The sequence below is a fragment of the Mycolicibacterium sp. XJ879 genome (genome assembly GCF_053483935.1).
This window is the reverse complement of the sequence record NZ_JBEFTH010000021.1, coordinates 1-44,376: the sequence shown is the minus strand read 5'-3', so window position 1 is coordinate 44,376 and position 44,376 is coordinate 1. Positions and strand designations below refer to the sequence as shown.

The following is a 44,376-nucleotide window of genomic DNA, read 5'->3' as shown; positions in this document are numbered from 1 at the left end:
CAAAGTGAAGATGCGCGGTGTGCAAGTCGGCAGCGTCAAGTCGATCGCCTCACGCCCAGACGGCACCGCCGAGCTGACGCTCGAGATGGACCCCTCGCAGCTGCACCTCATCCCCGAAAACGTCAACGTCGAGATTGCGTCCTCCACCCTGTTCGGCGCGAAGTTCGTCCAACTCGACGCCCCGCGGCAGCCGTCACAGCAGACGCTGCACGCCGGCCAGGTGCTCCAAGGCGAGCACGTCATGGTCGAAGTCAATACCGTGTTCCAACAGCTGGTTACCGTGCTGGACAAGATCGAACCGGCCAAGCTCAACGAAACCCTCGGGGCGATCGCGACAGCCTTCAACGGCCGCGGACAGCAGATCGGCAAGACGCTGGTCGACTTCAACGCGCTGCTGGCCAAGATCGAACCGAGCCTGCCGAACCTGGCCCACGACATCGAGGCCGCCGTCCCGACTCTGGACGCCTACGGTGATGCGGCGCCGGACCTGCTCTCGACCATCCAGAACACCATTGCGGTGAGCAACTCCATCGTCGACGAACAGCAGAACCTCGACGAATTTCTCATCAGCACAATCGGTCTGGCCGATATCGGCAACGACGTCATCGGCTCCAACGCCGCAGCCCTCACCGACGTGGCCCAGGTGCTCGTGCCTACCACCACGCTGCTCAACGACTACCGCGAGTCGGTGCGGTGCGGCATCGGCGGCCTCGTCCCGTTCGCCAAATCCCCGCCGCAGTATTCCGGCGTCCTCGTGAACGCCGGTCTGACGCTCGGCGTCGAGCGTTACCGCTATCCCGGGGACCTGCCGAAGGTCGCGGCCAGCAGCGGCGGCGCCGACTACTGTGCGGAGCTCGGCCTGCCGGAACTGCCGCCGAACTTCGTCCCGCCATTGGTCGTCGGCGACGTCGGCTCCAACCCCGCCCAGTACGGAAACTCGGGCATCCTGCTGAACTCCGAGGGGCTCAAGAACTGGTTGTTCGGGCCGCTCGACGGGCCGCCGCGAAACACCGCCCAGATTGGAATGCCGGGATGACGCGCTCAACTCCCACGCTGATCAAATTCCTGGTGTTCGGCGTCGTCATGGCGGTGCTGACCGCGTTCCTGTTCGTCGTGTTCAGCGAATCGAGAACCGGAGCGACAGAAGAATATTCGGCGGTCTTCACCGATGCCTCCCGGCTGGAGTCCGGCGACACCGTGCGTATCGCCGGCGTCCGCGTCGGCACCGTGCGCAGCGTGTCGCTGCTGGACGACAAGAAGGTTCTGGTCTCGTTCGACACCGACCGCGACACCAGACTGACGACGAACACCAAGGCAACGATCCGCTACCTGAACCTGGTCGGGGACCGCTATCTCGAGCTCGTCGACGCCCCAGGTGCGGCGAAAATCCTGCCGGCCGGCGGCCAGATACCGGAGGCCCGCACGGCGCCGGCACTGGACCTCGACCTGCTGCTCGGCGGCCTCAAACCCGTTATCCAGGGCTTGAACCCACAAGACGTCAACGCCCTCACCGGCTCGCTGGTGCAGATTCTGCAGGGTCAGGGTGGCACGCTGGAATCATTGTTTTCGAAGACATCGACGTTTACCAACTCGCTGGCCGACAACAACGCGGTCATCGAGCAGTTGATCGACGAACTCCGGATAGTGCTGGACACGCTGGCAACAGATGGTGACGAGTTCTCAGGTGCGATCGACCGGCTCGAGCAATTGGTCAGCGGGCTGTCCTCGGACCGCGATCCCATCGGCGAGGCGATCACCGCACTGGACAGCGGCACCGCATCACTAGCCGATCTGCTGGGACGGGCGCGTGAACCGCTGGCAGGCACCGTGGATTCGCTGGATCGGCTCGCTCCGCTGGTCAACAACGACCTGGAGCGCCTGGACGCCACCATCCAGCGCCTACCCGAGATCTACCGCAAGCTCGCGCGGGTCGGCTCGTACGGCGCGTTCTTCCCGTACTACATCTGCGGGGTCACCTTCCGCGCGAGTTCGCTCGAGGGCGAAACCGTGGTCTTCCCATGGATCAAGCAAGAAACGGGAAGGTGCGTGGACGAGTAAATGCAAAAATACCGCGGGTCCCAACTCATCAGGGCAGGCTTCATCGGCGTCGTCCTGATCATCCTCGTCATCGCCGTGGGGCTACAGCCCGAACGGCTGTACCAGTGGGCGACGTCGCTGCGATACGAAGCGCTGTTCACCGAGGCCGGCGGGCTCAGCGTCGGCAACGACGTGACCGTGTCCGGCATCAAAGTCGGGTCGGTTTCGTCGATCGAACTCGAAAACGGCGACGCGCTGGTCGGTTTCACCATCGACGGCCGCTACGCGCTCGGCTCGGACACCACCGCACACATCCGCACCGGAACGCTGCTGGGCGAGCGGGTGCTGGCTCTGGAGTCCGGCGGAAGCGGCACGCTAGACCGCAGTCAGGTCATTCCGACCACGCGTACATCGTCACCGTATTCGCTGACCGATGCGGTTAGCGAATTGACCGCGAACACCGCGGCCACCGACACCGAATCCCTCAACCAGTCGCTGGACACTCTGGCCGAGACCCTCGACCAGATCGCCCCGCAGCTGGGACCGACGTTCGACGGGCTGTCGCGGCTGTCGCGGTCGCTCAACAACCGCAACGAAAGCCTGGCTGAGCTGTTGAAGACCGCGGGTGAAGTGACCGGTATCTTCTCCGAACGCAGCCAGCAGGTCAACGCGTTGATCCTCAACGCCAACGATCTGCTGGCGGTGGTCAACGAGCGTCGTCATGCGATCACCCGGCTGCTCGCCAACACGGCGACGGTGTCGCAGGAACTGACGGCTCTGGTTGCCGACAACGAGGAACAGTTGACGCCGATCCTGGAGCACCTCAACGAGGTGACCGCGATGTTGGAGAAGAACCGCGACAACCTCGCCAAAATGCTGCCCGGTGCGTCGAAATACTATTTGACCCAAGGCGAAATCGTGTCCAACGGGGCGTACTACAACGCGTTGATCCCCAACATGATTCCGCTACCGCCGGACCTGCTCCAGCCGTTCATGGACTACGCCTTCGGCTTCCGCCGCGGCGTGGACGCCGGCCAGCCGCCCGACAACGCCGGGCCACGCGCGGAGCTCCCGTTCCCCGTCAACAGCATTCCGCAGCCAGGAGATCTTCCCCATGATGGCAACCCGTAAGCGGCTGGCGACCGGCACGGCGCTCCTGCTGGCCGTCGGACTGGTCGCCGGCGCGGTCTACCTCGCCCGACAGGCGTTCTTCGGTCCGTACACCGTCACGGCCTACTTCCCGACCGCGACCGCCATCTACCCCGGCGACGAGGTACGGGTTGCAGGTGTGGCCGTCGGCACCATCACAGCCATCAAGCCCGAGGGCACCCAGACCAAGATGACCCTCGAGATCGACCACGACGTGCCCGTTCCGGCCGACGCCAAGGCCGTCATCGTCGCGCAGAACCTCGTCGCAGCCCGCTATGTCCAGCTCACACCGGCCTATCGCAACGGGGACGGGCCGAAAATGCGCGACGGTGCCGTGATCGGCGCTGACCGCACCGCTGTCCCCGTCGAGTGGGACGAGGTGAAGGACCAGCTGATGCGGCTGGCAACTGAACTGGGACCCCAAACCGGGGTGTCGGACACCTCGGTGTCGAGATTCATCGACAGCGCGGCGAACGCGCTCGGAGAGGGCAACGGCGAAAAGCTGCGTGAGACGCTGGCCCAACTGTCGGGCGCTGCACGGGTTTTCGCCGAAGGCAGCGGCAACATCGTCGATATCATCAAGAACCTGCAGGTTTTCGTCAGCGCGCTGCGCGACAGCAAGCAGCAGATCGTGCTGTTCGAGAACCGACTGGCCACGTTGAGCAGTGTGCTCGACCAGAGCCGTTCCGATCTGGACGCGGCGGTCTCCGAGCTGTCGGTAGCGATGGGTGAGGTGCAGCGCTTCGTCGCGGGCAGCCGCGCCGAGACCACTGAACAGGTCCAGCGGCTGGCCAACGTCACCCAGGTTCTCGTCGACCACCAGACCGATCTGGAGAACGTCCTGCACATCACGCCGAACGCGATCGCCAACTTCCAGAACATCTACTATCCCAACGGCGGCGCGGTGACCGGAGCGTTCTCCCTCAACAACTTCTCGAGCCCGGTTCTGTTCTTCTGCAGCATGATCGGTGCGGTGGCGAACACCACCGCACCCGAGACGGCCAAACTCTGCGCGAACTATCTCGGTCCGGCCATGCGACTGCTCAGCGCCAACCAGATCCCGTTGCCGATCAACGCCTACCTGCGACCTGCGGTCAACCCCGAGCGGATCATCTACACCGACCCCAAGCTAGCGCCCGGCGGTGCGGGTCCGAACGATCCGCCCGAGCCACCGCCGACCGTGTCGGCCTACACCGGCATGGGCGATGTGCCACCGCCACCGGGCTGGGGAGCGCCACCGGGGCCGCCCGGAATCTATATGCCCGACAGTGACGCTCCCGCGACCCCCTCGCCGGCGCTGTATCCCGGTGCACCGATTCCGGGCCCGCCCCACATCGTCTCGAACATCCCGGCGCAGCCGCAGTCCGTCGAGGGAATGCTGCTCCCGCCCACCCCGGCGCCAGGTGCGCCACCTGGGCCCGTGCCACCCAACACCCCACTCCTGCCGGCTGAAGGGACGCCGCCGTCATGATCATCGGGATCAAGCGGTTGACCGTCGCAGTGTCGTGCGCTGCCATCGGTCTGACCGGGTGTTCGTTCCAAGGCATCAACTCACTGCCGTTGCCCGGAGCGGTGGGCCGTGGCGCGGACGCGGTCACCTACCACGTCGAGGTTGCGAACGTCGCGACGCTGGAATCCAACTCGCCGGTGATGATGAACGACGTCGTCGTCGGCAGCGTCGGCAAGATGACCGTGGACAACTGGCATGCCAACGTCGAGGTTTCGGTGAAACCCGACGTCGTCATACCGGCCAACGCGGTGGCCTCTGTCGGGCAGACGAGCCTGTTGGGCTCTATGCATCTGGCGCTCAACCCGCCGCTGGGCGAAGAGCCCAGCGGCCGGCTGCAACCCGGCGCCACCATTCCACTCAGTGAATCATCGACCTACCCGTCCACTGAACGCACGCTGTCGTCGTTGTCGATGGTCGTCAACGGCGGCGGGTTGGGCCAGATCGGTGACGTCATCCACAACTTCAGCACCGCGATCTCGGGGCGTGAACCCGAAATCCGCGAACTGCTCACGCGGCTCGACAACTTCATCGGCGTACTCGACACCCAACGTGATGACATCATCGCCACCATTACGCAGCTGAACCGGGTCGCAGGTACGTTCGCCGGGCAACGCGACGTGATCGACCGTGCGCTCAAGGAGATTCCGCCGGCGATCGATGTGCTGATCAAGGAACGCCCCAACCTCACCACCGCGCTGGAGAAGCTCGGCCAGTTCGGCGACACCGCCACCACGTTGGTCAACGACGCGGGCGATGACCTCGTCAAGGATCTGGAGAACCTCGGCCCAGCCCTCGGTGCCATCGCCGACATCGGGCCAGATCTGAACCTTGCGTTGTTGTGGGCCACCGCGTTTCCCTATGGTCCGACGTTCGCCGACCGGATCACCAGGGGTGACTACATCAACCTGTTCGCCACGTTCGACCTGACCTATCCGCGGCTGAAGAAGACGTTGTTGCTTGGCACCCGGTGGGGCGACGAGAACGCCAAACTCATTCCGGCACCTGGGGATCCGTACTGGGCGAACTACTCGTACAGCCCGATGACGCTGGGTGTTGCGCCCCCGCCCGCCGAAGGGATTCCGCCGCCGCCCGATGCGCCGCCGGGCGAGGTGACGCCGCGGGTGAACGGACCGTTGCTGCCGGTGTCCCCGCCACCGCCGGCCGCGCCCTGGTTGCCGTCGGCGCCGGTGACCACCACGTCACAGATCTTCGCCGGACCATACGGAGCCGAAGCGCAAGCTGGATTGCCGGCACCGCCGGTGGAAGGCGGTCGCTGACGATGTTGACCCGTTTCGTTCGAAACCAGCTGATCATCTTCACCATCGCGTCAATCGTCGGCGTCACGGTGATGCTGTTCGTCTACATGCAGGTGCCGACCCTGCTCGGTGTCGGCCGGTTGACCGTGAAGGTGGAACTGCCGGCCGCCGGCGGGCTGTACCGCTTCGGCAACGTGACGTACCGCGGTGTGCAGATCGGCAAAGTCACCTCGGTGGCGCTGACCGAGGACGGCGCGGAAGCAACGCTGTCGCTTGACACTTCGCCGAAGATCCCCGCGGATCTGCAGGCCGAGGTCCGTAGCGTTTCGGCGGTCGGTGAGCAGTATGTGGACCTGCGTCCCCGCACCGACGATGGTCCGTACCTGCAGGACGGCTCGGTGATCCCGGTGGAGAACACCACGATCCCGCAGGAAGTGGGACCGATGCTCGATCAGGTGAGCAAGCTGGTCGACAGCATCCCCGGTGACCGCATCGACGACCTGCTCGACGAGTCGTTCAAGGCGTTCAACGGCGCAGGGCCCGATCTTCAGTCGCTGCTCGATTCCGCGGCCACGATCACCGGCGACGCCAACGCCGTCTCCGACCAGACGCGGTCACTGATCGACGACACTGGGCCCCTTCTGGATTCACAGGTGGAGACCGCCGATGCAATCCGGACGTGGGCGCGCAGCCTGTCGGGTGTGACACAACAGCTCGAGCAGAACGATCCGGAGATCCGCGCGCTGCTGCAGCGTGGACCCGGCTTTGCCCAAGAGGTATCGCAGCTGCTCACCGATGTGAAGCCGACGCTGCCGATCCTGCTGGCGAACCTCACCACCGTGGGCCAGGTCCTCGCGACGTACAACCCGTCGCTGGAACAGTTGATCGTCATCTTCCCCGGAATCATCGCGGCCCAGCAGTCGTTCGGGCTTCCGACCAACAACCCCACCGGGCTTCCGTCGGGCGATTTCGCGTTGACCATCGGCGACCCGCCAGCGTGCACGGTCGGCTTCCTACCGCCGTCGCAGTGGCGAAATCCCGAGGACGTAACCACGATCGACACCCCGGACGGGCTGTACTGCAAACTGCCGCAGGACTCTCCGATCAGCGTCCGCGGTGCCCGTAACTACCCGTGTATCGAGCATCCGGGTAAGCGGGCCCCCACCGTCCAACTCTGCGATGACCCCAAGGGCTATCAGCCGCTGGCCATCCGCCAGCACTACACGGGTGCGTATCCGATTGACCCGAACCTGATCTCGCAGGGCATCCCGGTCGATGATCGGGTGGATTTCCAGGAGCGGATCCACGCCCCGATCGGGGGCACCCCGCTGCCGCCGGGTGCGGTTCCGCGCGGTAAGCCACCCGTTTCCCCGCCCGGTACGCAGGGGACACCTGTGGTCGCGCCGCCGCCGGTCGCTCCGCCACCGCCTCCGCCGGGCAACTCGGTGAACGGGACGCCGATCCCGGCACCGCCGGCCCCGGACGGTGCGGTGCCCGCGACGCCAAGCGCGCACGGCGGCAACGGTTCCGCGGCGGGGCCGTCGGTGGCCGTTACCACCTACAACCCGGAGACGGGTGAATACCTGACACCCGACGGCCGGGTGGAGCAGCTGAAGAATGTGACAGCGGGAGCGCAGCCCAGGTCGTGGAAAGACCTGCTGCCGAACTGATCAGGAAATCTTTTCCATCCGCACGGGCATCTCGATGACCACGGGTTTGTTGACCCCGCAGGCGCCGCTTGGCCCTTTCGTCTGATTGCGGCCCCCGAAGTAGGTCATGTTCTTCGTCTGCCGTTCGCTGGTGGTGGGGTCGATGCCGAACAGGATGAACTTCTGATGTCCGGGGGCGAAGGTGCCGTCGGGGCACGGTATCCAGTTGGGGATGTCGTGGTCGACGTACCAGAAGTCTTCGAGGCGCGCCGTGCCGGTCCAGCCCCGGTCGCTTACGACGGTGCCTTCGCATTCGATCGGGCTCACGCAATCGGTGGAGACGGTCCAGGTCTCGATCACGGTCTCCTGGTCGATCAACACCTCGTTGGTCCTGGCCCACTCGCCATCTGACATCACCCGATAGGTGCCGTTGAGTTCGACTCCGTAATCCGACGCGTGCGCCGGCGCCACCGCGATTACACTTCCGAGCACGACACCGCTCGCGACGACAGCCGCTGACACCAGGCCCGCTGCACCGACTTTCCGCATACGGTCAGCCTATCGCGGTGCCGGTACTTGTCTTCTCCGAAAGCGAGAATTTCGTTCCGCGACATGTGAAGATAGCTTGGTGCGATTTATCGGCGCAATGTCTGCTGCCTTGGCGACGGTTGGCACCGTCATCGCTGCACCGTCAGCGCCCGCTCAGCCGCCACCACCGCCGCCCGCGGCCGACTGCAACAACCCGGCCTGCACCCCCGGCATCGCGCCAGGCATCGTGCTGGGGTCCTACTGCAGCAACACCACCCACTACGTGTTCGGGGTGACGTCGTGGGGTCGACTGGTGTTCTGCGGTTCACCGCGTCGCTACGAACCGCGCTGGTTCCGCTCACCCGAGATGCACGGGGTCAAAAACGAGGGCGCGCTGTGCGTGGGAATGGAAGGTGACGTCGCCCAGGCGCCGGACGGACTGTTCCTCAGCTGCAATACCCGAGACGGCAGAACCGCCTGGGAGTACGGCGGCAACGCCTAGTCCCGCTTTTCTCGCCGAGCAGACACAGAATGGCCCATTTCTCGACGAGATTGGGACCCTTTGCGTCTGCTCGCGCTGGGGGTGAGCACCCAGGTTCAGTCCGCCGGCGTGAACTCGATGTTGAGTTCGGTGAGGCCGCGCAGGATGAACGTCGGCTCGTAGACGTACTCTCGTGCGTCGATCGGGCCGTGCTTCTCCTCGCTGATGCGGATGTCGATCATCCGATCCAGGATCCGCTCGATCGACACCCGGCCCTCCACCCGGGCCAGCGGCGCGCCCGGGCACGAGTGGATGCCGCGGCTGAACGCGATGTGCTCACGGACGTTGCGCCGATCCAACTTGAACTCGTGCGGGTCGTCGAACCGTTTGGGGTCACGGTTGGCCGCACCCGGGCTGACCATCACCGTCGTGCCGGCCGGCACCGGCGTCTCACCGAGAGTCGTTGTCTTGCGGGCCAATCGGAACACGCTCTTGACCGGGCTGTCCATCCGCAGACATTCCTCGATGAACACGGGGATCAGGCTGCGGTCCTGGCGCAACTGCTGCTGGATGTCGGGGCGGTCGCCGAGGATCCGCAGTGCGGCGCCCAGCAGTTTCGCGGTGGTCTCCTGGCCGGCGGCGAACAGGAACGTGGCGGTGCGGACGACGTCGATGACCTCCGGGGTGGAGCCGTCCGGGTATTTCGCGGTCGCGATGGAGGTGAGCACGTCGTCGCGGGGTGATTCGCGACGCTCCTCGATGTAGCGGGCGAACTTCTCGTCGGCCCACGCCAGCGGGTTCTCGGCGATCACTTCGTGGTCGAGGCTGCCGATGTTCGTTCCGGGCCGCTCGGCACCAAACGCCTCGCGGAACTCGTTGTGGTCGGACTCGGGAACGCCGAGCAGGTCGGCGACCACCAGAAGCGAGAACGGTTTGGCGTAGGCAGCCAGGAACTCACACTTGCCGTCGGTGATGAACTCATCGATGTGGCGGTCGGCGAGCCGCCACATGAAGTCCTCGTTCTCCTTGAGCCGCTTGGGGGTCAGCAGTCGGGCGAGGATGGAGCGCGCATCGGTGTGCTGCGGCGCATCCATCGTGACCATGTGCTCGTACATCGGAATCTCGGTGCGGTGCTGCTCGATCAACGAGGAGATGTCGTCGCCCTCGGCCTGAAACGGCAACGGCGTGAACGGGCCCATCACCGCGACGCACGACGAGTAGTTCTCACTGTCCCGGTAGACGGTGTTGGCCGCTTCCCAGCCGGTGACGGCCAATACGCCGTTGTTGATCGGACAACACACCGGATCCTTCGCACGAACGTGGTCGTAGTACGGGTGAGGGTCCGGCACCAGCGAAGGATCGGTGAAGTAGTCGACGGAGTCGAAATCAGTGGTCATGTGAAGCGCTTCCTCCAGGAACCCAGGGTTTATGCCGACGCACGCATGCGAGAAACGAAATATGCTGAGCACCTGCTTAGCATGGCGGTAGAGTCATGGTCAAGAGAACACGGCCCGGCGGCGTCTAACATCTGCGTGTCGGAGCCGAAATGACGAAGTGGGGGAGTGCGATGGCATCGGCGCGAAGAATCGGGGCGCCGGAAGCGAAGAACCGCGGCGTGCTGATCGACGCGGCCGAACAACTGCTGCTCGAAGAGGGATACGCCGCGGTGACCTCTCGCCGGGTCGCCGAGAAAGCGGGCCTCAAACCGCAACTCGTGCACTACTACTTCCGCACGATGGAAGACCTGTTTCTTGCGGTCTTCCGCCGCATGGCCGAGGCGGGGTTCACCGTGTTGTCGAACGCCCTGGCGTCGCCGAAGCCACTGTGGGCGCTGTGGCGGTTCAGCACCCGGCCGGAGGCCACCCGGCTGACGATGGAATTCATGGGGTTGGCCAACCACCGCAAGGCGTTGCGCGCCGAGATCGTCTACTACGCCGAACGTTTCCGCGAAGAGCAGAACAAGGCGATCGCCGCCGCTCTCGCGCGCTACGGCGTCGAGACCGCCGACGTGCCCCCGGTGGTCTGGACCATGTTCGCGACCAGCGTGTCGCAGGCCCTGGTGGTGGAGCAAGCGCTCGGCATGTCGACCGGGCACATGGAGATTCTGGAGTTCTGCGAGCAGTGGCTTCGTCGCCTCGAGGGCGAACCTCCCGAGGTCGACGGCGACGGTCACCAGTTACGGATCGAGCAGAGCGCGCCCTTGGATCCGGCATCGGTGGACACGACGACGCCGTCCACGGCGAGCACGCAGTGAATGTTCGGCTTATCAGATGACGGGCCGCTGGTCGCGGTGACCATCGCCCACTCGTTGGGGTTGGCCAGCATGACGTCGAGCACCCACTGTTGGTCGGGGCCGACATGGGCTTCGACCTTGGGGCTGAACACGTACGGATTGTGACTGTAGTCCGCCCAATTCGGCGGATCGGTGTCGCGGTAGTAGATCGCGACGTTGAACGGTTGCTCGGCGAACACCGTGTACTTGACGTTGTGCAGCGCAGGCGGCGGTGGCGCCGGCTGCGCATGTGAGGTGGCGGCGGCGGCCAGCACCCCGGCGCCCGCCACGAGCACCGCCGACAGGAGCGACACCAGCCGACGTCGGGCACTGACGAGATCTACCGGCGCGAACATCATTTCCGAATCCTAAATCTATAGTTTCGGGAAAAGGCCCGAATCGCCTTGTGCATCAGAGGGTCAGAATCGTCGCCGATGCGGTGCCCGGTGCGCCGTAGACCTGTGCCAGCCCCACCCGCGGAGTACCCGGCACCTGACGTTCGCCGGCTTCTCCGCGCAGCTGACGCACCAGTTCATGGACCTGTCGAAGCCCCGAGGCGCCGATCGGCTCACCGTTGGCGATCAGCCCGCCGTCGGTGTTGACGGGCATCGACCCGCCGATTTCGGTGGCGCCGTCGGCCAACAACTTCTCCTGTTCACCGTCGGCGCACAGGCCCGTCTCGGCCATGTGGATCACCTCGGCGCCGGCGTCAGTGTCCTGCAACTGCGCGATGTCGACGTCTTCGGGGCCGATGCCCGCGGCCTCGTAGGCGGCCCTGGCCGCATACACCGTGGGCGAGGGATCCTCGTCGAGCGGCGCCGACGTCGCGTGCACTTCATAGGCACCGAACGTGCGCGTCCGAATCTCGCTGGCGCGCACGTAAACCGGCTTATCGGTGAAGTGGTGCGCGATATCGCCGCGGCACATGATCACGGCTGCGGCCCCTTCGTCGGGCGCACAGAACATGTACTGGGTCAGGGGATAGTTCAGCACCGCCGAGTTCAGGATCTCCTCTTCGGAGATCGGCTTGCGGCGGAACGCATTCGGGTTGCGCTCCCCGTTGCGGAAGTTCTTGGCGGCCACCTTGGCCAGCGTGGCCTGGCTGATGTTGTGGTCGTGGATGTACTTGTTGGCCTTCATGCCGAAGAACTTGGTGGTGACGAACTGTCCGTTCTCGGCGTACCACTGCGGCAGCGCCAGCTTGGCCGGATCGTCGGTGAACGCGCCGCGCGGGTGCTTGTCCAGGCCGATCGCGATACCGATGTCGTACTTGCCCAACCGGATCGTGTCGGCGGTCTGCTGGATCGCGCTGGCCGCTGTCGCGCACGCGTTGAACACATTTGTGAACGTGATGCCGGTCAGCCCGACCAGGCGGGTGACGGCGTCGGGGTTGGACACCTCGTAGCTGCCGCCGAAGCCGAATTGGATGTCCTTCCACTCCACGCCCGCGTCGGCGAGCGCGGCGTGGATGGCGTCGGCGCCCATCTCCATCGCGGTCTTGTCGAACCGGCCGAAGGGGTGCAGGCCCACGCCGATGATCGCGACTGTGGTTGTGGCGTTGCCCATGCGGTTGGTCCTTTCTAAACCGGCTTGAACGCGAACGTGACGACCTCGTTGCCGTCGTCGTCGGTGGTGAACGGCACCATGGTCAGTTCGACGTCCATGCCGAACTGCAGTTTGGCGGGGTCGTTCTCGGTGAGCCGACCCTCGACGCGGATCAGGTCGTCGAGTTGGACCAGGCCCACGCCGAACGGCACGAAGTCCTTACCGCCTGCGCCCTTGTAGGGCGGGCCGGGCGGGAAGCCCTGCGTCGTCCACGCCACCAGCGTGCCGCGACGCGGCAGCTTGACCTGCGACATGTCGGCCGCACTGCATCTGGGGCAGCGCTGCTGCACCGGGAAGGCGGTGGCCCCGCAGGCGCCGCAACTGCTTCCGATCAGTTGGGGGTTCTCGTCGGGCCAGGTGGAGATTTCGGGCGCGAGCGCAATTTGGGTCGACACGTGGTTGACCATAATTGGAAATGACGTTCTCGTCTAGAGAGAACAGGTGCTAGCCTTCGGCCGTGTACGCCGACAAAGCTGAGATCGCCGAGGTGCTGATTCGCTACGCGACCGGTATCGACTTCAAAGACTGGGCGCTGTTCCGTACCTGCTGGACCGACGAGGTCGACATCGACTACGGCGACCTCGGCACGTTCACCGATGCCGACCGGTTCACCGAGTTGATGAAGCAGGTGCACGACGGCATGGGCCAGACGTATCACCGGATCTCCAACATCGTCGTCGACCTCGACGGCGACCGGGCCACCGCGCGGTCCTATGTGCGCGCGGTGCTCATGGCGGTGCCCGGTGACGCCAACAGCTGGATCGACGCCCTCGGCCACTACGACGACGAGCTCACCCGCACCGCCGACGGCTGGCGCATCAACAAGCGAACCACCAACATCGCGCGGGTGATGAGCGCGGCCGGCACCGCGCCGTGACCGACGCACCCTTTTGCAACAAGTACGGGCCATGGGCACTGATCGCCGGTGCATCCGAGGGTATCGGCGAGAACAACCGAGCGACGGCATCGCCGGTGTGGACGATCGATCGCCGCACGCTCGCCGAGATGATCAGCGCGGCGTGCACTGACTTCGTTGTCAAGAGGGCACGCTGACGTGACGATCCTGCCCGGCCCCGTCCGCCAGATTGGTTATGTCGTCAGCGATCTCGACAGGGCGTTGACAGGCTGGCTAGAGCTTGGTGTCGGCCCGTGGTTCGTGATGCGCGGGCTGACGCTCACTGCGAGCTATCGCGGCGAACCGTGTCAGATCACGCAGTCGTTGGCGTTGTCCAACAGCGGCGAGTTGCAGGTCGAGCTCATCCAGCAAGAAGACCAGACGCCGAGTGTGTTCACTGAGTTCTTGGCAGCGCGTGGTGAAGGGTTTCACCAGCTCGCTTACTGGGCAGTCGATTTCGACGCCACCATGGAGGCGGTGTCGGCGGCGGGCTGGCCGGTGGTGTGGTCGGGCGGCGAGGACGTCGGCACCCGGTTCGCTTACGTCGAACCGCCGAACCGCCCGGCGGCCGTCATCGAGATCATGGAGCTGACCGAGATCACCACCGGCATGGCGCAGTTCGTCAGCGACGCCGCCGCGGCCTGGGACGGCGGCGACCCGATCCGCACCCTCGGCGGCTGAGGTCATGTCGCCGAGATAGCAGCAGCGGCTACTTGTCGCGCTACTTCGCGCGCATGTCGTCGACAGCCGCCCAGTGCTCGTCGGCGACCCACAACCGCGCGAACGCGGTGACCGCCTCGGTGGTCGAGACGCCGCGCATCACGCGCTTGACCTCGCCGGCGGGACGGGTGGCCAACTGCCGGGCGATCGTTCGCCACGCCTCCTCGAACGACTCGCGGGGCAGTACGCGGTCGATGAGCCCGACGCGTTCGGCGTCGGCGGCCTCGAGGATGGTGCCGGTACCCGCCAATAGCAGCGCCTTGCTGTAGCCGACCAGCGCGGTCAGCCGCTCGGCGCCGCCCCACGCGGGCATGATCGCCAACGCGACCTGGTTGAAGCCGATCTTGATGTCGGCGGCGGCAAGCCGGATATCGGCAGCCACCGCGAACTCGGCGCCGCCGCCGAGCGCATGCCCGTTCAGCACGGCGACGGTGGGCGCGGGGAAGGCCGCGATCCGATCGCACACCGAGCGCATCCGCCAGGCCATCGCGGCGGCGTCCTCCTCGGTGCGGATGGCCGCCAGTTGTTTGAGGTCACCGCCGGATACGAACGCCCGATCGCCTGCACCCTTGAGGACCAAGGCGCCGGCACCCTCGGCTCCGTCGAGCGCCTTGTCCAACTGCTCCATGGTTTGCGGCGCGATTGCGTTGCGCGCCTCCGGACGGTCGATCGTGATGACCGCCAACGCGCCGTCCCACTCGAGCTCGACCATCAACCATTCTCCATGTGCGGTATTGGCATTCTCAGAATTGGAGAATAGCATCGCCTCCGATGGCCCGGTGGCGCGAAGAACACCCGAAGAGCAGAGGTCGATGCGAAACATCCCCGTCGAGCTGACGACGCGCTATGAGCAACAGGGGTGGTGGACCCCGGACACGCTCGGCGATCTGCTGGCACGCAACCTGGCGGCTCATCCCGGCACCGGCTTCTGCGTGCACTCCGATATCCGGCCGTTCGCAGGCACATTCGCCGATGTGGAGCTCGCTGCCCGTCGGTTGGCCGCCGGTTTGCGCGCCAGAGGCGTCAGACCCGGCGACGTGGTCGCCATGCAACTGCCGAATTGGATGGAAGCCGCCGTCACGTTCTGGGCGTCGACGTTCCTCGGCGCGGTCGTGGTGCCGATCGTGCACTTCTACGGCCGCAACGAGTTGAGCCACATCCTGTCCGCCTCGCGGCCCAAGGTGTTCGTCACCGCCGAGGAGTTCGGCCGGATGCGGTTCGCGCCCGACCTGTGCACTGACATCCCGGTCATCGGTCTGGTGGGCGAGAACTTCGACGATTTGCTGGCCGACGAGCCGATGCCCGGCACAGTGCCGGCCGACCCGGCCGGCCCGGCGCTGATCGCCTTTACCTCGGGCACCACCAGCAAGCCCAAAGGCGTCATCCACAGCCACCAGACCCTGGGCTTCGAGACGCGCCAGCTGCTGGAGAACTACCCGAAAGACCGCGGCAGGCAGCTGACGGCCACACCGGTCGGCCACTTCATCGGCATGGTCGGCGCGTTTCTCATCCCGGTCCTCGAGGGCGCGCCGATCGATCTGTGCGACGTATGGGATCCGGGCAAGGTACTCAAACTCATGGAAACCGAGGGGGTGTCGATCGGCGGCGGCCCACCATATTTCGTCACCAGCCTGCTCGACCACCCGGACTGCACTGATGCGCACCGCGCGCGGTTCACCACCGTCGGTCTCGGCGGGTCGACGGTGCCTGCGGCGGTGACGCGCCGACTCGCCGACATGGGCATGTTCGTGTTCCGGTCCTATGGCAGCACCGAGCATCCGTCGATCACCGGATCGCGGCCGTCGGCACCCAAGGACAAGCGGCTCTACACCGACGGCAACGCGCGTCCCGGTGTGGAGATCCGGCTCACCGACGAAGGCGAAATCCTTTCCCGCGGACCGGATCTGTGCCTGGGCTACACCGACGACGAACTCACCAAGCGTGCGTTCGACGACGACGGCTGGTACCACACCGGTGACATCGGCGTGCTCGACGAGGACGGCTACCTGACCATCACCGACCGCAAGGCCGACGTCATCATCCGCGGCGGCGAGAACATCTCGGCCCTCGAGGTCGAGGAGGTGCTGCTGGCCATGCCCAGCGTTGCCGAGGCCGTGGTGGTTGCCGCACCCGATGCGCGGTTGGGGGAGCGCACCGCCGCCGTGTTGCGCATCCGCGACGGTCACCGGATGCCGACGCTCGACGAAGTCCGCACGCACTTCAGGCAGGCGGGCGTCACGATCCAGAAGTGGCCCGAGGAACTGCACCGCATCCCCGAGGGGGAGGATTTTCCGCGCACCGCGAGCGGCAAGGTGCAGAAGTTCTTGGTCCGTCAGCGCGTGCACGAGGCCGACACTCCTGCGCTCGCGAGGCGTACACCAGGGTCGTGATGTGAGGTTGACCCACGGCCCTGGGGTAACTCTCGCGAACTGAACGGGCGCGCCCGACGCACACATGGACGTTGCAAACCGAACGCTTATGAGAATAGGATTCTCGTAAGAAGAAAAGGAGTGTTCCGTGGGACAACTTTCGCACCGGGTCGACATCCCGTTTCCGCTGTTCGATGCGGACAACCATCTCTACGAACCGCCGGAGGCGATGACCAAGTACTTGCCGAAGGAGTACAAGGACGTCGTCCAGTACGTCGAGGTCAACGGCCGCACCAAGATCGCGATCAAGGGTCAGATCAGCAACTACATCCCCAACCCGACGTTCTCTCACGTCGCCAAGCCGGGCGCGTGGGAGGAGTACTTCAAGTTCGGCAACCCGGACGGTAAGAGCAAGCGTGAACTGTTCGGCGAGCCGATGCGGTCCATCCCGGCGTTCTTCGAACCTGGCCCGCGCCTGGAGCTGATGAATGAGCTCGGCATCGACCGCTCGCTGATGTTTCCGACGCTGGCCAGCCTGATCGAGGAGCGGCTGCGCGACGACCCCGTCGCCATCCACGTCATCATCCACTCGCTGAACCAATGGCTCGACGAGGTGTGGGGCTTTAACTACCAGAACCGCATCTTCACCACCCCGGTGATCACCCTGCCGATCGTCGAGAAGGCGATCGAGGAGCTGGAGTGGTGCGTCAAGCGCGGTGCCCGCGCCATCCTGATCCGCCCCGCTCCGGTGCCCGGTTTCCGCGGACCGCGTTCGTTCGCGCTGCCCGAGTTCGACCCGTTCTGGGAGCGCTGCGTCGAGTACGACGTGTTCATCGGCATGCACTCCTCGGACAGCGGCTACTCGCGCTACACCTCCGAGTGGGATGGCGAGGCCCAGGAGATGCTGCCGTTCCAGACCAACGCCATGTCCATCCTCAACGAGTGGCGCCCCATCCAGGATGCGGTGGCGTCGTGGGTGATTCACGGCGCGCTGTTCCGGCACCCCAAGCTGAAGGTGGGGATCGTCGAGGCGGGGTCGAAGTGGATGTTCCCGCTGCTGGATTCGATGGCCGAGGTGTACAAGAAGGCGCCAGAGGCGTTCCCCGGCAACCCGATCGAGGAGATCAAGAACCGCATCCACGTCAGCCCCTTCTACGAGGAGGGCATCGACGACCTGATCAACCTGATCGGCGTCGAGCAGGTGCTGTACGGCTCGGACTGGCCGCATCCGGAAGGCCTGGCCGAACCCACTCACTACGTGACCGCGCTCGAGCATCTGTCGGTGGAGGATCAGGCCAAGATCATGGGCGGTAACCTCGGCCGCCTCGTCACCGTGTGACATACGAACGCTGGGAGACCATCAGTGAGATGGTCTTGAGCGCAGCGGACCGCTTCGGCGACGCGGAAGCGGTTGTCGACGGTCCGCTGCGCTTGTCCTACGTCGATCTGGTGCAACGGATCCTTTGTGCGGCAGGGGCATTCGCCGAAGCAGGCATCGGTAAAGGTGAGCCGGCGGCGATCTGGGCGCCTAACTCCGCGGAGTGGATCATCGCGGCCTTCGGCCTGCTGACCGCGGGCGGAGTGCTGGTTCCGGTCAACACCCGGTTCAAGTCGGAGGAAGCCGCCGACATCATCGGCCGCAGCGGCGCCAAAGTCGTTCTGGTGCAAGAAGACTTTCTCGGCCTGGACTACTCTGTGCCTATTTCGACGCCCGGCGGGCGACCGCCCGTGCTCGACCTGAAATCCAATTTTCTGTCCAGCGGTAAACCTTTCGTGTGCGATGGCATCGACGGCACCGACATCTCCGACATCATCTTCACCTCCGGGACGACGGGCAGGCCCAAGGGCGCAAGGATGAACCACCGCCAGACTCTGCGGATGTACGAGGAGTGGGCGACGCTCGCCGACCTGCGCGAGGGCGACCGCTACCTGATGATCAACCCGTACTTCCACACGTTCGGGCTCAAGGCCGGCCTGGTGGCGTCGTTCCTGCGTGGCGCGACGATGGTGCCGGTCGCGGCGTTCGACATCGACCGGGTCGTCGACCTCGTCGAGCGCGAACGGATCACCATGCTGCCCGGTCCGCCGACGCTGTATCACTCGCTGCTCGCCGTCGACGACAAGGACCGGCTCGCGACGTTACGGGCGGCCGTCACGGGGGCCGCCGATATTCCGGTGGAATTGGTTCGCCGGATCCACGACGAGCTTCCGTTCCAGACGCTGATGACGGGGTATGGCCTGACTGAGACCGGAAACGTCACGCTGTCGCGCCCTGGCGATACGTTCGAGGACGTCGCCACCACCGCCGGGTTACCGTGCGAGGGCATCGAGGTGCGCGTCGCCGACGACGGCGAGGTGCTCGTGCGCGGCTACGGCGTCATGCAGGGCTACCTCGACGACCCCGTCGCGACCGCGGAAACGATCGACACCGACGGCTACCTGCACACCGGCGACCTCGGCGAGTTCACCGATTCCGGACGTCTGCGCATCGTCGGTCGCAAGAAGGACATGTTCATCGTCGGCGGCTTCAACGCCTATCCCGCCGAGATCGAGGGCTTTCTGCTGGAGCATCCCGGTGTCGTGCAGGCCGCGGTGATCGGGGTTCCCGATGAGCGGTTGGGCCAGGTGGGCAAGGCGTTCGTCGTGCGCAAGGATGGCACCGGCGCGGTGAGTGCCGAGGACCTGATCGCGTGGAGCCGCGAAAGAATGGCGGGCTTCAAGGTGCCGCGATATGTAGAGTTCCTCGACGAACTGCCGATGAACGCCACCGGCAAGGTGATGAAGGACCGCCTTCAGGACAACAGCGGCTGAGCGCAAGCACAGCCCGTAAATAGCATTTCCGCAGGAAGACCCGTCTTGGTCGGGCTCTGTGGAGGGGGTATCGTCGCGGCGATACTCAGAACCGGATAACCGCATTCTCAGCAGTGGTGCGCCAAAGAACGAGGAGGTCGCCGTGCCGTCATTGAGACGCCGAAAGCCGGCGGGCGACACTGATGGTGTCGAGGAGCCGACGACCCCCGAGGGCGGATCGGAGACGGCCGAGGCGCTGACGCTGGCCGAGGAGGCAGAGGCGCAGGCGGCTGAGGCGGAGGCCGCCGCCGAGGCGGCGCGCGCCAGGGCACGGGCGATCCGGATGCGCCAGGAAGCCGAGGAGGCCAAAGCCGCCGAAGAGGCAAAGGCCGCCGAAGAGGCGAAGGCCGCCGAAGAGGCCGAAGCCGAAAAAACCGACTCCGACGAGGAGCCCGCTGAGGCCACCGTCGACGCCGCACCCGACGAACCCGGGGAAGCGCGAGCGCAGCCCGCCCGATCGCCTCGCCGCTGGGGCCGCATCCTCAAAGCGGTCGCGATGTCGTTGGCCATTCTCTGCACGGGTGCGCTGCTGGCCGCCAGCGGCTACATGGTGTGGCAGCACCGCGAGGCCAGCGACGTCCAGAAGTTGGAGGCGGAATACGCCGCAGCGGGCCGGCAGAGCGTTGTGACGTTGATGTCGCTGGACTTTAACAACGCCGAAGCCGACGTGCAGCGCATCATCGACAACTCGACCGGCCAATTCCGGACGGACTTCGAGGCCCAGGCGAAGGATTTCGTTCAGGTGGCCCAGGACTCGAAGGTGGTCACCGATGTCACGGTGAACTCGACCGCGGTTGAGACGATGAGCCAGGACTCGGCTGTGGTGCTGGTTGCCGCCACGTCGCGGGTGACCAACGCCGCAGGCGCCGAACAGGAGCCACGCGCGTGGCGGTTGTCGGTCGACCTGCAGCGGGACGGCGACCAAATCAAGATGTCGAAAGTCGAGTTCGTACCGTGACCGTGGATGAGACCAGCGAGGCCGTCGAGCTCACCGCGCCGACAAACGAGACCGCCGAGGACGCCGATGAGACCAGCGCGGACGCGAAGGTCGCCGAGCCCGGCCCGTTCCGGCGCTCGATGCGCGCCGTGCGACGCCATCTCGGCGTCATCCTCGTCGCCATCGCGCTCGTCGCGTCAGCGGGCGCGGCCGCGGGGATCTACTTCACCTTGTACCGGCCCATGCAGCAGACCGACGATGCGGCCGCCAACGTCATGTTGGAGGCCGCCAAGAACGGCACTGTCGCGATGCTGTCGTACTCGCCGGATAGCCTTGACGAGGATTTCGCGGCGGCGAAGTCGAATCTGACCGGTGAGTTCCTTTCGTACTACACGCAGTTCACCGACCAAATCGTCAGGCCGGCCGCCATGGAGAAGAACGTCAAGACGTCGGCGGCGGTGGTTCGAGCGGCGGTCGCCGAAATGCAGCCGGATTCCGCTGAAGTGCTGGTGTTCGTCAACCAGGTGACGACCAGCAAGGAGAACCCCGACGGCGCGTTCGCCGCCAGCAGCGTCAAGGTCGGCATGGAAAAGATCGACGGGCGCTGGCTGATCGCGCAGTTCGACCCGGTCTAGGGGCACGGCGGCGGTGAAGCTTTCGGCGATTGTGCCGCTGCCGGATTCGGTCGCACAGAACGCCGCGTCCGCCTTTCTGCCGCTGGCCGGGCAGCCGCCCCTGGTGCGGATCGTGGCTGCCATGCTCGGCGCGGTCGCCGAACCGGCCCGGGTTGTGGTGGCGGCGGCCGAACCACTGGTCACTGACGTGCACGCCGCGCTTGCCGACAGCGGGCTTTCTGCGGTGGCAGTCGCCGCGGCCGGCGCGTCCGGCACCCGGGCGCAGTGTCTGAGCGCAGGGTTGGAATACCTTCAGGAGCATAAGCTTTCGACGACGCATGTGCTGGTCGGCGATATCCGGCAACCGCTGGTGTCGCCGGAGGTGCGCGACCGGGTGATCGCTGGCTTGGCAGACGGTGTCGTGGTGCCGACCCTGCCGGTCACCGACAGCGTCAAGGCCGTCGACGCAAGCGGTTCAGTGATCACCACGGTGGATCGGTCAACGCTGGCGGCCGCGCAATACCCGCGCGGCTTCGCCGTCGAGCAACTGGCTCAGCTACTCATCGGCCGCACAGCCGAGCACTTCGATGAGATCGAGGAGGCCGGCCGCGCCGGCGTGCCAATCACCGTCGTCGCCGGTGACCCCGACGGCTTCCGCGCTGCCCTGCCCGCCGACGCGGCGTTCCTCGAGGCCATCATCGCGAGCCGGCGACAGGATTCGAGCTGACCGGGCCTGCGAGAAGGCGTCCGGCGACAGCGATATCGCGGGCGTAGGTCACCTTGATATTGCGTTGTTCGCCGGTGAAGGTGCGCACCTCCAGGTCGGTGAACGCCTCGATGCACGACGACGTGTCGGTGCCTTCGAACCGCTGGCCGTCGGCAGCACGATAAGCCTGCAGCAGGGCAGCGGCCCGAAACGCCTGCGGCGTCTGGACCCGGACCAGCGTCTGGGTGCGGCGTGACACCTCGAGACGGCCGGCGGCGCTCACCGCGTCCGGCAGGGGCAGCGCCGGGACCGCGCCGCCGAACTCGCGGGCGACCGACACCGCGGTGACGAACATGTCGAGGCCTGCGACCGGACGGGCGGCGTCATGGATCAGCACCACGTCGATCGCCCCGGATTCGATGTCGGCGGCCAGGTAACGCAACACGTTGAACTCCGACGCGTGTCGGCTTGCCCCACCCTCGACGAACTCCACTGCGGCATTGGGTAGTTCATCCGTCACCGTGTGCTCGGCGAGGTTGCGTTCACCCTGCCGGTACACCAGCACAATCCGTGCAATGTCGGCTACGCGTGTCAGGGTGTCCAACGACCAGGCCACCATGGCGCGATCGGCCACCTGCAGGTAGGCCTTGTTGCCGTCGGCGCCGACCCGCGAACCCAGGCCAGCGGCCAGCACCACCGCAACGGCATAGGGCTCCGATGACGCACACATCCTCGTATCTTGGCACCGCGGTGCCTCAGTCTTCTGCGTGGCGGTCGTGATCCCACTGTTCGAGCCGGACCTGCAGGTCGTACAGGCCGATCGCGACCAGCGGCACGCCGAGCGCGACGCTGACCATCAGCACGGCGCTCACCGTTCCCTCGGATCGCCGGAGTGGATTTGGCGTCGAATCACCGGGCGGCCGGTGTGCACCGAGCGGATGGTGTTGCGCAGATGGTGTGACGTCGGCTTTTCGGCGCCGTGACCCAGCGTCTCGACGACGCTCATCCGCCACACGGCCGACCGCAGGCTCGCGACAGCCTTGCGGGTCTGCGTGTGCGGCCACAGCGTGGCGCGGACCCACAGCCGGTGCATCGGCCGGCGTTTCAACGCCAGCAGCGCGACGAGCCGTTGACAAGCCGGCGGCAGGTCCACAGTGCGGTCGGCGGTTTGCACGGCGAACCCACCGAGCAGGTGCAGTGCGTACTGGTCCACGTTCTGATCGTGAAACCGGTGGCTGGCGCGCACACGCGTAGTCCGCTACGCGTCTTTCGGCATGAGCCCTCGCTCGGTCACTTGGTTAGCACGTTTTAGTGGGCGAACGCCCGGGAACCCGATAGGCGGTCATTGGACGTAACACCAAGACGAGTAGTGCAGCGAGGAGGTCCATCATGCCGAAGACGACGAAGAGCGGAAGCGCTCGCAAGAGCGAGTTGCCGAGCACGCTGAAGAAGTCGGACGCCAAAGCGCAGCGCACCTTCGCCAAGGCGCACGACGCGGCGGTAAAGGAGTACGGCGAAGGTCAACGCGCCCACCGGGTCGCCTACAGCGCGCTCAAGCACAGCTACGAAAAGGTCGGCGACCACTGGGAACCGAAGTCCAAGAAGGGGCCGTCGGACCAGCGGGCGCGCAGTGGCGGACCCAACGCCAAGGGGAAGACCGCTGAGGGTGTGGATGCCAATGCATCTAAGAAGCACCTCGTGGATGTCGCGCGGCGCCTGGACATTTCGGGCCGCTCCAACATGAACAAGGACGAATTGGTCTCGGCCATCAAGAAGGCCAATCGGCGCTCGACGTCGCGCAACCGCTAGTCGCGGTCGGGCGGGTTCACGTCCAGCGTCTCGAGAAGCAGTCGTTGCCGCATCAGTTCGGGTGCGGCGCCTTGGAGTCCCATCAGGCGGCGGGCCTTACGCCGGGTGATCAGGATGCCGACGACGGCCATCACCCAGATCGCGTATTGGACGGTCCATGCGAGCCGGAACGATTCGAACGAGAAGCCCCCGGCAGCATCGAGGATGAGGCCCATCGTCTGCATCACCAACAGCGAGGCGGCGAACCCGCCCATGTTGACCATCCCCTGCGCGGTGCCCAAGGTGGCGCTCGGGTTGAACGTTCGCGCGAAGTCGAAGCCGACCATCGAACCCGGTCCGCCGACCGAGATCACGACCACCAACGTGATCAGCAACCATAGGGGTGCCCGGTCGGGCAGGGCCAGCACAATCGACCAGATCAGCGCGTTGCTGGCGATGATCACCAGCACCAGCCGGGAGCGCCGGTGGGGGTGCCGGCCGGTGAAGATCCCGATCGCGATCCCCGACCAGATGGCGGCGGCAACCGAGATCGTCAACAAAGCCCCCGCGGTGCCGGCAGAGACACCCTGGCCGACCGTGAGGTAGGGGACGCCCCACATCAGCGCGAAAACCGTCACCGAGAACTGCGTGCCCATATGGGTGAAGAAACCCAACCGGGTGCCCGGCCGTAACCACACGGTTTTCACGCTCGCCAGGGTTTCGACCACTGAGGCCGTCTCGACCTTGACGACGTTGCCGTGCGGGGTGTTCTTCACGAGCAGCAGCGTCAAGATGATCGACACCACGCCCAGCGCCGCCACCGAGGCGTAGGCCGTGGTCCACCCCTGTGCCTTGAGCAGCGCGAAGAACGGCACGGCGGAGAGCACTTGGCCCAGTTGCCCGCAGATGCCGGTCAGCTGGGTCACCAACGGGACCTGGCGCGGTTTGAACCAGTGAGGTACCAGCCGCAGCACCGAGATGAACGTGACGGCATCACCGAGACCGAGCACCGCCCGCGCCGCGATGGCGGCAGGCAGCGACTCGGTGAACGCCAGCGCGAACTGGCCTGAGGCCATCAGCGTGGCGCCCGCGATGATCAGGGTCTTGGAGCCGAAGCGGTCCAGCAGCACGCCGGCAGGGACCTGGGCACAGGCGTAGACGACCACCTGCAAGACGACGAACGTGGACAGTACGCTCGGGCTGGCCTGAAAACGGTTAACGGCTTCCAGGCCGGAAACACCCAACGTCGTGCGGTCCAGCACGGCGATGATGTATGCGAACAGTCCGGTGGCCCAGACGATCCAGGGACGCACAACGAACCTCGCTGACCCATCGATGTGATGTCTGCCCGGACCATCGTTGCGTAACGTCGCCTGTCCGCGCCAATCGCGCGGTGCGGAGCTCAGTTTCCCGGCCCGCCGCGAGGTATTTCGAAGTTGGCTGAAAGTTGAGCACCTGCACAGTGCGCAACCCATGGTGACGGCTAATTAATACTGCTATCTGCTCTGCAAACAACAGCTAGCAAAGAAGTCTGAGGTATGGCTGACTTCGCTCGCAGCTACCTAATCGCGGTTACAGTGGTCGCATGATTCGTGGTGGTGTCGAATCGGTGTGCACCCCGCGCGCGGCGGGGAGCGTACGGGTTGGCTGAGTACCGACTCGAAGAGCTTGCACGGATTTCAGGCGTCAGCGCCCGCAACATCCGCGCCTACCGCGAACGCGGCTTGCTCGATCCGCCGCGCCGAGTGGGACGATCGGCGTTCTACGACGACTACCACCTGTCGCAGTTGCGCACGATCAACCAGCTGCATCGTCGCGGTTACAACTCAGCGCACATCGCCGAATTCTTCACGAGCATGCGCCAAGGTGCGGATCTGGCCGACATCCTGGGCATTCAACGTGCCGTGCTCGGCCCGCCCGCCGCCGCCGCTGCCGATGAAGGCCGGTCCGACACGCCGGCCGCCATCGACATCGATCCCGACGGCGACGAGGCGCGGCGGCTGGTCGAATACGGACTGGCCCAGCTCATCGACGGCGCCGTCGTGCTCACCGATCTCACCATCGGCGACGTGATCGCCGGCAGCTCCGATCACCTTCCCTACGTTCGTGCGCTGCTGCGGATTTACGAAACGGCACGGCCCGCGATCGCCGGTATGGCAGACGAACTTGCCGCGGTGCTCGAGGAATGCGTGGCCGACCGGTTCGGCACCGAGACACCGGAGCCTCAGGAGATGAGCAGGGCGGTGCGGGATTACCGCGATATGTGGCGCCGGGTGGTGGCCAGTGAGCTGGACAAGGCGCTGCGACAACAGCAGAAGCCTCCCGCGTAGCAGGTCGCGAACTCCTACGAGCACGGCAAACAGGGCGCCGGGCGTTGCAGGGGGAGGTGCCGGCGCGGACATCAACCTCGTGCTCGAACCACCCGAGGGGCAAGGGGAGCAAAACCTTACCGAAGAGTAAGTAACTCCAGCAAACGATCTTCGGTGGCTGGCGTGACGAAGTGGGCAATTCCGGTCATGCTGTCGGCTTCGGCGGCTCCGATCCCACTGGTCGAGCGGGGTGGAAAATTCTTAGATAACGATTCGATAACAATACTGCCTTGATCAGGGGAATTGTCCTTACTCCACCGTAACCACCTACATGCAGGACGTTTGTCCCAGAAGCCTTCGGCCCGCGCAGAACCGCGCGTTACCGAAGTCACGGTTACTAAAGCGTAGAACTCGCCAGTAACCATTTCAGCGGCCAAAATTGCCACGTTCTTATGACACTCTTAGTACGGCTGGACAGGTCCGCGCGTACGGTCGCGGATTCGTCTGGCCAACAGACCCAGACCAGTCGGGATTCAACGCCGAATCGCAGAGCTGCGCCGACGCGCGACAGCCGCCGAAACACCCCGGCCGACGGCCACACACGACGAGCACTAACGCGGGACCGAGGAGACGACAAGACGTGACGATCAACGAGCAACGCGGGGCGCCCACCGACAGCAAGACGCAGGGCGCAGCCGTCCTTGCCGGTACGCACGCCCTCGTTGATCGGCTCAACGCCGGCGAACCCTATGCCGTGGCGTTCGGCGGTCAGGGCGGCTCCTGGCTGGAGAATCTCGAAGAGCTCGTCAGCTCGGCCGGTATCGAGTCCGAGCTGAGCGAGGTGGTCGGGGAGGCCGAGCTGCTGCTCGAACCGGTGGCCCGGGAGCTGGTCGTGGTGCGTCCCATCGGTTTCGAACCCATGAAGTGGGTGCGGGCGTTGGCCGCCGAAGAGCCGCTGCCCACCAACAAGCAGCTGATCACCGCCGCGATCTCGGGCCCCGGCATCCTGCTGACCCAGATGGCCGCCATTCGCGCGCTGACCCGTCAGGGTTTGGATCTGCACGGCAGCCCTCCGGTGGCGATGGCCGGGCACTCCCAGGGCCTGATGGCCTGTGAGTCGCTACGTGCCAACGGCGCCAGGGACGCCGAACTGTTGGCGCTGCTGCAGCTGATCGGCGCTGCGGGCTCGCTGATCTCGCGGCGCCGCGGCATGGTCGGCCGCGGGGACAAGTCGCCGATGGTGTCGGTGACCAACGTCGATCCCGACCGAATCGCCGAACTGCTCGAGGAGTTCTCCCAAGACGTTCGCACGGTGCTGCCGCCGGTGCTCTCCATCCGCAACGGCAGACGCTCGGTCGTCATCACCGGCACGCCAGAACAACTCGGCCGCTTCGAGCTGTACTGCGCGAAGATCACCGAGAAGGAAGAAGCCGAACGCAAGAGCAAGGTCCGCGGCGGCGCCGTGTTCTCACCGGTGTTCCACGGCGTGCAGGTCGAGGTGGGCTTCCACACGCCGCGGCTGGCCGACGGTGTCGAGCTCGTCGACCGCTGGGCCGCCAAGTGCGGAATTGACACCGAGTTGGCCCACGAGATGACCGAGTCGATCTTCGTGCGGCCCATCGACTGGGTGGCCGAAGTCGAGCGCCTGCACGACGCGGGGGCGAAGTGGATCGTCGACCTCGGCCCGAGCGACACCGCGACACGGGTGACCGCGCCGATCGTGCGGGGGCTCGGCATCGGTCTGGTGCCTGCGGCCACCCGGGTCGGTCAGCGCAACCTGTTCACCGTCGGCGCCGAACCCGAAGTGCCGCCGGCCTGGTCGAGCTTCGCGCCGAGCACCGTTTCGCTCCCCGACGGCTCGGTGAAGCTGTCGACGAAGTTCACCCGGTTGACCGGGCGCTCGCCCATCCTGCTCGCTGGCATGACGCCGACGACCGTCGACGCCAGAATCGTCGCCGCGGCCGCCAACGCCGGGCACTGGGCGGAGCTGGCCGGCGGCGGTCAGGTCACCGAGGAGATCTTCGAGGACCGCATCGCCGAGCTGACCGCCATGCTCGAGCCCGGCCGTGCCGTGCAGTTCAACTCCCTGTTTCTCGACCCGTACCTGTGGAAGCTGCAACTCGGCGGAAAGCGGTTGGTGCAGAGGGCTCGTCAGTCCGGTGCACCGATCGACGGTGTCGTCGTCAGCGCGGGTATCCCCGAACTCGCCGAAGCCGTCGAGCTGATCGACGAACTCAACAGCGTGGGCATCAGCCACGTGGTGTTCAAACCCGGCACCGTCGACCAGATCAAGTCGGTGATCAACATCGCCGCCGAGGTGCCCGGCAAGGACGTCATCGTGCACATCGAGGGCGGCCGCGCAGGCGGGCACCACTCGTGGGAAGACCTCGACGACCTGCTGCTGGACACCTACGCCGACCTGCGCAAGCGACCCAACATCACAGTCTGTGTCGGTGGTGGTATCGGCACCCCCGAGCGGGCCGCCGAATACTTGTCCGGGGACTGGGCCAAGGCCTACAACTTCCCGCCCATGCCCGTCGACGGCATCCTGGTCGGCACCGCGGCGATGGCGACGCTGGAGGCCACCACCTCTCCGGCGGTCAAGCAGATGCTCGTTGAGACGACCGGCACCGATCACTGGATCAGCGCCGGAAAAGCCCAGGGCGGCATGGCATCCTCGCGCAGCCAGCTCGGCGCCGACATTCACGAGATCGATAACGCGGCATCGCGCTGCGGCCGACTGCTCGACGAGGTCGCCGGTGACGCCGACGCAGTGGCGGCCCGACGCGACGAGCTGATCGCGGCGATGGCCGCCACCTGCAAGCCCTACTTCGGCGACGTTGGCGAGATGACCTATCTGCAGTGGCTTCAGCGCTACGTCGAGCTCACGGTCGGTGACGGCGACAGCACCGCCGACACTGCGGCACCGGGCAGCCCGTGGCTGGCCGACACCTGGCGCGACCGCTTCGCAGACATGCTGCACCGCGCCGAGGCCCGGTTGCATCCGCACGACTCCGGAACGATCGAAACGCTCTTCGATGATGCTGCGCTGCTGGAGGATCCGCAGCAGGCGATCGCCGCGCTGCTGGCGCACTACCCGGAGGCTGAGACGCTCAAGCTGCATCCCGCCGACGTGCCGTTCTTCATCACGCTGTGCAAGACCCCGGGTAAGCCGGTGAACTTCGTCCCCGTCATCGACAAGGACGTGCGGCGTTGGTGGCGCAGCGATTCGCTGTGGCAGGCGCACGACGCACGGTATGCGGCCGAGCAGGTGTGCATCATCCCGGGCACCCAGGCGGTGGCTGGCATCACCCGCGTCGACGAACCGGTGGGCGAACTGCTGGACCGCTTCGAGCAGGCCGCGATCGATCAGGCGCTCGCCACCGACGGTCACCCCGTACCGGTGGTGTCGCGCCGCTTCGCGCGCGCCGACATCAGCGGTCCGCTCGCGGTCGTGCTCGATTCGCCGGACGTGTTGTGGGCTGGGCGCACGGCGATCAACCCGGTGCACCGCATCGGCCCGCCCGAGGAGTGGCAGGTCAACGATGTACCCGGAAAGCCCAGCGCCACACACGCTTCCACGGGTGCGCGGCTCGAACTCGGCGCCGACGGCGTCACGCTGAGCGTTCCGCTCTCCGACATCTGGATCAACATCGGGTTCACGCTGCCGTCCTGCACGGTCAACGGTGGTATGCCGGTCGTGACCGTCGAGGACGCATCGGCGGCGATGCGTTCGGTTCTCGCGATCGCCGCGGGCGCGCGCACCCCCGATGCGCTGCCGCCGGTCGACGGCAACACCGCGACGGTGACTGTGGACTGGGACCCCGAACAGGTCGCCGACCACACCGGCGTCACCGCGACGTTCGGTGCGCCGTTGGCCCCGGGGCTCACGCTGGTGCCTGATGCGCTCGTGGGCCACTGCTGGCCTGCCGTGTTCGCGGTCATCGGCTCGGCCACCAGCGAGGACGGCTTCCCCGTCGTCGAAGGCCTGCTGAACCTCGTGCACCTCGACCACGCCGCGCACCTGCTCGCGCCGATGCCCAAGAACACGGCCGAATTAGCCGTCACCGCAACGGTTTCCGAGGCCTCAGACACCGAGTACGGGCGCGTCATCCCCGTCAGTGTCAGCATCGCCGACGGCGACGGCACCGTGCTGGCCCGACTGGAGGAGCGGTTCGCGATCCGCGGTCGCACCGGCGCGGCCGAACTCGCCGATCCACCGCGCGCCGGCGGCGCGATGACCGACAACGCGACTGACACGCCACGGCGCCGTCGTCGAGACGTCACCGTCGCCGCCCCGACCGACATGAGCGCGTTCGCGGTGGTCTCCGGTGACCACAACCCGATCCACACCGACCGGGCGGCGGCGTTGCTGGCCGGGCTGAAAACGCCGATCGTGCACGGGATGTGGCTCTCGGCGGCAGCCCAGCACGTGGTCACCGCCACCGACGGCAGGGCCACCCCGCCGGCCCGCCTGGTGGGCTGGACCTCACGCTTCTTGGGGATGGTGCTGCCCGGCGACGAGATCGAGTTCCGTGTCGACCGCGTCGGCATCGACCGTGGCGCCGAGGTGATCGAGGTCGCCGCACGTGTCGGCAACGAGCTGGTGATGTCGGCGACCGCTCAGCTGGCGGCGCCCAAGACCGTCTACGCCTTCCCCGGCCAGGGCATCCAGTCCAAGGGTATGGGCATGGAGGTGCGGGCACGTTCGAAGGCCGCCCGCAAGATCTGGGACAGTGCCGACAAATTCACCCGCGATGTCCTCGGCTTCTCGGTGCTTCATGTGGTGCGCGACAACCCGACCAGCCTGATCGCCTCCGGTGTGCACTACCACCATCCCGAGGGTGTGCTCTACCTGACCCAGTTCACCCAGGTCGCGATGGCGACCGTGGCCGCGGCCCAGGTCGCCGAGATGCGCGAGCAGGGCGCGTTCGTCGAAGGCGCGATCGCCTGTGGTCACTCGGTCGGTGAGTACACCGCGCTGGCGTGCGTCATCGGCGTGTACAAGCTCGAAGGCCTGCTGGAAGCGGTCTTTCACCGCGGCTCCAAGATGCACGACATCGTCCCGCGGGATGCGCAGGGCCGGTCGGACTACCGGATGGCGGCCATCCGGCCGTCCCAGATCGACCTCGACGACGCCGACGTCGGCACCTTCATCGACGAAATCTCGCAGCGCACAGGCGAATTCCTGCAGATCGTGAACTATAACCTGCGCGGTTCGCAGTATGCGATCGCCGGCACCGTCGCCGGCCTGGAGGCGCTGGAGGAGGAAGTCGAGAAGCGCCGCCAGATCACCGGCGGGAAGCGCTCCTTCATCCTTGTGCCCGGTATCGACGTGCCGTTCCACTCCTCGGTGCTGCGCATCGGCGTCAACGACTTCCGGCGCGCGCTGGAACGGGTGATGCCCGACGAGACGGATCCGGAACTTGTTGTCGGGCGCTATATCCCGAACCTGGTGCCGCGGCCGTTCACGCTCGATCGCGACTTCATCGAAGAGATCCGGGAACTGGTTCCGGCCGAACCGCTCGACGAGATCCTGGCCGACTACGACACCTGGCGTAACGAGCGGCCCGCGGAGTTGTGCCGCAAGGTCGTCATCGAGTTGCTGGCCTGGCAGTTCGCCAGCCCGGTGCGCTGGATCGAGACCCAGGACCTGCTGTTCATCGAGGAGGCAGCGGGCGGCCTCGGTGTCGAGCGGTTCGTCGAGATCGGCGTGAAGTCCGCACCGACTGTGGCTGGCCTGGCGCGGAACACGCTGAAGCTGCCCGAGTACTCGCACAACACCACCGAGGTACTCAACGCCGAGCGGGACGCCGCGGTGCTTTTCGCCACCGACACCGACCCCGAGCCGGAGGTCGAATTCGACGACGCACCGGCCCCCAAGGTCGAAGCGGTCGAGGCGGCTCCGGCCGCACCGGCACCCGCGGCACCCACAAGCCCTGGCGCACCGTCGGGCGGTCCGCGCCCCGACGACCTCGGTTACGACGCCGCCGACGCCACCATGGCGCTGATCGCGCTGTCGGCGAAGATGCGCGTCGACCAGATCGAGCCGCTGGACTCCATCGAGTCCATCACCGACGGCGCGTCGTCGCGACGCAACCAGCTGCTGGTGGACCTGGGTTCAGAGCTGAACCTCGGCGCCATCGACGGCGCGGGCGAAGCCGACCTGGCCGGGCTCAAGGGCCAGGTCACCAAACTGGCCCGCACCTACAAGCCGTTCGGCCCAGTGCTTTCCGATGCGATCAACGACCAGCTGCGCACCGTGCTCGGCCCGTCCGGGAAGCGTCCGGCCTACATCGCCGAGCGGGTCAAGAAGACCTGGGAACTCGGCGACGGCTGGGTCAAGCACGTCACGGTCGAGGTCGCGTTGGGCACCCGCGAGGGTTCCAGCGTGCGCGGCGGTGACCTCGGCGGCCTGCACGACGGCGCGCTCGCCGACGCGGCGACCGTCGACAAGGTGATCGACGCCGCCGTCGCCGCGGTGGGCGCACGCCAAGGTGTTGCGGTAACGCTGCCCGCGGCGGCCGCAGGCCCGGGAGGCGGCGTGGTCGACTCGGCCGCGCTGGGCGAGTTCGCCGCACAGGTGACGGGCCCCGACGGGGTGCTCGCCTCGACCGCTCGGCTGATCCTGAGCCAACTCGGGCTGGACACCCCGGTCAGCGTGCCGGAGACCACCGATGCCGAGCTGATCGATCTGGTCACCGCCGAGTTGGGCTCGGACTGGCCGCGGTTGGTGGCCCCGGTGTTCGACGGCCGCAAGGCGGTGCTGTTCGACGACCGCTGGGCCAGCGCGCGCGAGGATCTGGCCCAGCTGTGGCTGATGGACGACGATGAGGTCGACGCGGACTGGACGCGGCTCTCCGAGCGGTTCGAGGGCACCGGTCATATCGTCGGCAAGCAGGCCACCTGGTGGCAGGGCAAGGCACTGGCGGCGGGCCGCAACATCCACGCCTCGCTGTACGGCCGCGCCGCCGCAGGCGCCGAGAACCCCGGTAAGGGCCGCTACAACGACGAGGTCGCGGTGGTGACCGGTGCGTCGAAGGGGTCGATCGCCGCGTCCGTGGTCGCCAAACTCCTCGACGGCGGGGCGACGGTGATCGCCACGACCTCGAGGCTCGATGACGACCGGTTGGCGTTCTACCGCACGCTGTACCGCGACCACGCCCGGTTCGACGCCAAGCTGTGGGTGGTTCCCGCCAACATGGCGTCCTACACCGACATCGACGCGCTGGTCTCCTGGGTCGGCACTGAACAGACTGAAAGCCTTGGGCCGCAGTCGATTCACCTCAAGGATGCGTTGACACCGACGTTGTTGTTCCCGTTCGCGGCGCCGCGGGTGGCCGGCGACCTCTCCGACGCCGGATCGCGCGCCGAGATGGAGATGAAGGTGTTGCTGTGGGCGGTGCAGCGGCTGATCGGCGGGCTATCGCACGTCGGCGCCGAACGCGACGTGGCCGCGCGGTTGCACGTGGTGCTGCCCGGCTCGCCGAACCGCGGCATGTTCGGCGGCGACGGCGCGTACGGCGAGTCCAAGGCCTCGCTCGACGCTCTGGTTTCCCGCTGGAAGGCCGAAACATCGTGGGCACAACGGGTCTCGTTGGCGCACGCGCTGATCGGCTGGACCAAGGGCACCGGGCTGATGGGGCACAACGACGCGATCGTCGACGCCGTCGAAGAAGCCGGGGTGACCACCTACACCACCGAACAGATGGCGGCCATGCTGCTCGAGCTGTGCGGCATGGAGGCGAAGGTGGCCGCCGCACGTGAACCGCTGCAGGCCGACCTCACCGGTGGGCTGGCCGACGTCGAGCTCGATCTCGCGGAGCTCTCGGCCAAGGCTCGCGACGAGATGGTGTCGGAGTCGGCTGAGGAAGAGCCCGAAGAGCACGGAATGATCCGGGCCCTGCCGTCACCGCCGCGCGGTCATCGCCCGGCGCCGCCGCCGGCGTGGGACGACCTCGACGTCGACCCGGCCGATCTGGTGGTGATCGTCGGCGGCGCCGAGTTGGGCCCGTACGGCTCGTCTCGGACCCGCTACGAGATGGAGGTCGACAACGAGCTGTCGGCGGCCGGTGTGCTGGAGCTCGCGTGGACCACCGGCCTGGTCAAATGGGAGGACGATCCGACCCCCGGCTGGTACGACACCGAGACCGGTGACCTCGTCGACGAGGGCGAGCTGGTGGAGCGCTACCACGACGCTGTCGTCGAACGGGTGGGCATCCGCGAGTTCGTCGACGACGGCGCGATCGACCCCGATCACGCTGCACCGCTGCTGGTTTCGGTCTTTCTGGACAAGGACTTCACGTTCGTGGTGTCCAGCGAGGAAGAGGCCAGGGCGTTCGTACAGTTCGACCCCGAGCACACCGTCATCGCACCGGTGCCCGACAGCGCCGACTGGCAGGTCACCCGCAAGGCGGGCACCGAGATCCGGGTTCCGCGTAAGACCAAGCTGTCGCGCACCGTCGGCGCGCAGATCCCGACCGGGTTCAACCCGATGGTCTACGGCGTCAGCCAGGAGATGATGAACTCCATTGACCGGCTGGCGATCTGGAACCTCGTCACCACCGTCGACGCGTTCCTCTCGGCGGGGTTCACTCCGGCGGAACTGATGCGGTGGGTGCATCCCAGCCTGGTGGCCAGCACGCAGGGCACCGGTATGGGCGGTATGACGTCGATGCAGACGATGTACCACGGCAACCTGCTGGGCAGGAACAAGCCGAACGACATCCTGCAGGAAGTGCTGCCCAACGTGTACGCGGGCCACGTCGTGCAGTCCTACATCGGCAGCTACGGCGCGATGATCCACCCGGTCGGTGCGTGCGCCACCGCGGCCGTGTCGGTCGAGGAGGGCGTCGACAAGATCCGGTTGGGTAAGGCCGAGTTCGTCGTCGCCGGCGGATACGACGACCTGACGCTGGAAGCCATCATCGGCTTCGGGGATATGTCGGCCACCGCCGACACCGAGATGATGCGCGCCAAGGGCATCAGCGACTCGAAGTTCTCGCGGGCCAACGATCGGCGCCGGCTCGGGTTCGTCGAGGGGCAGGGCGGTGGCACCGTGCTGCTGGCCCGCGGCGACCTGGCGCTGAAGATGGGCCTGCCGGTGCTGGCGGTGGTGGGCTATGTGTCGTCCTTCGCCGACGGCGTGCACACATCGATCCCGGCCCCGGGTATGGGCGCGCTCAGCGCGGGCCGCGGCGGGCGCCAGTCCGAACTGGCGCGTTCGCTCGCCAAATTGGGCGTCGGCGCCGACGACATCGCCGTGGTGAGCAAGCACGACACCTCGACGCTGGCCAACGACCCCAACGAGACCGAGTTGCACGAACGGCTCGCCGACTCGTTGGGCCGCTCAGACGGCGCACCGCTGTTCGTGGTGTCGCAGAAAAGCCTGACCGGCCACTCCAAGGGCGGCGCCGCGGCGTTCCAGATCATGGGCCTGTGCCAGATCCTGCGCGACGGGGTGATCCCGCCCAACCGCAGCCTGGACTGCGTCGACGACGAACTCGCCGGCGCCGCGCACCTGGTCTGGCTCCGCGACACCCTGCGGTTCGGTGAAAAGTTCCCGCTGAAGGCCGGTTTGGTGACCAGCCTCGGCTTCGGACACGTGTCGGGTCTGGTGGCGCTGGTGCATCCGCAGGCGTTCCTCGCCGCGCTGAGCCCGGCTCAGCGTGCGGACTACCGCGAGCGTGCCAACGCTCGGGTGCTGGCGGGCCAACTGCGGTTGGCGTCGGCGATCGCGGGCGGTCCGGCGCTGTACGAGAAACCGGCCGACCGCCGGTTCGCCGCCGACGCGCCCGAGAAGCGGCAGGAAGCCGAGATGCTGCTCAACCCGGCGTCGCGGCTCGGCGATGGCGACGTGTATGTGGCACCGACATCGTGAGATAACGTCGCGCCCATGGCAATAGTCGGGGTGGGGATCGACCTGGTGTCCATCCCCGAGTTCGCCGAGCAGGTCGACCAGCCGGGCACGGTGTTCGCCGAGACGTTCACGCCGGGTGAGCGCCGCGACGCCGCCGACAAGAGTTCGTCGGCGGCGCGACATCTGGCCGCGCGCTGGGCGGCCAAGGAGGCCGTCATCAAGGCGTGGTCGGGGTCGCGGTTCGCCAAGCGGCCGGTGCTGCCCGAGGGTATCCACCGCGACATCGAGGTCATCACCGACATGTGGGGCCGGCCCAAGGTCCGGCTCACCGGGGCGATCGCCGAACATCTCAAGGAAGTGACGATCCATCTGTCGCTGACCCACGAGGCCGACACCGCCGCGGCGGTCGCGATCCTCGAGGAGCGCTGAGCCCCCTGGCGCGAGATTGCATTTTTGCAGAGAAAGTGCGAGAGCGCGCCTGCCGGAGTACGGTTTCGCGGCTAGCGTCGTCGCCATGAGCGATCTGGTGCAACGCGTGCGTGAAGTGCTGTCGTCGGTACGGCGCGATCTCGACGACCTGGTGCGCATCGAGTCGGTATGGGCCGACCCGGCCCGCCGTCCGCAGGTGCACCGCAGCGCGGACGCGGTGGCGAAGCTGCTGTCGGACGCGGGGTTCGGCGATATCCAGATCGTCAGCGAGGGCGGCGCGCCTGCCGTCATCGCACGTCATCCGGCGCCGCCGGGAGCGCCGACCGTGCTGCTGTACGCCCACCACGACGTCCAGCCCGAGGGCGACCACACCCAGTGGAACACGCCGCCGTTCGAGCCGACCGAGCGCGACGGCCGACTCTACGGCCGGGGCACCGCTGATGACAAGGCGGGGATCGCAACGCATTTGGCGGCGTTTCGCGCCCACGGCGGTAACCCGCCGGTCGGGGTGACGGTGTTCGTCGAAGGCGAGGAAGAATCCGGCTCGCCGTCACTGTCGCGGTTGCTGGCAGCACACCGCGAGACGCTGGCCGCCGATGTCATCGTCATCGCCGATTCCGACAACTGGAGCACCGAGGTGCCGTCGCTGACGGTCTCGCTGCGCGGCCTCGTCGACTGCGTCGTCGAGGTGGCCACCCTCGATCACGGCCTGCATTCCGGGCTGTGGGGCGGTGTGGTGCCCGATGCGCTGAGCGTATTGGTGCGGTTGTTGGCGAGCCTGCACGACGACGGCGGCAACGTCGCGGTCGCCGGACTGCATGAGGCCACCGCGTTCGACGTCGACTATCCACCCGAGAGGGTGCGCGAGGAGACCGGCCTACTCGATGGTGTCTCCGAGATCGGTTCCGGCTCTGCGCCGCAACGGCTATGGGCCAAGCCGGCGATTACGGTGATCGGGATCGACACGACGTCGATCGACAAATCGTCGAACACCCTGATCCCGCGGGCCAAAGCGAAGATCAGCATGCGGGTGGCCCCCGGCGGTGACGCCGGCGCACATCTAGAAGCCCTGACGCGGCACCTCGAAGAGAACGCGCCGTGGGGCGCGCAGGTGACCATCACGCCCGGCGATCTGGGCCAGCCGTACGCGATCGATGCCAGCGGCCCGGTCTACGATGCCGCGCGCGCCGCGTTTAGGGAGGCGTGGGGCGCTGAAGCCGTCGACACCGGAGTGGGCGGCTCGATACCGTTCATCGCGGAGTTCGCCGAGGCATTCCCGGACGCGACGATTCTCGTCACCGGCGTGGAAGACCCTGCGACACAAGCGCACAGCGTCAACGAGAGCCTGCACCTGGGGGTGCTGGAACGCGCGGCCACCGCCGAGGCGCTGCTGTTGGCGAAACTGGGCTCAGACCGACAGGTCGCGTCGTAGCTTCGCGACGTGACCGGTAGCGCGCACGTTGTACTGCGCCGCCCCGATGTTGCCCTTCTCGTCGACGAGGAAAGTTGAGCGGATCACGCCCTGAACGGTCTTGCCGTACATGGTTTTCTCGCCGAAGGCACCCCATGCCGTGAGCACCCTGCGGTCGGGATCCGACAGCAGCGGGAAGGTCAGCTTTTGCGCGTCGCGAAACTTCGCCAGCTTCTCCGGCTTATCCGGTGAGATGCCGATGACCTCGATGCCGGCGTCGTTCAGCTCGCTGAGATTGTCGCGGAAATCGCAGGCTTGTTTGGTGCAACCGGGCGTCGAGGCGGCCGGGTAGAAGTAGACGACGACCTTGCGGCCCCGGTAGTCGCTGAGCTTGACGGTGTTGCCGTCGGCATCCGGCAGGCTGAACGCGGGGGCTTTGTCGCCGACCTCGAGTCGCGGTGTCTGTGCCACGCCTGAGCATCCCTTCTTGTTGACCGGTGCGCTGCGGTGAGCGCGGGCTGCTCTAGGGTAGATCGACAGGCTCCGCAGCGGAGTGGCGACTTCTCAGGCGGCTTGGAGGCGCAAGTGGCAGACCGCGATCCCGACACCATCAAGCGGGACATCGATCAGGCACGTGATCAGTTGGCGTCGACCGTGGACATTCTGGCCGAACGGGCCAACCCCAGCAGGCTGGCCGAGGATCTCAAGGCCGGTGTCGTGCGGTTCGTCAAGAAGCCGGCTGTGGCGATGTCGCTGGCCGGGGTGGGTGCGTTGCTGCTCGTACTGACCGTGCGGCGGATCAAGCACGGCTGACGCCGTCAGCCCCGGCGACGCGCGGAGCGGAACCAGTCGGCGAAGGAAAAGGTCGGCGGATTGGCGACCCGGCCAATGCGACTGCAGTTGTACACCGCGATGGGGCCGTCCGCAGCTACCTCATCGCCAGCATGCGAACCCCCGGCTCCAGCCGTAAGCGATCCGCTCATCTGCGACATCAGCTAATTCCCCGTCCCTTTGTGCAACTTGCTCACCTGCGGTCCGCGAACCTGTGGTCAGCTAACCGAAACTGTAGCAGACACATCCACCTTCTAGCAGCTTAAAACCTGGAATTTGGGCGGCGACCACGTTCGCTCCGCAACTCATATGCGCGGCGTGTGATTCCTGCCATAACTTTGCTTATGCCATCGCCAGCACACAGCCTTCGGTTGACCTGCCAATCGGGTGAAGTAATTTACGTCTGCGTCATCCGCAACGACTTGGCCAGCCCAGGTCACGCGACCGAAGGGGCCCAGGGGGGGTCGGCGCAGGGCCGGAGTGAAGGCGTCGCCCCGCCTAGCGGGGCGCGCCATGAAAGTCGACAGATCGACCGTGATGGGTGCGCCGTCAGGGTTTCGAACCCCGGACCCGCTGATTAAGAGTCAGCTGCTCTACCAACTGAGCTAACGGCGCTGCGTGTGCGACAATAACAGGCGCTCTGGCGCAGGGTGAAATCCCGGGCGCAGACGGTCACAGGCGAGCCCGTCGAGGCGACCCGTAGTCGAATTTGCCCCGTACACTGTTGCAAAAGAAGCGTTGCTCGGTTGTTCCTGTTTGCGAGGTGGAAAGAGAATGTGGCAGGTCCCGACGGTGACCCGTCCGCGTCGACGTCGTGCATGGCTGACAGCCATTGCCCTTGTCCCCGTGGTCGCGTTGGGGCTGTCTGCGTGCAGCAGCAACTCCGCGCCGCCGGAGCCCCAGGTGATCGACGACAAGGGCACCCCGTTCGGGGATTTGCTCATCCCCAAGTTGGTGTCCTCGGTCAAGGACGGCGCAGTGGGGGTCAGCGTCGACGCCCCGGTGACGGTCAGCGCGGAGTCCGGTGTGCTCGGCTCGGTCACGATGGTGAACGAAAACGGTCGCGTCGTGGACGGCAAGCTGAGCCCCGACGGACTGACCTGGTCGACCACCGAGCCGCTGGGCTACAACAAGCGCTACACGCTGACCGCGGAGTCGATGGGCCTCGGCGGCGCGACCAGCAGGCAGATGACGTTCGAAACGCACTCGCCGGAGAACCTGACGATGCCCTACGTGGTGCCCAGCGACGGTGAGGTCGTGGGCGTCGGTCAGCCGGTCGCGATCCGGTTCGACGAGAACATCCCGAACCGGCTGGCCGCCCAGCGGGCGATCGAGATCAAGACCACGCCGCACGTCGACGGCGCCTTCTACTGGTTGAACAACCGCGAGGTCCGTTGGCGCCCAGCCCATTACTGGAAGCCCGGTACGACGGTGGATGTTTCGGTCAACACCTACGGGGTGGACCTGGGTGACGGGTTGTTCGGGCAGGAGAACGTCTCCACGCACTTCACGATCGGCGACGAGGTCATCTCCACGATCGACGACAACACCAAGACGATGACGGTCAAGCGCAACGGCGAGGTCATCAAGACGATGCCGGTGTCGATGGGCAAGAACAGCACACCCACCAACAACGGCACCTACATCGTCGGCGAGAAGCGCGCCCACATGGTGATGGACTCGTCGACCTACGGCGTGCCGGTCAATTCGCCCAACGGATACCGCACCGAGGTGGACTGGGCCACCCAGATCTCCTACAGCGGCATCTACGTGCACGCGGCGCCGTGGTCGGTGGGCAGCCAGGGCCACAGCAACGTCAGCCACGGCTGCGTCAACGTCAGCACCAGCAACGGGCAGTGGTACTACAACAACTCCAAGCGCGGCGACGTCGTCGAGGTCGTCAACACGGTTGGGTCGACGCTGCCGGGCACCGACGGCCTCGGGGACTGGAACATCCCGTGGGAGACGTGGAAGGCCGGCAACGCCAACATCTGAGCCGAAAAAAGGTCAGGGAGCGGAAATCCGCTCCCTGACCCGTCGGGGTGGCTGACGGGACTCGAACCCGCGACAGCCAGGATCACAACCTGGTGGCTGAGAGGCCATGTATGAGCAGTGTAGAGGCCATTTACTGTCAGACCTTTTGCAACGTTGATGGGGACAGGACTCCCTGGTCGTAGACAGAAATGGACTCGTTAGCGTTGCATTAAGGTTGCAAACGTGGCTACACAGAAGACAGCCAGGAGACGGAGTTTTGGCACCCTGCGCACCATGCGAAGTGGACGTGTCCAAGCGTCCTACATGTACGACGACGGCAAGCGGTACTACGCCACACACACGTACGACAACCGCACCGACGCCGAGGGTTGGTTGGCCAACGAACGCAAGCTGATCGAGTTAGGGGAGTGGTCGCCACCTGAGTCTAGGGCGGCACTCAAAGCTGTAGCCGGGGTAACGCTGCGGGAGTACTCCGACCAGTGGGTGAAACACCGAGACCTGACGCCGAAGACCCACGCCCTGTATACACGGCTTCTCAAGACGCGGATCCTGCCCGAACTGGGCGACGAGATCCTGAGGGCCATCACACCGGCACGAGTGCGGGCATGGTGGATCGGATTAGGGAAGTCCACGCCGACGAGCAACACGCACGCCTACCAGCTTCTCAAGGCCATCTACAACACCGCAGTCGAGGACAAGGCTGTGACGGAGAATCCGTGCCAGATCAAGTCGGCTGGAAAGCCACCGAAACCGCGTGACGTTAAACCGTTGACTCCGGCTGAGTTGGATATGGTAGCCGAGTCAGCGCCGGAGGCATATCGGGTGGCTGTGCTGGTCGCTGCGTGGTGTGGGCTGCGTTTTGGCGAGTTGATCGAGCTGCGACGCAAGGATGTTCACACCGAGGGCGACCGGATCATACTCAGGATTCGGAGAGCTGCTACAAGGGTCGGCAACAACCTGGTGGTTGGACCTCCGAAGACTGATGCCGGTATTCGTGACGTGACTGTGCCGCCGCACATCGCCGAGCAGCTGCACGAGCACATCGGGAAGCATACGGGCAGAGGCCCGGAGGCGTTTGTGTTCACCACTACACGAGGCAAGCGGTTGTCCACGACGGCGTTCACGAAGGCCGTCAAGGCGGGTTTCGCTGCGGTTGGCAAGCCAGAGATGCGCGTCCACGATTTGCGACATGTGGGGGCGACGTTGGCGGCGCAGGCCGGGGCGACAACCAAAGAATTGATGCGGCGGTTGGGTCATACGACGCCCGGCATGGCGATGCGGTATCAAATTGCAGCGCAGGAGCGCGACGTCAAGATCGCGGAGGCCATGTCAAAGTTGGTGGCTCCTAGTCAGGGGGTAGATCGGAGCCAGGATTAAGCCCTGAGCGAACAAAACTATCTTTAACTCTACAGGGAACTCTACAGACTTCGCAGACCTTCGCGAAGCGAAGTCCCAGGCCACGACTGCGCAGACGTACCGAAGTCTACAGTGAACTCTACAGAATCTTCACAGAACCACCTGCGCCACAACGGGTTTCGTTCGATGCAGCCTGCTGGCGTCGCAGCTAGCGTGGGTTCTTGGTAGCTCGTCCTGGGCTACCCAGATCCTGAGAGGAGCTACCAGTGCGTTCACGCTCGAATCCCGACTACACACGTACACTTCCACCGTCTCCGTCGATTCGACAGGCTGCGAATTGGCTTGGCGTGGACCAGAAGACGATCCGTCGCTATATCGCGTCTGGACTCCTGAAAGCCTCAAGGGTAGGCCCGCGACTGATTCGCATCGACCGTGAGTCGTTGCTCAAGCTTGGCAAGCCGATCGGCAACTGGGTGTGATCACGTTGAGAAGCAGTATATTCGACAACCCTGTGATTGGTGATCATGAGTCACTCACTTTTGGCTGGACGCCTGAACAGCTAAACCCCATCATCGAGTTGCTTGCTCCGCACTTGCCAACCGGACTGACCAGAAGGATGACACGAGCCGTCGCGAGCGTTGCTCGGTCAATTGTTCACGCGCACAAGCTGAGCGGCGACGGTGTCCACTACTCACGGAAGACGGACTTCTACAACAAGCCACATCGATACAGACCTGGTGATCCGCTCTACTCACATCACTTCGTGACGAAGTCAATGAGAATTCTCGAAAGCCAAGGGCTGGTGACCACCTGCCCCGGTTACCACATCAAGTACGGGCCTGGATATCAGTCGGTTGCTTGGGCTACAGGCAAGCTAGTGGGGTTGGTCGGTGATGTGGTGGACGTCTGTGAAGAGCGCGGCCTTCCGCAGCAGTTTGAGACGATTGTTCTGAGGGATGAGAATAAGCGTGACATCGACTACGCCGACGATGAAGCAACTGTTCGTATGAGAGCCGAACTTGAGATCATCAACAAGCACCTGTGTGAGTCTGAGTTGCTGCTGGCTGGCGAAAACATCGAAATCGTGAGAGGCAGAAGGATCTTCAACGTAACCTTCGACAGGGGTGGGCGGTTCTATGTTTTCGGGGAGTCGTTCCAGATGACTCCATCCGAGAACCGGTCGATGTTGGAGCTTGTGGTGGGCGGCGAACGACGTCCGGTAGTCGAGGTCGATTACTCCACCCTTCACCCGATGATGGCCTACACCGAAGCTGGAATCTCGGTGCCTGATGACGATCTCTACAAAATCGATCGCTTTCATCGCGATCTCGTGAAGCGCGGGGTGAACGTGCTGTTGAACGCCAAAACAAGAACCAAAGCGATCAACGCATTGATCGAGGACCTCGGGCGCGACAACGAGCTGCGGCGATTGTCTGGGGCTGCGTCCAAGTACCGGAATGACTGTCGAGCGGTCGTTGTGCCGTTGGTTGAGGCTCTCGAGACTAAGCATGCGCCCATCCGAGAGTTCTTTGGTTCCGATTGTGGGGCAAGGTATCAGCGTCTCGACTCCGATATGGCTGTGGAGGTGATGCTCCGTATGATTGAGCAGACGGGACGGTGTCCCCTTCCGATCCACGATTCATTCCTGGTGTCGGACCTCGATCTCCAACACCTTGAGAAGACGATGACGGACGTAGCCGATGCACGGTCTCTGCCTGTCCGGTTGAAGGTCACTCCAGCTCGGTGAAGCGAGTTGCCTATACCTCGGTGCTCACACCCTTCTTCCGACCGGGGAAGCTATGACAGCTACTCCACCACACAAGATGGCCAGCAGACGTGCTGGTTCATCCGACTGCCATCCTTCACCCTTCTATCCAAGAACTTCTCCCCCCTTCTCCCAGAAGAAACACTCTTCTTTCACTCCCCTTCCCTCCTTCCCCTTCCATATGGGGGAAACTTTTGGTGCGCGGCAACGTGAGGACATCGCGTGTCGTCTGCGGCGTGTCCTGGAAGTACAGGTGCGAACCGTCACCTACGCGCAAAGTTGGCTACTCATGAACGTGGGCACGCACCGAAAAGCACACTGGTCGAACAGATACCGCAAGAAACGCGGACTTGCTCCGGTTTGAGAAGCAGGCGACCCCGATGGCATGCTCCTCCCATCAGAGCGAGAGCACACACGGAAAGTCAACACGGTGCGAATCGGCCCGAGCAAGCGCGAAGGCAAGGGCTGCGCGTGCTGCCGGTGGGTCACGATGAAGCCAAGCGTTGGTGATCGCGTACGCATTGGGCGCGATGAACATCTTCGTCCATCGAAGGGCACTTGGCCGCGGTTCCGTGGCCGCGAAGGGACCGTGGTTGAGGTCAACACAGACTCCAAGTGGCCTCACTTGACCGAGTACGGAGTCGTCTTTGGCAGGGTTCGACCACGTGCCAACCATCCGCATCTGCGCAAGTGGTCAGGCGACGAGCCGAGTACAAGGTGTACGAGATCAGCGTCCTGGACCCCCAGCGCCACACTGAGCCACTTTCTTGCCAGGCCCGATAGAGATGTACCCGCGAAGGAGCCACGCCTGCGACAACATTGGATTCCAAACAGTGAAGCTTTAACGCCTTGGATCTCGCAGCCGCTGAAGACGTCGTTGGAGGAACGGTCCTTTACCCCTCCATGGCGTCATCGAGAGATTTCGCCTTCAATACTTGCCGAGAGCGAGCGAGGGGGCATTATGCGCGCGGCCATTCAATCCGTCGTGCGTAGGTGCGCATGGCGGAGCACATAAATCTCGTCCAGACTGAACGCAGATCGTTGCACCCATTTCC

At 65.5% G+C, this 44,376-nt stretch carries 37 protein-coding genes and 1 tRNA gene; 27 read left to right on the top strand and 11 right to left on the bottom strand.

The features are described 5' to 3' along the window. The 6 genes from ABQF13_RS25155 to ABQF13_RS25130 form a co-directional block, all read left to right on the top strand. On the top strand, positions 1 to 1,036 hold a 1,036-nt coding region (locus ABQF13_RS25155; RefSeq protein WP_448395527.1), incomplete at its 5' end, for an MCE family protein. Continuing rightward, positions 1,033 to 2,058, top strand: a complete 1,026-nt coding sequence (locus ABQF13_RS25150; protein WP_448395526.1) for an MCE family protein — start codon at positions 1,033 to 1,035, stop codon at positions 2,056 to 2,058. The genes ABQF13_RS25155 and ABQF13_RS25150, both read left to right, overlap by 4 nt. Next, positions 2,059 to 3,168: an MCE family protein gene (locus ABQF13_RS25145; RefSeq protein WP_448395525.1), complete on the top strand. Its 1,110-nt coding sequence runs from the start codon at positions 2,059 to 2,061 to the stop codon at positions 3,166 to 3,168. Continuing rightward, positions 3,152 to 4,657: an MCE family protein gene (locus ABQF13_RS25140; protein WP_448395524.1), complete on the top strand. Its 1,506-nt coding sequence runs from the start codon at positions 3,152 to 3,154 to the stop codon at positions 4,655 to 4,657. Before ABQF13_RS25145 ends, ABQF13_RS25140 begins: the two co-directional genes overlap by 17 nt. Then, positions 4,654 to 5,973, top strand: coding sequence for an MCE family protein (locus ABQF13_RS25135; protein ID WP_448395523.1), 1,320 nt, complete (start codon positions 4,654 to 4,656; stop codon positions 5,971 to 5,973). Before ABQF13_RS25140 ends, ABQF13_RS25135 begins: the two co-directional genes overlap by 4 nt. A gap of 2 nt (positions 5,974 to 5,975) precedes the next feature. After that, a complete protein-coding gene (locus ABQF13_RS25130) occupies positions 5,976 to 7,622 on the top strand; it encodes an MCE family protein (RefSeq protein ID WP_448395522.1) in 1,647 nt (548 codons plus the stop codon). On the opposite strand, the gene ABQF13_RS25125 is transcribed toward ABQF13_RS25130, so the two are convergent. Then, a complete protein-coding gene (locus ABQF13_RS25125) occupies positions 7,623 to 8,150 on the bottom strand; it encodes an Rv2253/PknI dimerization domain-containing protein (RefSeq protein ID WP_448395521.1) in 528 nt (175 codons plus the stop codon). It abuts the gene before it with no gap. A gap of 97 nt (positions 8,151 to 8,247) precedes the next feature. On the opposite strand from ABQF13_RS25125, the gene ABQF13_RS25120 reads away from it, so the two are divergent. Then, positions 8,248 to 8,631, top strand: a complete 384-nt coding sequence (locus ABQF13_RS25120; protein WP_448395520.1) for a hypothetical protein — start codon at positions 8,248 to 8,250, stop codon at positions 8,629 to 8,631. Positions 8,632 to 8,726: 95 nt separating this feature from the next. Here ABQF13_RS25120 and ABQF13_RS25115 read toward each other — a convergent pair whose 3' ends face one another. Then, entirely contained in the window at positions 8,727 to 10,007 is a 1,281-nt protein-coding gene (locus tag ABQF13_RS25115) for a cytochrome P450 (RefSeq protein WP_448395519.1), read from the bottom strand. A 170-nt stretch (positions 10,008 to 10,177) separates the two neighbouring features. On the opposite strand from ABQF13_RS25115, the gene ABQF13_RS25110 reads away from it, so the two are divergent. Then, positions 10,178 to 10,864 (top strand): TetR/AcrR family transcriptional regulator, encoded by a 687-nt coding sequence (locus ABQF13_RS25110; RefSeq protein WP_448395528.1) that lies wholly within the window; start codon positions 10,178 to 10,180, stop codon positions 10,862 to 10,864. Here the strand turns inward: ABQF13_RS25110 and ABQF13_RS25105 are convergent. Genes ABQF13_RS25105 through ABQF13_RS25095 form a run of 3 tightly spaced genes read right to left on the bottom strand, consistent with a single transcriptional unit; the run spans position 10,780 to position 12,894 of the window. Then, positions 10,780 to 11,241 (bottom strand): Rv2576c family protein, encoded by a 462-nt coding sequence (locus ABQF13_RS25105; protein ID WP_448395518.1) that lies wholly within the window; start codon positions 11,239 to 11,241, stop codon positions 10,780 to 10,782. The genes ABQF13_RS25110 and ABQF13_RS25105 overlap by 85 nt on opposite strands. 52 nt (positions 11,242 to 11,293) lie before the next feature. Further along, positions 11,294 to 12,448, bottom strand: a complete 1,155-nt coding sequence (locus tag ABQF13_RS25100) for a thiolase family protein (RefSeq protein WP_448395517.1) — start codon at positions 12,446 to 12,448, stop codon at positions 11,294 to 11,296. Between the two features lie 14 nt (positions 12,449 to 12,462). Continuing rightward, on the bottom strand, positions 12,463 to 12,894 hold the full coding sequence (locus ABQF13_RS25095) for a Zn-ribbon domain-containing OB-fold protein (RefSeq protein ID WP_448395516.1): 432 nt from the start codon (positions 12,892 to 12,894) through the stop codon (positions 12,463 to 12,465). Between the two features lie 50 nt (positions 12,895 to 12,944). Here ABQF13_RS25095 and ABQF13_RS25090 point away from each other — a divergent pair, with 50 nt between their 5' ends. Genes ABQF13_RS25090 through ABQF13_RS25080 form a run of 3 tightly spaced genes read left to right on the top strand, consistent with a single transcriptional unit; the run spans position 12,945 to position 14,063 of the window. After that, positions 12,945 to 13,364, top strand: a complete 420-nt coding sequence (locus tag ABQF13_RS25090; protein WP_448395515.1) for a nuclear transport factor 2 family protein — start codon at positions 12,945 to 12,947, stop codon at positions 13,362 to 13,364. Continuing rightward, positions 13,361 to 13,540: a hypothetical protein gene (locus ABQF13_RS25085; RefSeq protein WP_448395514.1), complete on the top strand. Its 180-nt coding sequence runs from the start codon at positions 13,361 to 13,363 to the stop codon at positions 13,538 to 13,540. Before ABQF13_RS25090 ends, ABQF13_RS25085 begins: the two co-directional genes overlap by 4 nt. A 1-nt stretch (position 13,541) precedes the next feature. Next, the gene (locus ABQF13_RS25080; RefSeq protein WP_448395513.1) at positions 13,542 to 14,063 is read left to right on the top strand and encodes a VOC family protein; all 522 of its coding nucleotides are present in this window, start codon (positions 13,542 to 13,544) and stop codon (positions 14,061 to 14,063) included. Between the two features lie 40 nt (positions 14,064 to 14,103). On the opposite strand, the gene ABQF13_RS25075 is transcribed toward ABQF13_RS25080, so the two are convergent. Continuing rightward, positions 14,104 to 14,814, bottom strand: coding sequence for an enoyl-CoA hydratase/isomerase family protein (locus tag ABQF13_RS25075; protein ID WP_448395512.1), 711 nt, complete (start codon positions 14,812 to 14,814; stop codon positions 14,104 to 14,106). A 100-nt stretch (positions 14,815 to 14,914) separates the two neighbouring features. On the opposite strand from ABQF13_RS25075, the gene ABQF13_RS25070 reads away from it, so the two are divergent. The 6 genes from ABQF13_RS25070 to ABQF13_RS25045 all read left to right on the top strand — a co-directional run bounded on the left by ABQF13_RS25070 (position 14,915) and on the right by ABQF13_RS25045 (position 21,599). Next, on the top strand, positions 14,915 to 16,492 hold the full coding sequence (locus ABQF13_RS25070; RefSeq protein WP_448395511.1) for an AMP-binding protein: 1,578 nt from the start codon (positions 14,915 to 14,917) through the stop codon (positions 16,490 to 16,492). A 127-nt stretch (positions 16,493 to 16,619) separates the two neighbouring features. After that, the gene (locus ABQF13_RS25065; RefSeq protein ID WP_448395510.1) at positions 16,620 to 17,810 is read left to right on the top strand and encodes an amidohydrolase family protein; all 1,191 of its coding nucleotides are present in this window, start codon (positions 16,620 to 16,622) and stop codon (positions 17,808 to 17,810) included. Continuing rightward, a complete protein-coding gene (locus ABQF13_RS25060; protein WP_448395509.1) occupies positions 17,807 to 19,282 on the top strand; it encodes a FadD3 family acyl-CoA ligase in 1,476 nt (491 codons plus the stop codon). Before ABQF13_RS25065 ends, ABQF13_RS25060 begins: the two co-directional genes overlap by 4 nt. A 142-nt stretch (positions 19,283 to 19,424) precedes the next feature. Then, positions 19,425 to 20,279 (top strand): Rv1363c family protein, encoded by an 855-nt coding sequence (locus ABQF13_RS25055; RefSeq protein WP_448395508.1) that lies wholly within the window; start codon positions 19,425 to 19,427, stop codon positions 20,277 to 20,279. After that, complete coding sequence (locus ABQF13_RS25050; protein ID WP_448395507.1) at positions 20,276 to 20,893, top strand: Rv1363c family protein; 618 nt, start codon at positions 20,276 to 20,278, stop codon at positions 20,891 to 20,893. Before ABQF13_RS25055 ends, ABQF13_RS25050 begins: the two co-directional genes overlap by 4 nt. Before the next feature lie 13 nt (positions 20,894 to 20,906). Beyond that, positions 20,907 to 21,599 (top strand): IspD/TarI family cytidylyltransferase, encoded by a 693-nt coding sequence (locus tag ABQF13_RS25045; protein ID WP_448395506.1) that lies wholly within the window; start codon positions 20,907 to 20,909, stop codon positions 21,597 to 21,599. Here the strand turns inward: ABQF13_RS25045 and ABQF13_RS25040 are convergent. Then, positions 21,568 to 22,308 (bottom strand): IspD/TarI family cytidylyltransferase, encoded by a 741-nt coding sequence (locus ABQF13_RS25040; protein ID WP_448395505.1) that lies wholly within the window; start codon positions 22,306 to 22,308, stop codon positions 21,568 to 21,570. The genes ABQF13_RS25045 and ABQF13_RS25040 overlap by 32 nt on opposite strands. Before the next feature lie 138 nt (positions 22,309 to 22,446). After that, entirely contained in the window at positions 22,447 to 22,791 is a 345-nt protein-coding gene (locus tag ABQF13_RS25035) for an AfsR/SARP family transcriptional regulator (protein WP_448395504.1), read from the bottom strand. 176 nt (positions 22,792 to 22,967) lie between these two features. Between ABQF13_RS25035 and ABQF13_RS25030 the strand changes: the two genes are divergently transcribed. Next, positions 22,968 to 23,387 (top strand): ChaB family protein, encoded by a 420-nt coding sequence (locus ABQF13_RS25030; RefSeq protein ID WP_448395503.1) that lies wholly within the window; start codon positions 22,968 to 22,970, stop codon positions 23,385 to 23,387. Here ABQF13_RS25030 and ABQF13_RS25025 read toward each other — a convergent pair. Next, on the bottom strand, positions 23,384 to 24,679 hold the full coding sequence (locus ABQF13_RS25025; RefSeq protein ID WP_448395502.1) for an MFS transporter: 1,296 nt from the start codon (positions 24,677 to 24,679) through the stop codon (positions 23,384 to 23,386). The two genes, ABQF13_RS25030 and ABQF13_RS25025, sit on opposite strands and share 4 nt — an antisense overlap. A 330-nt stretch (positions 24,680 to 25,009) precedes the next feature. On the opposite strand from ABQF13_RS25025, the gene ABQF13_RS25020 reads away from it, so the two are divergent. The 4 genes from ABQF13_RS25020 (at position 25,010) to ABQF13_RS25005 (ending at position 37,395) form a co-directional block, all read left to right on the top strand. Continuing rightward, a complete protein-coding gene (locus ABQF13_RS25020) occupies positions 25,010 to 25,696 on the top strand; it encodes a MerR family transcriptional regulator (protein WP_448395501.1) in 687 nt (228 codons plus the stop codon). A 619-nt stretch (positions 25,697 to 26,315) separates the two neighbouring features. After that, a complete protein-coding gene (locus ABQF13_RS25015; RefSeq protein ID WP_448395500.1) occupies positions 26,316 to 35,555 on the top strand; it encodes a fatty acid synthase subunit beta domain-containing protein in 9,240 nt (3,079 codons plus the stop codon). A 15-nt stretch (positions 35,556 to 35,570) separates the two neighbouring features. Further along, entirely contained in the window at positions 35,571 to 35,963 is a 393-nt protein-coding gene (gene acpS, locus ABQF13_RS25010; RefSeq protein WP_448395499.1) for a holo-ACP synthase AcpS, read from the top strand. An 85-nt stretch (positions 35,964 to 36,048) separates the two neighbouring features. Beyond that, positions 36,049 to 37,395 (top strand): dipeptidase, encoded by a 1,347-nt coding sequence (locus ABQF13_RS25005; protein ID WP_448395498.1) that lies wholly within the window; start codon positions 36,049 to 36,051, stop codon positions 37,393 to 37,395. On the opposite strand, the gene bcp is transcribed toward ABQF13_RS25005, so the two are convergent. Then, positions 37,372 to 37,845, bottom strand: a complete 474-nt coding sequence (bcp, locus tag ABQF13_RS25000) for a thioredoxin-dependent thiol peroxidase (protein ID WP_448395497.1) — start codon at positions 37,843 to 37,845, stop codon at positions 37,372 to 37,374. The two genes, ABQF13_RS25005 and bcp, sit on opposite strands and share 24 nt — an antisense overlap. 114 nt (positions 37,846 to 37,959) lie before the next feature. Here bcp and ABQF13_RS24995 point away from each other — a divergent pair, with 114 nt between their 5' ends. Next, the gene (locus ABQF13_RS24995) at positions 37,960 to 38,187 is read left to right on the top strand and encodes a DUF3618 domain-containing protein (RefSeq protein ID WP_448395496.1); all 228 of its coding nucleotides are present in this window, start codon (positions 37,960 to 37,962) and stop codon (positions 38,185 to 38,187) included. Between the two features lie 560 nt (positions 38,188 to 38,747). On the opposite strand, the gene ABQF13_RS24990 is transcribed toward ABQF13_RS24995, so the two are convergent. After that, a tRNA-Lys gene (locus ABQF13_RS24990) sits at positions 38,748 to 38,820 on the bottom strand. Between the two features lie 159 nt (positions 38,821 to 38,979). Between ABQF13_RS24990 and ABQF13_RS24985 the strand changes: the two genes are divergently transcribed. The 4 genes from ABQF13_RS24985 (at position 38,980) to ABQF13_RS24970 (ending at position 43,303) form a co-directional block, all read left to right on the top strand. Further along, positions 38,980 to 40,200, top strand: coding sequence for a L,D-transpeptidase (locus tag ABQF13_RS24985; protein ID WP_448395495.1), 1,221 nt, complete (start codon positions 38,980 to 38,982; stop codon positions 40,198 to 40,200). 222 nt (positions 40,201 to 40,422) lie between these two features. Continuing rightward, the gene (locus ABQF13_RS24980; protein ID WP_448395494.1) at positions 40,423 to 41,577 is read left to right on the top strand and encodes a site-specific integrase; all 1,155 of its coding nucleotides are present in this window, start codon (positions 40,423 to 40,425) and stop codon (positions 41,575 to 41,577) included. 245 nt (positions 41,578 to 41,822) lie between these two features. Beyond that, a complete protein-coding gene (locus tag ABQF13_RS24975; protein ID WP_448395493.1) occupies positions 41,823 to 42,035 on the top strand; it encodes a helix-turn-helix domain-containing protein in 213 nt (70 codons plus the stop codon). Beyond that, on the top strand, positions 42,032 to 43,303 hold the full coding sequence (locus ABQF13_RS24970; protein ID WP_448395492.1) for a hypothetical protein: 1,272 nt from the start codon (positions 42,032 to 42,034) through the stop codon (positions 43,301 to 43,303). Before ABQF13_RS24975 ends, ABQF13_RS24970 begins: the two co-directional genes overlap by 4 nt. Positions 43,304 to 44,376 lie beyond the last annotated feature (1,073 nt).

Excerpts from the sequence above, each read along its gene's own strand:
- ABQF13_RS25150 (WP_448395526.1), top strand. The coding sequence starts at position 1,033 with ATGACGCGCTCAACTCCCACGCTGATCAAATTCCTGGTGTTCGGCGTC.
- ABQF13_RS25145 (WP_448395525.1), top strand. The coding sequence starts at position 2,059 with ATGCAAAAATACCGCGGGTCCCAACTCATCAGGGCAGGCTTCATCGGC.
- ABQF13_RS25140 (WP_448395524.1), top strand. The coding sequence starts at position 3,152 with ATGATGGCAACCCGTAAGCGGCTGGCGACCGGCACGGCGCTCCTGCTG.
- ABQF13_RS25135 (WP_448395523.1), top strand. The coding sequence starts at position 4,654 with ATGATCATCGGGATCAAGCGGTTGACCGTCGCAGTGTCGTGCGCTGCC.
- ABQF13_RS25130 (WP_448395522.1), top strand. The coding sequence starts at position 5,976 with ATGTTGACCCGTTTCGTTCGAAACCAGCTGATCATCTTCACCATCGCG.
- ABQF13_RS25125 (WP_448395521.1), bottom strand. The coding sequence starts at position 8,150 with ATGCGGAAAGTCGGTGCAGCGGGCCTGGTGTCAGCGGCTGTCGTCGCG.
- ABQF13_RS25120 (WP_448395520.1), top strand. The coding sequence starts at position 8,248 with ATGTCTGCTGCCTTGGCGACGGTTGGCACCGTCATCGCTGCACCGTCA.
- ABQF13_RS25115 (WP_448395519.1), bottom strand. The coding sequence starts at position 10,007 with ATGACCACTGATTTCGACTCCGTCGACTACTTCACCGATCCTTCGCTG.
- ABQF13_RS25110 (WP_448395528.1), top strand. The coding sequence starts at position 10,178 with ATGGCATCGGCGCGAAGAATCGGGGCGCCGGAAGCGAAGAACCGCGGC.
- ABQF13_RS25105 (WP_448395518.1), bottom strand. The coding sequence starts at position 11,241 with ATGATGTTCGCGCCGGTAGATCTCGTCAGTGCCCGACGTCGGCTGGTG.
- ABQF13_RS25100 (WP_448395517.1), bottom strand. The coding sequence starts at position 12,448 with ATGGGCAACGCCACAACCACAGTCGCGATCATCGGCGTGGGCCTGCAC.
- ABQF13_RS25095 (WP_448395516.1), bottom strand. The coding sequence starts at position 12,894 with ATGGTCAACCACGTGTCGACCCAAATTGCGCTCGCGCCCGAAATCTCC.
- ABQF13_RS25075 (WP_448395512.1), bottom strand. The coding sequence starts at position 14,814 with ATGGTCGAGCTCGAGTGGGACGGCGCGTTGGCGGTCATCACGATCGAC.
- ABQF13_RS25070 (WP_448395511.1), top strand. The coding sequence starts at position 14,915 with ATGCGAAACATCCCCGTCGAGCTGACGACGCGCTATGAGCAACAGGGG.
- ABQF13_RS25040 (WP_448395505.1), bottom strand. The coding sequence starts at position 22,308 with ATGTGTGCGTCATCGGAGCCCTATGCCGTTGCGGTGGTGCTGGCCGCT.
- ABQF13_RS25030 (WP_448395503.1), top strand. The coding sequence starts at position 22,968 with ATGCCGAAGACGACGAAGAGCGGAAGCGCTCGCAAGAGCGAGTTGCCG.
- acpS (WP_448395499.1), top strand. The coding sequence starts at position 35,571 with ATGGCAATAGTCGGGGTGGGGATCGACCTGGTGTCCATCCCCGAGTTC.
- ABQF13_RS25005 (WP_448395498.1), top strand. The coding sequence starts at position 36,049 with ATGAGCGATCTGGTGCAACGCGTGCGTGAAGTGCTGTCGTCGGTACGG.
- ABQF13_RS24985 (WP_448395495.1), top strand. The coding sequence starts at position 38,980 with ATGTGGCAGGTCCCGACGGTGACCCGTCCGCGTCGACGTCGTGCATGG.